At 66.2% G+C, this 57,093-nt stretch carries 50 protein-coding genes, 2 tRNA genes and 1 pseudogene (2 of these 53 only partly in view); 20 read left to right on the forward strand and 33 right to left on the reverse strand.

Going from position 1 to position 57,093, the window contains the following annotated elements:
• The 3 genes from LRG07_RS03415 to LRG07_RS03425 all read right to left on the reverse strand — a co-directional run.
• Window positions 1–558, reverse strand: partial view of a cytochrome b/b6 domain-containing protein gene (locus tag LRG07_RS03415; protein ID WP_201167206.1) — the 5' portion only. Its footprint begins 9 nt before the window's first position; only the first 558 of its 567 coding nucleotides appear in the window; the start codon lies at window positions 556–558; its stop codon lies beyond the left edge, outside the window.
• A 299-nt stretch (window positions 559–857) separates the two neighbouring features.
• On the reverse strand, window positions 858–1,631 hold the full coding sequence (locus tag LRG07_RS03420; protein ID WP_238641809.1) for an SDR family oxidoreductase: 774 nt from the start codon (window positions 1,629–1,631) through the stop codon (window positions 858–860).
• Between the two features lie 105 nt (window positions 1,632–1,736).
• Entirely contained in the window at window positions 1,737–2,714 is a 978-nt protein-coding gene (locus LRG07_RS03425; protein WP_201167212.1) for a D-2-hydroxyacid dehydrogenase, read from the reverse strand.
• Between the two features lie 106 nt (window positions 2,715–2,820).
• Between LRG07_RS03425 and mobB the strand changes: the two genes are divergently transcribed.
• Together mobB and LRG07_RS03435 are read left to right on the forward strand one after the other, a co-directional pair.
• Window positions 2,821–3,444 carry a molybdopterin-guanine dinucleotide biosynthesis protein B gene (mobB, locus tag LRG07_RS03430; protein ID WP_201167215.1) on the forward strand — a complete coding sequence of 208 codons (624 nt, stop codon included), beginning with the start codon at window positions 2,821–2,823 and terminating at the stop codon, window positions 3,442–3,444.
• Between the two features lie 149 nt (window positions 3,445–3,593).
• Window positions 3,594–5,495, forward strand: a complete 1,902-nt coding sequence (locus LRG07_RS03435; protein ID WP_201167217.1) for a propionyl-CoA synthetase — start codon at window positions 3,594–3,596, stop codon at window positions 5,493–5,495.
• A gap of 60 nt (window positions 5,496–5,555) precedes the next feature.
• Here the strand turns inward: LRG07_RS03435 and LRG07_RS03440 are convergent, their stop codons facing one another.
• The gene (locus tag LRG07_RS03440) at window positions 5,556–6,308 is read right to left on the reverse strand and encodes a zinc-dependent peptidase (RefSeq protein ID WP_238634810.1); all 753 of its coding nucleotides are present in this window, start codon (window positions 6,306–6,308) and stop codon (window positions 5,556–5,558) included.
• A 72-nt stretch (window positions 6,309–6,380) separates the two neighbouring features.
• Here LRG07_RS03440 and LRG07_RS03445 point away from each other — a divergent pair, with 72 nt between their 5' ends.
• Window positions 6,381–7,580, forward strand: coding sequence for a TraB/GumN family protein (locus tag LRG07_RS03445; RefSeq protein ID WP_201242522.1), 1,200 nt, complete (start codon window positions 6,381–6,383; stop codon window positions 7,578–7,580).
• On the opposite strand, the gene LRG07_RS03450 is transcribed toward LRG07_RS03445, so the two are convergent.
• On the reverse strand, window positions 7,577–9,130 hold the full coding sequence (locus LRG07_RS03450) for a peptide chain release factor 3 (RefSeq protein WP_201167225.1): 1,554 nt from the start codon (window positions 9,128–9,130) through the stop codon (window positions 7,577–7,579). The genes LRG07_RS03445 and LRG07_RS03450 overlap by 4 nt on opposite strands.
• Before the next feature lie 221 nt (window positions 9,131–9,351).
• Here LRG07_RS03450 and LRG07_RS03455 point away from each other — a divergent pair, with 221 nt between their 5' ends.
• The 7 genes from LRG07_RS03455 (at window position 9,352) to LRG07_RS03485 (ending at window position 14,683) form a co-directional block, all read left to right on the forward strand.
• Window positions 9,352–9,825, forward strand: a complete 474-nt coding sequence (locus LRG07_RS03455; RefSeq protein ID WP_238636408.1) for a DUF4168 domain-containing protein — start codon at window positions 9,352–9,354, stop codon at window positions 9,823–9,825.
• Window positions 9,826–10,000: 175 nt separating this feature from the next.
• The gene (gene fabA / locus LRG07_RS03460; RefSeq protein WP_201167229.1) at window positions 10,001–10,525 is read left to right on the forward strand and encodes a bifunctional 3-hydroxydecanoyl-ACP dehydratase/trans-2-decenoyl-ACP isomerase; all 525 of its coding nucleotides are present in this window, start codon (window positions 10,001–10,003) and stop codon (window positions 10,523–10,525) included.
• A 38-nt stretch (window positions 10,526–10,563) separates the two neighbouring features.
• Window positions 10,564–11,781 carry a beta-ketoacyl-ACP synthase I gene (fabB, locus tag LRG07_RS03465; protein WP_201167231.1) on the forward strand — a complete coding sequence of 406 codons (1,218 nt, stop codon included), beginning with the start codon at window positions 10,564–10,566 and terminating at the stop codon, window positions 11,779–11,781.
• 63 nt (window positions 11,782–11,844) lie between these two features.
• Window positions 11,845–13,239 (forward strand): oxygen-independent coproporphyrinogen III oxidase, encoded by a 1,395-nt coding sequence (hemN, locus tag LRG07_RS03470; RefSeq protein ID WP_238641810.1) that lies wholly within the window; start codon window positions 11,845–11,847, stop codon window positions 13,237–13,239.
• Between the two features lie 19 nt (window positions 13,240–13,258).
• Window positions 13,259–14,419: a LytR C-terminal domain-containing protein gene (locus LRG07_RS03475; RefSeq protein WP_238641811.1), complete on the forward strand. Its 1,161-nt coding sequence runs from the start codon at window positions 13,259–13,261 to the stop codon at window positions 14,417–14,419.
• 44 nt (window positions 14,420–14,463) lie between these two features.
• Window positions 14,464–14,537, forward strand: a tRNA-Cys gene (locus LRG07_RS03480).
• A 61-nt stretch (window positions 14,538–14,598) separates the two neighbouring features.
• Window positions 14,599–14,683, forward strand: a tRNA-Leu gene (locus tag LRG07_RS03485).
• Between the two features lie 174 nt (window positions 14,684–14,857).
• Here the strand turns inward: LRG07_RS03485 and pgsA are convergent.
• The 3 genes from pgsA to LRG07_RS03500 all read right to left on the reverse strand — a co-directional run bounded on the left by pgsA (window position 14,858) and on the right by LRG07_RS03500 (window position 18,132).
• Complete coding sequence (gene pgsA / locus LRG07_RS03490) at window positions 14,858–15,409, reverse strand: CDP-diacylglycerol--glycerol-3-phosphate 3-phosphatidyltransferase (RefSeq protein ID WP_201167237.1); 552 nt, start codon at window positions 15,407–15,409, stop codon at window positions 14,858–14,860.
• 9 nt (window positions 15,410–15,418) lie between these two features.
• Entirely contained in the window at window positions 15,419–17,260 is a 1,842-nt protein-coding gene (gene uvrC, locus LRG07_RS03495; RefSeq protein WP_201167239.1) for an excinuclease ABC subunit UvrC, read from the reverse strand.
• 221 nt (window positions 17,261–17,481) lie between these two features.
• The gene (locus tag LRG07_RS03500) at window positions 17,482–18,132 is read right to left on the reverse strand and encodes a response regulator (protein WP_238634806.1); all 651 of its coding nucleotides are present in this window, start codon (window positions 18,130–18,132) and stop codon (window positions 17,482–17,484) included.
• Between the two features lie 131 nt (window positions 18,133–18,263).
• On the opposite strand from LRG07_RS03500, the gene LRG07_RS03505 reads away from it, so the two are divergent.
• Window positions 18,264–19,064 carry a dihydrofolate reductase family protein gene (locus LRG07_RS03505; RefSeq protein WP_238634805.1) on the forward strand — a complete coding sequence of 267 codons (801 nt, stop codon included), beginning with the start codon at window positions 18,264–18,266 and terminating at the stop codon, window positions 19,062–19,064.
• 34 nt (window positions 19,065–19,098) lie between these two features.
• On the opposite strand, the gene LRG07_RS03510 is transcribed toward LRG07_RS03505, so the two are convergent.
• Complete coding sequence (locus LRG07_RS03510; protein ID WP_201167244.1) at window positions 19,099–20,496, reverse strand: aspartate ammonia-lyase; 1,398 nt, start codon at window positions 20,494–20,496, stop codon at window positions 19,099–19,101.
• A gap of 107 nt (window positions 20,497–20,603) precedes the next feature.
• On the opposite strand from LRG07_RS03510, the gene purB reads away from it, so the two are divergent.
• Complete coding sequence (gene purB, locus LRG07_RS03515) at window positions 20,604–21,971, forward strand: adenylosuccinate lyase (protein ID WP_201242528.1); 1,368 nt, start codon at window positions 20,604–20,606, stop codon at window positions 21,969–21,971.
• Window positions 21,972–22,053: 82 nt separating this feature from the next.
• On the opposite strand, the gene LRG07_RS03520 is transcribed toward purB, so the two are convergent.
• The 14 genes from LRG07_RS03520 to rpoE all read right to left on the reverse strand — a co-directional run bounded on the left by LRG07_RS03520 (window position 22,054) and on the right by rpoE (window position 34,748).
• A complete protein-coding gene (locus LRG07_RS03520) occupies window positions 22,054–22,695 on the reverse strand; it encodes an NUDIX domain-containing protein (protein WP_201167246.1) in 642 nt (213 codons plus the stop codon).
• 17 nt (window positions 22,696–22,712) lie between these two features.
• Window positions 22,713–24,017, reverse strand: a complete 1,305-nt coding sequence (gene rlmD / locus LRG07_RS03525; protein ID WP_201167250.1) for a 23S rRNA (uracil(1939)-C(5))-methyltransferase RlmD — start codon at window positions 24,015–24,017, stop codon at window positions 22,713–22,715.
• Between the two features lie 7 nt (window positions 24,018–24,024).
• Window positions 24,025–24,798, reverse strand: a complete 774-nt coding sequence (locus LRG07_RS03530) for a 3'-5' exonuclease (RefSeq protein ID WP_201167252.1) — start codon at window positions 24,796–24,798, stop codon at window positions 24,025–24,027.
• A gap of 18 nt (window positions 24,799–24,816) precedes the next feature.
• On the reverse strand, window positions 24,817–25,197 hold the full coding sequence (gene acpS, locus LRG07_RS03535; protein WP_201167254.1) for a holo-ACP synthase: 381 nt from the start codon (window positions 25,195–25,197) through the stop codon (window positions 24,817–24,819).
• Window positions 25,194–25,931: a pyridoxine 5'-phosphate synthase gene (pdxJ, locus tag LRG07_RS03540; RefSeq protein ID WP_201167256.1), complete on the reverse strand. Its 738-nt coding sequence runs from the start codon at window positions 25,929–25,931 to the stop codon at window positions 25,194–25,196. Before pdxJ ends, acpS begins: the two co-directional genes overlap by 4 nt.
• Window positions 25,932–25,954: 23 nt before the next feature.
• A complete protein-coding gene (gene recO, locus LRG07_RS03545) occupies window positions 25,955–26,659 on the reverse strand; it encodes a DNA repair protein RecO (protein WP_201167258.1) in 705 nt (234 codons plus the stop codon).
• Window positions 26,660–27,577: a GTPase Era gene (era, locus tag LRG07_RS03550; RefSeq protein WP_201167260.1), complete on the reverse strand. Its 918-nt coding sequence runs from the start codon at window positions 27,575–27,577 to the stop codon at window positions 26,660–26,662.
• On the reverse strand, window positions 27,570–28,274 hold the full coding sequence (rnc, locus tag LRG07_RS03555) for a ribonuclease III (protein ID WP_201167262.1): 705 nt from the start codon (window positions 28,272–28,274) through the stop codon (window positions 27,570–27,572). The genes era and rnc overlap by 8 nt, the downstream gene beginning before the upstream one ends.
• A gap of 3 nt (window positions 28,275–28,277) precedes the next feature.
• Window positions 28,278–29,039 (reverse strand): signal peptidase I, encoded by a 762-nt coding sequence (gene lepB / locus LRG07_RS03560; RefSeq protein ID WP_201167263.1) that lies wholly within the window; start codon window positions 29,037–29,039, stop codon window positions 28,278–28,280.
• Between the two features lie 9 nt (window positions 29,040–29,048).
• Window positions 29,049–30,848, reverse strand: coding sequence for a translation elongation factor 4 (lepA, locus tag LRG07_RS03565; protein WP_201167266.1), 1,800 nt, complete (start codon window positions 30,846–30,848; stop codon window positions 29,049–29,051).
• A 94-nt stretch (window positions 30,849–30,942) separates the two neighbouring features.
• Window positions 30,943–32,418, reverse strand: coding sequence for a DegQ family serine endoprotease (locus LRG07_RS03570; protein WP_238636413.1), 1,476 nt, complete (start codon window positions 32,416–32,418; stop codon window positions 30,943–30,945).
• Window positions 32,419–32,481: 63 nt separating this feature from the next.
• Window positions 32,482–33,471 carry a MucB/RseB C-terminal domain-containing protein gene (locus LRG07_RS03575; protein WP_201167271.1) on the reverse strand — a complete coding sequence of 330 codons (990 nt, stop codon included), beginning with the start codon at window positions 33,469–33,471 and terminating at the stop codon, window positions 32,482–32,484.
• On the reverse strand, window positions 33,458–34,135 hold the full coding sequence (locus tag LRG07_RS03580; protein ID WP_201167274.1) for a sigma-E factor negative regulatory protein: 678 nt from the start codon (window positions 34,133–34,135) through the stop codon (window positions 33,458–33,460). The genes LRG07_RS03575 and LRG07_RS03580 overlap by 14 nt, the downstream gene beginning before the upstream one ends.
• A 28-nt stretch (window positions 34,136–34,163) precedes the next feature.
• The gene (gene rpoE, locus LRG07_RS03585; protein WP_201167424.1) at window positions 34,164–34,748 is read right to left on the reverse strand and encodes an RNA polymerase sigma factor RpoE; all 585 of its coding nucleotides are present in this window, start codon (window positions 34,746–34,748) and stop codon (window positions 34,164–34,166) included.
• Between the two features lie 178 nt (window positions 34,749–34,926).
• Here rpoE and nadB point away from each other — a divergent pair, with 178 nt between their 5' ends.
• Window positions 34,927–36,570 (forward strand): L-aspartate oxidase, encoded by a 1,644-nt coding sequence (gene nadB / locus LRG07_RS03590; protein WP_238641812.1) that lies wholly within the window; start codon window positions 34,927–34,929, stop codon window positions 36,568–36,570.
• A gap of 82 nt (window positions 36,571–36,652) precedes the next feature.
• Here the strand turns inward: nadB and LRG07_RS14020 are convergent.
• From LRG07_RS14020 to sdhC, 6 genes and pseudogenes are all read right to left on the reverse strand, one after another.
• Window positions 36,653–36,913: pseudogene (locus LRG07_RS14020) on the reverse strand (hypothetical protein); the annotation flags it as partial.
• 49 nt (window positions 36,914–36,962) lie between these two features.
• The gene (locus LRG07_RS03595; RefSeq protein WP_238641813.1) at window positions 36,963–37,244 is read right to left on the reverse strand and encodes a succinate dehydrogenase assembly factor 2; all 282 of its coding nucleotides are present in this window, start codon (window positions 37,242–37,244) and stop codon (window positions 36,963–36,965) included.
• Window positions 37,241–38,029, reverse strand: coding sequence for a succinate dehydrogenase iron-sulfur subunit (locus LRG07_RS03600; protein WP_201167280.1), 789 nt, complete (start codon window positions 38,027–38,029; stop codon window positions 37,241–37,243). Before LRG07_RS03600 ends, LRG07_RS03595 begins: the two co-directional genes overlap by 4 nt.
• Window positions 38,030–38,048: 19 nt before the next feature.
• Window positions 38,049–39,839: a succinate dehydrogenase flavoprotein subunit gene (sdhA, locus tag LRG07_RS03605; RefSeq protein WP_201167283.1), complete on the reverse strand. Its 1,791-nt coding sequence runs from the start codon at window positions 39,837–39,839 to the stop codon at window positions 38,049–38,051.
• A gap of 7 nt (window positions 39,840–39,846) precedes the next feature.
• Window positions 39,847–40,230 (reverse strand): succinate dehydrogenase, hydrophobic membrane anchor protein, encoded by a 384-nt coding sequence (sdhD, locus tag LRG07_RS03610; RefSeq protein ID WP_201167285.1) that lies wholly within the window; start codon window positions 40,228–40,230, stop codon window positions 39,847–39,849.
• Between the two features lie 2 nt (window positions 40,231–40,232).
• Window positions 40,233–40,622, reverse strand: coding sequence for a succinate dehydrogenase, cytochrome b556 subunit (sdhC, locus tag LRG07_RS03615; protein ID WP_201167287.1), 390 nt, complete (start codon window positions 40,620–40,622; stop codon window positions 40,233–40,235).
• 257 nt (window positions 40,623–40,879) lie between these two features.
• Here sdhC and LRG07_RS03620 point away from each other — a divergent pair, with 257 nt between their 5' ends.
• Window positions 40,880–41,848 carry a folate-binding protein YgfZ gene (locus LRG07_RS03620; RefSeq protein WP_238641814.1) on the forward strand — a complete coding sequence of 323 codons (969 nt, stop codon included), beginning with the start codon at window positions 40,880–40,882 and terminating at the stop codon, window positions 41,846–41,848.
• A gap of 9 nt (window positions 41,849–41,857) precedes the next feature.
• Here the strand turns inward: LRG07_RS03620 and lysS are convergent, their stop codons facing one another.
• Both lysS and prfB read right to left on the reverse strand, forming a co-directional pair.
• Window positions 41,858–43,345, reverse strand: coding sequence for a lysine--tRNA ligase (gene lysS, locus LRG07_RS03625; protein WP_238636415.1), 1,488 nt, complete (start codon window positions 43,343–43,345; stop codon window positions 41,858–41,860).
• A 32-nt stretch (window positions 43,346–43,377) separates the two neighbouring features.
• A protein-coding gene (gene prfB / locus LRG07_RS03630) for a peptide chain release factor 2 (protein ID WP_201242539.1) occupies window positions 43,378–44,476 on the reverse strand; the annotation gives its coding sequence in 2 pieces (ribosomal slippage) (window positions 43,378–44,403 and window positions 44,405–44,476; 1,098 coding nt in all).
• A gap of 157 nt (window positions 44,477–44,633) precedes the next feature.
• Here prfB and LRG07_RS03635 point away from each other — a divergent pair.
• Both LRG07_RS03635 and LRG07_RS03640 read left to right on the forward strand, forming a co-directional pair.
• The gene (locus tag LRG07_RS03635; RefSeq protein ID WP_201167299.1) at window positions 44,634–45,899 is read left to right on the forward strand and encodes an adenosylhomocysteinase; all 1,266 of its coding nucleotides are present in this window, start codon (window positions 44,634–44,636) and stop codon (window positions 45,897–45,899) included.
• Between the two features lie 102 nt (window positions 45,900–46,001).
• Window positions 46,002–46,502, forward strand: a complete 501-nt coding sequence (locus tag LRG07_RS03640; protein ID WP_201167302.1) for a DUF2452 domain-containing protein — start codon at window positions 46,002–46,004, stop codon at window positions 46,500–46,502.
• A gap of 33 nt (window positions 46,503–46,535) precedes the next feature.
• Here the strand turns inward: LRG07_RS03640 and LRG07_RS03645 are convergent, their stop codons facing one another.
• Window positions 46,536–49,211, reverse strand: a complete 2,676-nt coding sequence (locus LRG07_RS03645) for an AMP-binding protein (protein WP_255773117.1) — start codon at window positions 49,209–49,211, stop codon at window positions 46,536–46,538.
• A 123-nt stretch (window positions 49,212–49,334) separates the two neighbouring features.
• Between LRG07_RS03645 and LRG07_RS03650 the strand changes: the two genes are divergently transcribed.
• The 3 genes from LRG07_RS03650 to LRG07_RS03660 are packed head-to-tail and all read left to right on the forward strand — an operon-like array spanning window position 49,335 to window position 54,166.
• Window positions 49,335–53,195: a DUF3683 domain-containing protein gene (locus LRG07_RS03650; RefSeq protein WP_238641816.1), complete on the forward strand. Its 3,861-nt coding sequence runs from the start codon at window positions 49,335–49,337 to the stop codon at window positions 53,193–53,195.
• A 20-nt stretch (window positions 53,196–53,215) separates the two neighbouring features.
• Window positions 53,216–53,551, forward strand: coding sequence for a DUF3392 domain-containing protein (locus LRG07_RS03655; RefSeq protein ID WP_238641817.1), 336 nt, complete (start codon window positions 53,216–53,218; stop codon window positions 53,549–53,551).
• Between the two features lie 36 nt (window positions 53,552–53,587).
• Complete coding sequence (locus LRG07_RS03660) at window positions 53,588–54,166, forward strand: NnrU family protein (protein WP_201167324.1); 579 nt, start codon at window positions 53,588–53,590, stop codon at window positions 54,164–54,166.
• Window positions 54,167–54,210: 44 nt separating this feature from the next.
• On the opposite strand, the gene LRG07_RS03665 is transcribed toward LRG07_RS03660, so the two are convergent.
• Complete coding sequence (locus tag LRG07_RS03665) at window positions 54,211–55,674, reverse strand: RsmB/NOP family class I SAM-dependent RNA methyltransferase (protein ID WP_201167327.1); 1,464 nt, start codon at window positions 55,672–55,674, stop codon at window positions 54,211–54,213.
• Between the two features lie 180 nt (window positions 55,675–55,854).
• On the opposite strand from LRG07_RS03665, the gene LRG07_RS03670 reads away from it, so the two are divergent.
• Window positions 55,855–57,093, forward strand: the 5' portion of a protein-coding gene (locus tag LRG07_RS03670; RefSeq protein WP_201167330.1) for an EAL domain-containing protein. The gene runs 1,230 nt beyond the window's last position; the window shows 1,239 of its 2,469 coding nt (coding positions 1–1,239); it begins with the start codon at window positions 55,855–55,857; its stop codon lies beyond the right edge, outside the window.

Consider the following 57,093-nt stretch of genomic DNA (forward strand, 5'->3'; position numbering starts at 1 on the left):
CGGGCGCTTGTAACCATCGACCATACCAGCGGTCAGGTTCTGCTTCTCACGCCGACCGGAGAGCGTTACGCCGAGGATGTGCATGCCGACCAGGGCCAGCAGTGTATAAGAACTCACGATGTGCACATCCGAGATCAACTCCCCAGGCAGTTGCGCCCCGTACAGGAACCCAAGCGGACCCGCGCCGCGATCCAGCGCTGGCAGCATCATGCCTGATACGGACGCGATCACCAGTCCCAAGAGCAGGATCACTGCCATCACACCGCCCTGCGGCGGATGGCCCAAATAGCGACGGTCCTCTCCGGTGCTCATCGCACGCAGATGCGCCATCAACGCACGCGGCCCCGGCACGAAGTGCGAGAAACGCGCCTGTGGCGGCCCGACGAATCCCCAGACGATCCGCGCCAGCACGACCACGGTCAGCAAGTAACTGACCCACAGGTGGGCGGGCATCTCGCCGATCACAGCGGTAAAGAACGAGGCCGCAAACAGGAGCGTGATCAGCCAGTGACTGCCACGTACCACCGGGTCCCAGACATAGATGGTGCGCTGCTCCATGAGTCCTCCCATCGCTCGGATGCGCCGGCCTGCGGGCCTTTAGCCCTGGCCGGCCATTCACAGAGGTCTCCCGACCCAAACGCCGCAGCCGGGAGGCAGGGTGTGGCGAATTGTTTCAGCCACTGCGCCCAAGCATAAAAGTACAACTTGTGTACAACAATGTCCCCGTAGACGGTTTCCCGCGGGGTCAACAAGCTAGGTGCGCACCAGGTGGGACAACGATAGCCTATGCTGTGATCCCTGACTCAGCCCTCATTAATGGAAAAAATATTCCATTGCCCTACAGGGTGTCGCTGTGCTCAGACCTGCCGGGTCTCACGCCAGCGCTGGGCGTGGTCCTCGTCGCTGATGTTCCATTCCTGCTCGATGAACTGCTTGTCGCCTGTCTCCAGCAGCGTCCACTGGACGAAGTCGGCGGCGTCCTCCGGAGTATGGAGCTGGCCGTTCTGCTTGAGCTTGATGAATCGGTCTACGGCCGGGAAGCGCTCCGGCGTCTGGGTCCGGATGTGATCCTGCATCGGGGTATCCACGACACCCGGGCGAACGGACCCCACCAGGATACCGTCCCGCCACAATTCGTCCCGGTAGACCTGATAGATCATGAACAGCGCGGCCTTGCTGGTGCAGTAGGCCCCCCACCCCATCGATGGCTTGTGTGCCGCTCCCGAGGAGATATGCAGGATACGGCTGCCCCGCTCCATGCGCGGCAACAGCCCCTGGGTGAGAAAGACCGGAGCCTCGACGTTAACGGCCATGGCCTGTCGCCAGGCCTCGAGGTCTACCTCTCTGAGCGGTCCCACCGGGTCTAGCAGACCGGCGTTGTGGACCACGGCGCGGACTCGCCACCCCTGAGCAGCATCAACAATGCGGGCGCGATCCTCCGGGTTGGCAATATCTGCACTCAACGTGCGGATGCGCTCAGGAGCGACACTGGCGGTCTCGCCCAACGGCTCGGCACGCCGCCCTACCGTGAGCACTTGTGCCCCGTCCCGGGCGAGTCCGCGCACCAGGGCCCTGCCTAGGCCACTACCGCCACCGGTTACCAAGACCAGATCGTTGTCCTGCCACTTCATCCTGCACTCCTTCACTCGATCCCAGCGACCCGTCCCCACCCGGGCGGGTGTGGACCGGGCCCCGCTCCGATTCAAGGAAAAAACCCAGTGTAACCAGTCAGCGCCTTACGGGTCGTTGTCCGGGCCGACGACCTGGTTCGGTGGCACTTCTCCGGCTGCAAAGGCCGCCAGGATGTCACGTAGTTGCCCCACAATGCGCTGTCGTGCCTCCAGCGCAGACCATGCGCTATGCGGAGTGACAGCCAGATTCGGTAGATCCGCAGCCAGTAGCGGATGCTCCGGTGGCGGTGGTTCCTTGGTCAAAACATCCAGTGCCGCTGCACCGATCTCCCCGTTACGCAGCGCCGCTGCCAGCGCCGGCTCATCGATCAGGCCCCCACGAGCGGTATTGACCAGTAAAGCATCGCGGCGCATCAGCCGCAGGGCCTGCGCGTCGATGACTCCGGCCGTCGTTTCCGTCAACGGGCAATGTAGACTCAGGACATCCACCTCGGGTAACAGGTCGTAGAACGGCACACGGCCACTGCGACAGGTCGCGGCTGCGGGCCGTTCCGCTACGCGGACCTTCATGCCCAGGGCCTCGGCATAAGCCGCCACCCGCTGACCCAGGGTGCCGTAGCCGAGAATGCCCAGGCACCGGCCGGATATTTCGCGCTGACCGGAGTCGATGAGGCTGAAATGGGCGCTGCTGCACCACTCCCCCGCCCGGACCCGCGCCGTGGCCGCGGGGATCCGCGTGAAGTGGTTGAGGATCATGGCCAGCGTGTGCTGCGCCACCGCAGTGGTCCCGTAGCCCCGGCAGTTCGCGACGGTGACCCCCCGTTCGCGGGCCGCGTCCAGGTCTACATTGTTGGTGCCCGTGGCCGCCACCGCGATCAGTCTCAGGTTAGGAAGACGGGCCAGGGCCTCAGCGTCGATGACGACCTTGTTGACGATCGCCGCCTCGGCGGGTTCGAGCCGGGGGAGCAGCGCCTCGGGACGGGTCCGGGGGTAGCACTCGAGTGGATCAGCCACCCGTTGCAGCGGGCCGAGATCGAGATCTCCAAGATCGAGGGATCCTGCATCGAGGAAGGCGGTGTGCATAGCGTGGCCCTGGGTGTCAGTTAATAGACCACCTGGCGCGCGGTTGCGCGACAGCCTGTTCGTTATTCTATGATCTTTCAGCTCTTGAGACAGGAGGCGACAAAATATGCCGCCAGGCTGTGGACACTGCCCGCCCCCTCCGGAAGACGCCCTGCAGCAAGCGGCACGCTTGCCGGCCCTCCGGCCGGTTATCGCCGTCACCGGGTACTCGGGGGCGGGCAAGACGACCCTGCTCACCGGGCTCGTGGCGCGGATGCGTCGCGGTGGCTGGTCCCCGGCCGTGGTCAAGCATGCCCACCACGGCTTTGACATGGATCGTCCGGGCAAGGACAGCTATCGGGCTCGGGAGGCCGGCGCCGAGCAGGTTCTGGTGGTCTCCGCTCGGCGCTGGGCGCTGTTGACCGAAACCCCGACTGCCGAGCGGGATGAGGATCTGCTCGTCAGGCGGCTTCAGGCCATCGACCCTGAACGGGCTGACGTCATCATCGCCGAGGGATTCCGCCACAGCGGTGCCGGGCAACTGCTGGTCCACAGCCAGCGCACCGGGACCGATCGCCCCGATTTCCGGGCACCCGGGATACTCGGTGTCGCCACCGATGAGCCACAGGCTGTGCCTTCGGGGCTGCCCTGCCTGGATCTCGATGACCAGGCCGCTATCGCAGCATTCGTCGAGCAATGCATCCACGGCATTATTGCGCGTACTGACGGCAATCCGGCACCTCACTATTAACAAGTCGAATCAATAAGTTAAAAGCGTACTTGCCCTTCCCTGCAGCCTGGACCGGGGTTACATTGAGCGGACCGGCGCGGGCGTACGCGCGGGTCGATAACAAGCATAAGCCCGGGGACGGCGACACCCCCAACGGAGGGAGGGGAGCCATGAGCTATCAGGAGACTTATCAGGAGTCGATCAACGATCCGGAGGGGTTCTGGTTACGCGAGGCGCGGCGCCTGGCGTGGATGACCGAGCCCCAAGCAGCCCTCGCGGAGGATGAACAGGGACGACAACGCTGGTTTCGCGGAGGACGCCTGAACGTCGCCCAGCTGGCGCTCGACGTGCATGTCGATGCCGGCCGGGGCGATCAGCCCGCCCTCCTCTACGACTCACCGGTTAGCGGCGGTAAAGAACAGTACACCTACCGACAGCTTCGCGACGAGGTGGCGCGCGCCGCCGGGATGCTGAGCGATCTGGGGGTCGGCCGCGGTGATCGGGTGGTCATCTACATGCCGATGATCCCGGAGGCGGTCATCAGCATGCTCGCTTGTGCACGGCTCGGTGCCATCCACTCGGTGGTGTTCGGTGGGTTCGCCGCCAACGAGCTCGCCGTGCGGATCGACGATGCCAGCCCACGGGTGGTGCTCACCGCGAGCTGCGGAATCGAGGTCGACCGGGTTATCCCGTACCAGCCACTGGTCAACGAGGCCCTGCGCCGTGCGGAGCACAAGCCGGAGCGGGTGATCTACGTCAGTCGCCCGCAGGCCGGGGTGGAATGGGACGAGGAACGGGATCTGGACTGGCACACCGGCTTAGCGGGTGCCGCTCCGGCCGATCCGGTGCCTGTCGATGCCACCGATCCGCTCTACATCCTCTACACCTCGGGTACCACCGGGAAACCCAAGGGCGTCGTCCGGGACAGTGGCGGATACGCCGTGGCGCTGAACTGGAGTCTTGGAGCTGTTTACGACCTGCACCCGGGGGACGTCTTCTGGACTGCCTCCGACGTCGGCTGGGTCGTCGGCCACTCTTACATCGTCTACGGCCCCTTGATTCGGGGCTGCACCACAGTGGTCTATGAGGGCAAGCCGGTGCGCACCCCCGACGCCGGTGCCTTCTGGCGGGTGATCTCGGAGTACCGCGCCAAGGCTTTCTTCACCGCTCCTACCGCCTTCCGCGCCATCAAGAAGGAGGATCCCGAGGCGCGCCATCTGCAGCGCTACGACATCTCCTGCCTGGAGAACGTCTTTGTTGCTGGTGAGCGACTCGACCCCCCTACCTACGAGTGGCTCTCACAGACCCTGCAACGGCCGGTGATCGATCACTGGTGGCAGACAGAGACGGGCTGGCCCATCGTCGCCAACCCAATGGGTATTCAGCCCATGCCCGTCAAGAGCGGTTCCGCCACCGTACCCATGGCCGGTTACGATATCCGCGTACTGGACGACTCCGGCCGCGAATTACCGGCAGGTGAACAGGGCAACCTGGCCATCCGGCTCCCGCTCCCACCGGGCTGCCTGCCGACCCTCTGGAACGACGAGGCCCGCTTTCAGAAGTCGTATCTGGAGCGCTTTCCGGGGTTCTATGACACCTCGGATGGCGGGTTCATCGACGAGGACGGCTACGTCTACGTCATGGGCCGGGTGGATGATGTGATCAACGTAGCCGGCCACCGCCTCTCCACCGGCGAGATGGAAGAGGTCATCGGCGATCACCCGGCAGTGGCCGAGTGCGCTGTGGTTGGTATCCACGACGACACCAAGGGCGAGCTGCCGGTGGCCTTCGTGGTGCTCAAGGATGGCAGTGACATCGACCAAGAGCGCATCGAGTCGGATCTGACCGGCATGATCCGCAACGAGATTGGCGCCATTGCTTCCCTGCGCCGGGTCGCCGTAGTCCAGAAACTGCCCAAGACCCGTTCCGGGAAGATCCTGCGCAAGAGTATCCGGACGCTCGCGAAGGAGGCGCGCGAGCAGGTTCCCACTCCTTCGACCATCGACGACGTCTCGAGCCTGGACGAGATCGCGGACGCGATTCAGGCCTACAATTTGGGACGTCACACCTGACGTCGCCGTGTCGGGCGCGGCCAAAGCGCCGCGCCCCACGGGGCCCCCGCGCCGGGGCGCCTAGCCCAGTGACCAGCCATAGAACCGCTCAAGCTGCTCGTAAACCGCCGGGAAGGATCGGCGCAGCCGCCGCGGGTCGGCGAAGAAGGTCTCCGTGGCTACCGCGAAGAATTCACCGGGATCCTGCCCGGCGTAGGGGTCGAGTGGGGCCGCGTCGCTCCCCTCTTCCGCCGCGTAAGTCTCCATCGTGCTGAACGCCGGCAGGAAGGCCGCCGACCAGTCCTCGACGGCCATCCCGCTCGGCAGCGGCGGCAGCCCGTTGACCGCGCCCTGACCCATATCCAGCTTGTGCGCGCACTCGTGGATGACCACGCTGCTACCCGGCTCCGGTTCCAGGGCGTCCTCAAGGGAGAGGACCAGCGGGCCCCCTTCCCACGCCTCGCCGATTAACGGTCCCTCCTCGATGTGCACGATGCCGTCTTCATCCTCGTACTCATGGGTGGCGATGAAGCCGGCTGGATACAGAAGGACGGTCGCCCAAGGCGCATACCAGTCCAGTCCCAGCTCCAAGACGGGCACAGCAGCTTGCAGTGCCACTGTGTCGATGGCTTGCGCATCGACTGTAACGCCGGCCAGGCCTTCGAAGCGCTTCTCGTGAACCAGCGCAGCCGCAACGGCTGCCAGGCGTTGCCGCTTGGCAGCATCCAGCCGGCGCAGCCCGGGCAGCGCTGCCTCGGCGCGGCTCCAGGCGCCGGGCGAGAGCCTGTAAGCGCGGGCAACACGGCGGCGGCGCCAATTACGCAGCCATCCCACGTCCACGCCTCCCTTGGGATCTTGGGCTCGCCTGGGTCATAATCCACCACCGTTGCCACTGGAAAGCCGATCATGCCAGAAACCACCCCCTGCGGTCCGCGCAAGCACATCAACGTTAACGGCACCGAGTTCGTACTCCTGGGCACGGCGCACATCTCCCGGGCCAGTACCGAAGAGGTCGAGCGTGAAGTGGCCGGCGGCGCCTACGACGCGGTGGCCATCGAGCTCTGCGAGAGCCGCCTGCGCGCCTTCCGCGAGCCCGACCACCTGGAGCGGATGGATCTTTTCCAGACACTCCGTGAGGGGCGTGGTGGGCTGGTCATGGCCAGTCTGGCCCTGGGGGCGTATCAACAGCGCCTGGCCGAGCAGCTCGGCGTGGACCCCGGGGCAGAGATGAAGGCAGCCGCCGCTGGGGCCGAACGCCAGGGCGCCGATCTGGTGCTGGTGGACCGGGAGGTCGGCGTTACCATGCGGCGGCTCTATCGCAACGTGCCCTGGTGGCAACGCTTTGGCCTGATCGGCGGCCTGATCGGCAGCCTCGCCTCCTCCCAGCGAATCAGTAGCGAGGAAGTGGAGCGGCTCAAGCAGGGGGACCTGCTGGAGTCGACATTCCGCGAGTTGGCCCAGAGCAGCCGGGCCCTGTACCAGCCACTGATCGATGAGCGGGATCGCTATATGGCCGCGCGGTTGCTGGAGTCCGCGGCTGGGCGCTACAAGCGTGTCCTCGTCGTGCTCGGCGCCGGACACCTCGAGGGGGTGGCGCGGTACCTGGGGCAGGCCTGGGAGGATCCGGGGGTCGAGCGCGAGGCGCTGGATCGGATGCCGCCGCCGGCACGCTGGCCACGCTACTTGGCCTACTTGGTGGCCATCGTGATCATCTCCGGCTTCGTCATCGGATTTAGCCGCAGCCCGGAGCTGGGCTGGACTCTGGTTGCGACCTGGGTGCTGATCAATGGCGGCTTCTCGGCACTGGGAGCAGCCCTCGCCTACGGCCACCCGGTGACCGTGGCTGGCGCCTTCCTGGCCGCCCCCCTGACCTCGCTCAATCCGACCATCGGCGCCGGCTTCGTGGCTGCCGCCATCGAGCTGACCGTGCGGCGGCCTCGGGTCGGCGATTTCCGCGCCTTGCGTCAACATGTGGCCCACTGGCGCGGGTGGTGGACCAACCGGGTGGCCCGCACCCTGCTTGTATTCTTCTTTGCCTCACTGGGCTCGGCCATCGGCACCTATCTGGCCGGTGCACGCATCATCGAGCGGCTGATCGCCGCCTAGCGGTCCCGCGTTGCGTGGAAGCCCAGGTCCGGCCAGCGCTCCTGGGTCAGCTCGAGGTTGGCCCGGGTCGGGGCGAGATACGCCAGCGCCCCGGTGCCGTCCCAGGCCAGCGCGGACTCGTTGCGCTCCCGGAAGCGTTCGAGCATCTTGGGATCGTCGCCGGTCACCCAGCGTGCGGTGTAGACCTGGACGCCCTCGAAGGTGCACTCGACGCCATACTCCTTGCGCAGGCGGTACGCAGCCACGTCGAACTGCAGGGTGCCGACAGCACCGACGATCCAGTCACTGCCGAGTAGCGGGCGGAATAGCTGGGTTGCCCCCTCTTCACACAGTTGTTCAAGTCCTTTTTGTAAGGCCTTCATTCGCATCGGATCCCGAAGAACGACGCGACGGAAGAGCTCCGGTGCAAAGTCGGGGATCCCCGTAAAATGCAGCGGCTCGCCCTCGGTGAAGGCATCGCCGATGATGATGGTGCCGTGGTTGTGGATACCGATGATATCCCCGGGAGCCGCCGTCTCGGCATGGGAGCGGTCACTGGCCATGAAGGTGGTGGCGCGGGGGATCTTCATGCTCTTGCCGGTGCGTACCTGGTAGAGCTTCATGCCGGGCTCGAAACGACCTGAACAGACGCGCAGGAATGCAATGCGATCACGGTGCTGCGGGTCCATATTCGCCTGGATCTTGAAGACGAATCCGGTGAAACGCCCCTCGTCGGCGTGGACCTCGCGGCCGGCATCGCGGCTGCGCGGCGCCGGGGCATGCTCAACAAAGTCGTCCAGCAGCTCGCGGATGCCGAAGTCGTTAACCGCCGAACCGAAATAGACCGGCGTCAGGCGCCCGGCGAGGTAAGCCTCAGGATCGAAGGAATCGCTGGCCTCGCGGACCAGCTCGATCTGCTCGCGCCACTCGTCCACCTCTCCCGGGAAGAGCTCGTCAAGGCGCGGGTTGTCCAGCCCCTGGATGACCTCGCCATCGGCGAACAGTCGCACCTGGTCCAGGTTGAGGTGGTAGACACCGCGAAAGCCCCGGCCCATCCCCAGCGGCCAGGTCACCGGCGCGCAGCGGATGCGCAGGACCGACTCCACCTCGTCGAGAACCTCGACCGGGTCACGGCCTTCGCGGTCGAGCTTGTTGATGAACGTCGTAATGGGCGTATCCCGCATCCGGCAGACGTCCATCAGCTGCACGGTGCGCTCCTCGACGCCCTTGGCGATATCGATGACCATCAGGGCCGAGTCGACCGCGGTCAGGGTGCGATAGGTGTCTTCGGAGAAGTCTCCGTGCCCCGGTGTGTCGAGCAGGTTCAGAATGCGCTCGCGATAGGGGAACTGCATGACCGAGGAGGTTACGGATATCCCCCGCTCCTGCTCCATCGCCATCCAGTCGGAGGTCGCGTGAAGCTTGGATTTGCGGCCCTTCACGGAGCCCGCCATCTGGATGGCGCCCCCGTAATAGAGCAATTTCTCGGTCAGTGTGGTCTTGCCGGCGTCGGGGTGCGAGATGATGGCGAAGGTGCGTCGCTTCGCTGCCTCGGTGGCCACGTCTTGCATCGGGTCTCCTGAACGGGGGTGAATCCGCGCATCATGAAACCGTACGATTCTACCCGAAGCCCGGCCGTTGCGTCGTCTCCTGAGGCTGGCACCGATGGCCCGGGCGGGAACCTGAGCGGGCCTGGTGATGTCGCATCAGGCAGCGCGCCGGGACCGGACGGCAGACCGGCTGTGTCGCGGCGGCATGTACATTCGGTAATGGTGCAAGAGGAGTCCTCAGCATGAAGAACCAACAGTGGATCAAGCTCCCTGCCACGGCAGCTGCCCTGGCGCTGGTGTTCAGCGTGAGCGCCCAGGCCCAGCAGGATCCGGGCATGGGGCAGCAGGATCCCGGTATGCAGCAGCAGGATCCGGGGATGGGGCAACAGGACCCCGGCATGCAGCAGCAGGACCCGGGCATGGCCCAGCCGGAGCCTGACCAGGCCACCTTCAGCAGCGACCAGATCGAGCGCTTTGTTGACGCTTATCTGGACATCATCGACATCCAAGAGCAGTACACCTCCGAGATCGAAGGTACCGATGGCGCCGAGGACGCTCGTGAGCTGCAGGAGCAGGCCAACGATGAGATGGTGGCGGCGATCGAGGACAACGGCCTGAGCGTTCCCGAGTACTCTGAGATCGCCAATGCCATGGACATGGATCCGGAACTGCGCGACGAGGTCTCGTCCAAGATCCATGAGCGCGAAGGCGGCTGAACGCTCGGCCCCTAGCCGCGCGCCGAACCACCCCGGCCCCCACGCAGGGCCGGGTTTTTTTTGCCCGAGTGCGGCAGCGGGTGCGTGGCTAGTTCAGACGGGAGTGTGTACGATAGCGGCCGCACCGGCGCAAAACCGCCCTCTCTTTCGACGCTGAACTCTCCAAGAAGGTCGCATGGTCAAGCAACACAGCTACAACCGAGACGAACTCCTGCTCAGCGGTCATGGCCGGCTCTTCGGCCCGGGGAACCCCCAGCTCCCGAGCCCGAACATGCTCATGTTCGACCGCATCACCCGGATCAATGATGACGGCGGGACGTACGGCAAGGGTGAGGTGGTCGCTGAGCTGGACATCCATCCGGAACTCTGGTTTTTCCGCTGCCACTTCCCGGGCGATCCGGTGATGCCCGGCTGTCTGGGTCTCGATGCACTCTGGCAGATGGTCGGCTTCTACCTCGGCTGGATCGGAGGCAACGGGGCCGGTCGCGCGCTGGGTTGCGGCGAGGTGAAATTTACCGGACAGATACTCCCGGACAATCGGCTGGTTACGTACAATGTGGCGCTGAAGCGCGTGATCAACCGCCGGCTGGTCATGGGGATCGCCGATGGCAGCGTGTCTGTCGACGGCGAGACGATCTACGAAGCTACTGATCTGAAAGTCGGGCTCTTCCAGAACACCGGCGAGCTGAACGGGGCATAGGATCAGGCGCGGACGCCAGGAGTGACAGGAGGAATATCGTGCGTCGAGTGGTAATTACCGGTCTGGGCATCGTGTCGTGCATCGGCAACAGCCGCGATGAAGTCACGGCGTCTTTGCGGGCCGGCAGGTCCGGGATTCGTTACCAGCCCGAATACGAGGAGGTCGGCCTGCGCAGCCTCGTCGCCGGCAGCTGCGACATCGATCTCCAAGATCACATCCCCCGCAAATCCCTGCGTTTCATGGGCGATGCCGCCGCCTACAGCTACATCGCCATGGACCAGGCGATCGCCGATGCGGCCCTGGACTACGATTCCATCTCGAGCCCGCGTGTTGGCCTGATCGCCGGTTCAGGCGGCGCGTCGACAGCGAATATCGTCAGCGCCACCGAGACCTTGCGCAGCCGTGGGGTCCGGAAGATCGGCCCTTACGGCGTCACGCGCACCATGGGGAGCACCGTCTCGGCCTGCCTGGCGACACCGTTCCGGATCAAGGGCCTCAATTACTCCATCACTTCTGCCTGTGCGACCAGTGCTCACTGCATCGGGGCGGCCATGGAGCAGATTCAGTTGGGCAAACAGGACCTGATCTTCGCCGGGGGCGGTGAAGAGGAGCACTGGTCGCTGACCCAGTTATTCGACGGCATGGGCGCGTTGTCGACCAAGTACAACGACACCCCCGAGCAGGCATCCCGCCCTTACGATGCCAGCCGCGACGGCTTCGTGATTGCCGGCGGGGGCGGTATGGTCGTGGTCGAGTCGCTTGAGCATGCCCAGGCGCGTGGCGCTCCGATCCTCGCCGAGTTGGTTGGCTTCGGAGCGACCTCCGATGGTTACGACATGGTCGCCCCGTCCGGAGAGGGGGCGGCGCGCTGCATGCGCCAGGCCCTCGAAGACGTCGAAGGGCCGGTCGACTACATCAATACCCACGGCACCAGCACCCCGGCCGGCGATATCACCGAGCTCGAGGCCACGCGGGAGGTCTTCGGGGACAGCATGCCGCCGATGTCGTCGACTAAGTCGCTGACCGGCCACTCCTTGGGCGCCACCGGGGTCCAGGAAGTCATCTACTCGCTCCTGATGATGGAGCAAGGGTTTATCTCGCCCTCGATCAACATCGAGCAGCTCGACCCCGAGGCAGGTGACGTGCCCATCGTCACCGAGACGCGCGAGGGGGTTAAGCTGACTACCGTGCTCACCAACAGCTTTGGCTTCGGTGGTACGAACGCAACGCTGGCACTACGCCGTTTCGACGGCTGAACGGGGCGGTGCCGGCACCCCGGCGCCGCTGGCCTCCAAGCGATTAGGGCGTAAAGGTCTCTTATGGAACAACGGCTTGACTTCGATCGCGATTTGCTGCGCCGCTACGATGTAAGCGGACCGCGCTATACGTCGTACCCGACGGCGCCCCAATTCCATGAAGGGTTTGACGCCCAGGCTTACGCCGCGGCAGCCCGGGCCACCAACGAGGCGGATCACCCCAACCCCCTGTCGGTCTATGTGCACGTGCCGTTCTGCCGCAATGTTTGCTTCTATTGCGCGTGCAACAAGATCGTGACGGCGAATTACGGCCGTGCCCAGGAGTACCTGGAGCACGTGTTCAGGGAGATCGAGCTCCAGGCACAACTTTTCGGAGACCACCGACGCGTTGAGCAACTGCACCTGGGAGGCGGCACCCCCAACTACCTCTCGGTCGACGATCTGGGCCGCCTGGTCGAGAAGCTGCGCGAGCAGTTCACCCTCGACGACACCGATCACCGGGAGTTCTCCATCGAGATCGACCCGCGCGACGTGCAGCTCGAGGATATCGGTCGCCTCGCCGAGCTCGGTTTCAACCGCATGAGCGTAGGCGTACAGGACTTCAACGAGGACGTGCAGGCAGCGGTCAACCGCGTACAGAGTGCCGAACTCTGCCGTTCGATCATCGAGGAAGGCCGGCGACACGGGTTCCGCTCGACCAACGTCGATCTCATCTACGGCCTCCCCAAGCAAACGGTGGAATCCTTCGAGGAGACCCTGGACGAGGTCATTGAACTGCGCCCTGAGCGCTTGGCGATCTACAACTACGCCCACCTGCCGCACCTGTTCAAGATCCAGCGGCAGATCAACGAGGACGAGCTGCCCGGTCCCGAGGACAAGCTGACCATCTTTGGGCGCACCATCGAGAAACTCACCGAGGCCGGTTACGTCTTTATCGGCATGGATCACTTCGCCCTACCCGATGACGAACTGGCCGTGGCGCAGAAGAAAGGCACCCTGCACCGTAACTTCCAGGGGTACTCCACACGTGCCGAGTGCGACCTGATCGCCCTGGGGTCCACTTCCATCGGCAAGATCGGCAACACCTACAGCCAGAACCTGCGGGATCCCGAGGAGTACCAGCAGCGCATCGCCAACGGCGACCTGGCGGTCTTCCGCGGCTACGAGCTGAACGAGGATGATCTGCTACGCCGGGAGGTGATCATCGAGGTCATGTGCCACTCCCGTCTCGATTACGCGGACATTGAGGCGCGGCACGGCATCAACTTCAACGAGTACTTCGCCGATGCCCTGGAACGGCTGCAGCCGCTGGTTGAAGACGGGCTGATGGAGATGGACGACCGCCACCTTCAGGTACTTCCGAGAGGGCGGTTAATGCTCCGCCACGTCGCCATGGCCTTCGATGCCTACCTGGAGCGCGAAGCCAATGAGGGCAAGCGCTATAGCCGCGTGCTGTAGGAGGCTCTGGCGAGGGGGCGTGGCCGCATCGGCCCTGGCCACGGCGGCAAGCGCCGTGGCCGGGCCGACGCTCCCCGATACGCAAGTTCTGGACCCCGGGCAAGTCGATGCACGCGGGACCCTGGGATTCAGCTATTTCGGCGCGGGCCAGGGCACGACCATGGATATCCTGCCCACGCTGCGCGCCGGTCTTCCGGGGCCTTTCGACGTCGCGATCACGGTTCCCTACCGGCACGACCTTGAAGAGGACGAGTACGCTCTGCGCAGCTCGTTCCGTACCGACTTCTCCTTCCGGATCCACGACGACGGGCGTCGCCGGGCGGTGCTGCGGGGCTACACCACCTTCGACCCGGCAGACTCCGGGGAGCGAGTTGGGAGCGGATCGCACAACTACGGGGTCAGTGCCGATTTCCGGGGCGAGGACTGGCTGGTCCCCGGAGCCTTCTACCTCCGCGGCGCTCTCGCGCGCCACGACCACCGCCAAGATCCCGGCAGCGGCGACCTCGACTATCGGCTGGCGAATCGGCTAACCGCCGAGGCCGGTGTGGGTCTGGATACCGACATCGATGCCGAGCCCTATCTCGGGATCCGCGGCACCCAGGGGCTGGGATCGACGACTCGGGATCAGCAGAGCCTGTCCTTCCGTCCGGGCATTCGGTTTCGCATCACGGGCAACTCCGAGCTCCAGTTCCTGGCTCAGTTCGATACCGTGCAGCGCAACGCTGAGCCCGAGCGGGCGATCTTCGCTACGTGGACGTACCGGCATCGCCCGCCGGATCGCGATCTGGATAGCCTCCGCGAGCGTATTGCCGCCAACGAGACAGCGATCGAGCGCCTGGATCGGCGGGTGGGGGATATTGAGCGCCGGCTGCTGACGCGTCCCGAGGTTCCCGAACCCGAGGCGACCGGAGGCGTTGTCGTGCTGAACCACTCCGGTATACCGGAACTGACAGCCCTGGTCGTCGATACCCTGGAGACCCTTGAGCTATCGGTTGCGGAAGCCCGTGAGGAGGAGGACGTGGCCCGCCGGGACCGCACAAAGATCCTCTATCGGCCGGGGCATGCCGAACGGGCGCGGGAGATCGCCCGCGCCCTCCCGGGCAATCAGCTGATCGAGCAGCGGGAAGATCTGCCTGATCAGGCGGAAATCGCCGTGCTCGTCGGCTTCGACCTGGAGTAGCCCCCTTGCCCTCGGAGCACTGTATCGCTATCATGCGACGCGCTGGCTAGGTGGCAGAGTGGTGATGCAGCGGCCTGCAAAGCCGTGTACGTGGGTTCGATTCCCGCCCTAGCCTCCACCACCTTTCCCCATCGGCTATCGTCCCCTCCAAATGTCATGGCGAAGTCGATCCCCCGCCTGCCCAGGTGGCGGAACTGGTAGACGCAGGCGACTTAAAATCGCCAGGCTTATGCCGTGCCGGTTCGAGTCCGGCCCTGGGCACCATGCCGGGCGCCTTGCCGCGCCTACGCGGCCTACGCGGCCTCTACCCCGATCCCGCAACTCGATGGCTGTCGGCACCAAACGATGCCCCCTCGAAGGGCCGGCTCAAACCGGCGGCGGGGTGCCGGCGGCCGAAGGCGGCCTAGTCGCCCGCGCCCTGCCCGTCCCATCCACGTGTCAGTCTAGGACCTCCATCGCCGCTCGCATGTAGACGTAGGCGGAGTAGAGGGTCAGAAGTGCCGCCATCCAGACCAGAATGAATCCGATCTCGGGAATCGGTATCCCAAGGATGGGTTCGCGATAGAGCAGCATGAGGATGGCCGCCATCTGCGCGGCCGTCTTCAGCTTGCCCATCTGGTTCACCGCTACACTAGCCCGCTTGCCGATCTCCGCCATCCACTCGCGCAATGCCGAGACCGCGATTTCGCGACCAATGATCACCGCCGCCGGGATCGCCATCCAGAGTCCGGGGTAGACCGCCACGAGGGCAACCAGCGCTACGGCCACCATAAGCTTGTCCGCCACCGGGTCCAGGAACGCGCCAAAATCCGACGACTGGTTGAGTCGGCGGGCCAGGTACCCATCAAGCCAGTCGGTGATCGCCGCTAAGGCGAACACGGCCACGGTGAGCAGGTTGGTCCACGGCGGAGGCAGGAGGAAGCAGAGCCCGAAGACCGGGATCAGCACGATGCGGAACAGTGTGAGCGCGGTGGGCAGAGTCAGCGTCATGATGGTGTCCTAGCCGTGGAACGTGTCGTAGATCCGTTGAGCGAGCGAGCGGTTGATGCCGGGCACGCAGGCCAGGTCCTCGACGCCCGCCTGACGGATTCCCTGCATCCCCCCGAAGTGTTTCAGCAGGCTCTGGCGGCGTTTCGGCCCCAGTCCTGGGATCTCTTCCAGGATCGACTCCCGTCGTGCCTTGCCGCGGCGCTGGCGATGACCACTGACCGCAAAGCGGTGGGCTTCGTCACGCACTTGCTGCAACAGGTGAAGCGCCGGCGAATCCGCCGGCAACTCGAGTTCCCGCTCCCCGTCATCGAGCAGCAGGGTCTCCTCACCGGGGCGACGCTCCGGCCCCTTGGCGATCCCCATCAGGGCGACGCCGTCGATACCCAGTTGGTCGAGGACTTCCCGTGCCTGTGCAACTTGCCCCTTTCCTCCATCGATTAGCAAGAGGTCGGGCAGCGGTGCCTCGCCGCTCTGCACGCGCCGGTAGCGCCGCGTCAGCGCCTGGTGCATGGCCGCATAGTCGTCGCCGGCCGTTACATCGCGGATGTTGAAGCGACGATAGTCGCTCTTGACCGGCCCCTCCTGATTGAAGACCACGCAGGAGGCCACGGTTGCCTCGCCGCCGGTGTGGGAGATGTCGAAGCACTCGATCCGCTCCGGCGGCATGTCGCTGTCGATGATCTCGGCAAGCGCGCTGTAGCGCTTGCGTTGGCTGGACGTGGAGGCACTGCGTGCCGACAGGGCGTAGCGGGCATTCTCCTCGGCCATCTCGACCCAGCGGCGACGGTCGCCGCGCACACGATGGCGGATCGCCACCGCGCCGCCAGAGGGGGTGCGCAGGGTCTCTTCGAGCAGGCGTTGCTCGCGGACCGGGCGATTGATCACGACCTCTGGGGGGGCGGCACGGCCGATGTAGTGCTGAGCCAGAAAGCTTGCCAGGATATCGGTCTCGCGACTGCCTCCCGGCACGTTGGGGAAGTACGACTGGTTGCCCAGGCTGTTGCCGCCGCGAATGAAAAAAACCTGAACGCAGGCCGTATCCCCCTCTGCCACGCAGGCAACCACATCCATGTCGTCGTCCCGGTCCTGCGCGACGTACTGCCGCTGCTGGATGTGCCGGAGATTGGCAATGCGGTCACGCAGGCGCGCCGCCTGCTCGAACGCCAGGTTCTCCGCGGCCTCCTCCATGCGCTCGACCAGCTCGGCAATGACCTCGCCGGAGCGCCCTTCCAGGAAGAGCTCCACGTCCCGCACCTCGCGGCGATAGTCTTCCTCGCTGATGTACCCGACACAGGGCGCCGTGCAGCGTCGGATCTGGTATTGCAGGCAGGGGCGCGAGCGGTTCCGGAAGAACGTGTCCCGGCACTGCCGTATGGGGAAGACCTTCTGCAGATGACCGAGCGTCTCGCGCACGGCCGTGGAGTTCGGGTAAGGCCCGAAGAATCGGCCCGCCCCCTTCCGGCCGCCCCGGTGGTAGCCTAGCCGCGGAAACTGTTGATGACTGGAGAGGTAGATATACGGGTACGACTTGTCGTCCCGCAGCAGGACGTTATAGCGCGGCCGGTGCTCTTTGATCAGGTTGTTCTCCAGGATCAGCGCCTCGGCCTCGGTGTGCGTCACCGTGATCTGGATATCGGCAATGAGCTGGACGAGCCGCTCCGTCTTGGGCGTCTTGCGGGACGGCGTAAAGTAGCTGGAGACGCGCCGACGCAGATTGCGGGCCTTACCGACGTAAATGATGGTGCCTTCGGCGCTGAGCATGCGGTAAACGCCCGGCCGCTCCGGCAGGCTGCGGACCCGCTCGCGCAACGCCTCACGCCCGGAGATCTGCTCTGCCGAACCCTTGCTCATCCCGTTCCATGCCCTGCCCTGCTGTTGAGCCGGTCTGACCGCCTGCCGTCGCCCCCCGGAAACCCGGTTCTGGAGAGTCCGGGTGTTGTACCCGCTCCTTCAGCCACTGTCCACCGGAGCGGAACACAGTCGGAGTCATGGCGGCCGCGCCGGCACCAGGCGCGCGGGCAACAGCCGCGGCCCGTGACACCCCCGACCGCCACCCGCAGGCGAGGAAACGCTCAGGACTCGGGGGGCTTGGATTCAAGCAGACCGTAGTCGAGGGCAACCCGCGTCAACTGGGCATCGTTACGCACGCCCAGCCGTTCGTAGAGACGACCGCGGTAGGTGCTCACGGTCTTGGGGCTCAGGCACAGCTCCTTGGCGATGCTGGTCCCCCGCTGTCCGTTGAGGATGCGCATCAGCACCTCGAACTCGCGGGAAGTCAGACCATCGAACGGGCTCTCGCCGGTGCCGTCCAGGCTGACCAGGGCCACGTGCCGGGCGACCTCCGAACAGATATAACGGCGTCCGAGGTAGACCGAGCGGATAGCCTCGATCAACTCTTCCCGGTCCGCCCCCTTGTGCACATATCCCCTGGCGCCCGCCCGCAGCGCGTGGGCCGGATAGGGCCCCGAGTCATAAATGGTGACCGCGATCACGCCGACCTTCGGGTGGCTACGGGACAAGCGCCGTGTGGCCTCGATCCCCCCCATGCCTGGCATCTGAAGATCCATGAGAACCACATCGGGCTCATGCTCGCGCACTGCAGACAGGGCCTGCTCGCCGTTCTGTACCTGCTCAACGATCTGGAGGTCCGGGATATCCCGGAGCATTCCCTCGATGGCCTGCCGGACCAGGCGGTGATCGTCTGCCAGAACAATGCGAATCATCCACCCACCTCGAAACCGCTCGGGATACTCGGCTATTCTGTAGAGCGTGTTACATTCGGGCAACCCAAACTGATCAGGCCGTCACCTGCATGGACCCTACCCTACATCCCCGGCTTCAGCGATTGTATCCTTTGGAATCAACAGGTTCCGTCGACCTCGAAGGCCTCTACCTCGACACCCCTCTCCCGGAGGGGAGCGGCAATACGCCATGGGTCTACGCCAACTTTGTCACCAGCCTGGACGGGCGCATCAGCCTTGATGTCGGCCCCGGTTGCCGCGTGCCAGATACGGTGGCTAATGCCCGTGACTGGCGACTCTTCCAGGAGCTCGCCGCGCGAGCGGACTGCCTGATCACCAGCGGGCGTTACCTGCGGGAACTCGAGGGGGGCTTTGCCCAGGATATCCTTCCGGTGGGCCCGGCATTCAACGACCTGCAGCAGTGGCGGCGGGATCACGGGATGCAGCTGCAACCGGATGTGGCGGTTGTTTCCGGTTCAGCGGATTTTCGGATCCCGTCCCTGCTGCGCGAGCAGGGGCGACGGATCTGGCTGTTCGTCCCGGAAGATACAGCAGCGGAACGGCTGCAGTGTCATCGTGAGGTGGGAGCCGAGGTGGCGGCCCGGTTCCCCGGCGGGCGAGTGACGGGTCAGCAGGTGCGCGAGACGCTCGGCGCACTTGGGTATGCCCGGGTGTATTCGGTCGCCGGTCCTCAAGTAGCACATACTCTGGTCTCGGACGGGAGCCTCGATACACTCTTCAAAACCGTCCGCCACCGGATCATCGGCGGCAAGCCAGGTGCGTTCGAGACCATCATCGAAGGTGCAGGCCTTGAGCGCCCGGCCGACTTCCTGTTGCGCTGGATCTACCTCGACCCCGGTACCGCCCCGGGCGAGGAACAGCAACTGATGCGCCTGGACCGGGTCCGGGGGTAGACCGATCCAGGCGCCGGGCATCCCGGCCGGGCGGTTACTGTCCCTGGCCCGGGATGCCGCCGCGTGCCAGCTCCCGAGGGTCCAGCAGGCGCTGCAACTCTGCCTCCGAGAGGTCGGTCATCTCGCGGGCCACCTCGATCACCGGCCGCCCCTCCCGATACGCCTGCTTGGCGATCTCGGCGCCCTTCTCGTAACCGATCACGGCGTTCAGGGCCGTCACAAGAATCGGGTTGCGGTCCAGAGCGGCGCGCAGGTTGTCCTCGTTAACGGTAAACCCGGCAATGGCGTCCTGCCCGAGGACCGTCGACGCGTTGGCGAGAAGATCGATGCTCTGCAGCACGTTGTAGCCGATCACGGGCAGCATGACATTAAGCTGGAAGTTCCCGGACTGGCCCGCCACCGAGACGGTGGTGTCGTTACCCATGACCTGTGCCGCGACCATAGCCACCGACTCCGGGATGACCGGATTGACCTTGCCGGGCATGATGCTCGATCCGGGCTGCAGGGCCGGGAGGCTGATTTCGCCCAGCCCCGCCAACGGGCCGCTGTTCATCCAGCGCAGGTCATTGGCGATCTTCATCAAAGAGACCGCCACGGTGCGCAATTGTCCGGATAGCTCCACCGCGGCATCCTGGCTCGACAGGGCCTCGAAGCGGTTCGGCGCCGGGGCGAAGGGTACGCCGCTGGCTTCGGCAAGCCGCCGACAGACCTGCTCACCCAGCTCTGCCGGGGCGTTGATGCCGGTGCCCACGGCGGTGCCCCCCTGGGCCAGGGCGTGCAGCCTCGGCAGGCCAGCCTCGATGCGGCTGACCCCGTTGCGGATCTGCGCGGCCCAGCCCGAGAGCTCCTGCCCCAGGGTCACCGGCATGGCATCCATCAGGTGAGTCCGACCGGTGGTGGTGACATCCTCAAACTCGGTGGCGCGCTGCTCGATGGTGTCCGCCAGTCGGCGCAGTGCCGGCAGCAGCCGATCGTGAACCTCGAGGGCGGCGCTGACGTGGATTGCCGTCGGGATGACGTCGTTGGAACTCTGCCCCATGTTGACGTGATCGTTGGGGTGGACGGGGCAGCCCGCCCGGTCACTGGCCAGCCGGGCGATGACCTCGTTGGCGTTCATGTTGCTCGAGGTGCCCGAGCCGGTCTGGAAGACGTCGATGGGGAAATGGTCGTCGTACTCGCCCCTTGCGACGGCCTCGGCCGCCTCCGCAATGGCTTCGGCGACGGTCGGATCGAGGCCGGAGAGGTCGCGGTTGGCTCGCGCGCAGGCCGCCTTGATCAGCCCCAGCGCCTGGATGAAGGGCCGCGGCATGGGCTGCCCGCTGATCGGGAAGTTCTGCACCGCACGCTGCGTCTGCGCGCCGTACAGGGCGTCCGACGGGACCTGGAGTTCACCCATGCTGTCGCGTTCGATCCGGTAACCGTCTTGAGTCATAGATTGGCTCTCTCTCCTGCTCAATAGCGAGGGGCGATCAGGCCCACAAAAAGGCGAACAGGCATTGTAGAATACGCGGCCGGAATTGGCAGCGGAGACCCTTACCCGTGGAGCTGGATACCCTGACCGCACTCGCGCCGATCGATGGGCGCTACGCCGACAAGACCGACAGCCTGCGGCCGTTGCTCAGCGAGTACGGCTTGATTCGTCACCGAGTGGTGGTCGAGGTCCGCTGGCTGCAGGCCCTGGCTAACGAGCCGGGAATCGCCGAAGTCCCGCCGCTGTCGGCCGATGCCACCACCTTCCTGGAGGAGCTGCTGGCCGGTTTCGACACCGAGCAGGCGCGGCGAATCAAGGCGATCGAGGCGACCACCAACCACGACGTCAAGGCCGTCGAGTACTATCTCAAGGAGCGGCTCACCGCGCACGAAGAGCTCGCGCAGCGCGCCGAGTTTGTGCACTTCGCCTGCACCTCCGAGGACATCAACAACTTGGCCTGGGCGTGCATGCTCCGTGGTGCCCGCGACGAGGTCCTGCTGCCGGCGCTGGACGCCACCATCGAGCAGCTGCGCGAGCTCGCCCATGCCCAGGCTGAGCAGCCCATGCTCTCGCGCACGCACGGTCAGACGGCCTCGCCCACAACGCTGGGCAAGGAGATCGCCAACGTGGTGCATCGGCTGCGCGAGCAGCGGCAGCGCTTGGCGGATGTCCAGCCGCTGGGCAAGATCAACGGCGCCGTGGGCAACTTCAACGCCCACCTGATCGCGTACCCGGAGGTGGACTGGCCTGCCCTGGGGCAGCGCTACGTCGAGGGTCTGGGGCTGGGGTGGAACCCTTATACCACGCAGATCGAGCCCCACGACTGGATCGCCGAGTTGTTCGATGCCATCAGCCGGGTCAATACCGTATTGCTGGATCTCAGCCGCGACGTGTGGGGGTATATCTCGCTCGGCTACTTCGGACAGCGGGTCGTTGCCGGCGAGGTCGGCTCCTCGACCATGCCCCACAAGGTCAATCCGATCGATTTCGAGAATGCCGAAGGGAACCTGGGGGTCTCGTCAGCGCTGCTTGAGCACCTGGCTCGCAAACTGCCCGTATCCCGTTGGCAGCGGGATCTGAGTGACTCCACGGCCCTGCGCACGGTGAGCCTGGGCATCGCCCACACACTCATTGCCCTGAAGTCCCTTGAGAAAGGTATCGGCAAGCTGGAGGCCAACCCCCACCGCCTCGACGACGACCTAGAGGCTGCCTGGGAGGTATTGGCCGAGGCGATCCAGACGGTGATGCGCCGCTACGGGGCCGAGGAACCGTATGAGCAGCTCAAGAAACTCACGCGTGGTCGCCGGATCGATGAGCACGCGGTCCGCACATTCATCGAGGGGCTCGACCTACCGGAGGAAGCCAAGGATCAGCTGCGCGGGCTAACCCCGCGAACCTACCTGGGCAATGCCGCGGCCCAGGCCCGCGCAGTGTAGCCGCTCGCCGCCTCTGCGCCGGGTGCGCCGGGCCCTTGCGGCCCGGCCCCGGGTGGGCCCGGTGACGTTGCTGCTCCGGGCGCTAGTCGGGATCCTCAGCGGACCAGAGATGGTCCGACCAGGCCCCCTCGGTCCACTCCTCGCGCAGACGACGGCGGTTGAGAGCCAGCCACTGTAGCGCAATCACCGGCATGGCGGCCCGATAATGGCCCTCTGCCACCTGTCCGATGGCCTCGTCGGCCGGGAGCACATGGGTCCAGATATCCTCGTGCTCCTCGTCGAGCCCGTGGACACCGCCGGCTTCACTGGTATCGCAGCGGGCACAGTAAAGCACGACCCGCTCCGTGCTGCCGCCGGGGCTGGGCAGGTAGTCCGCAATCGGGCGCAGGTCCTCAATGACCACGTTGGCCTCTTCCCGCGCCTCGCGGATGGCCACTGTGCGCGGATCCTCCCCAGGTTCCGCGATGCCGGCGATGGTCTCGGTGATCCAGGCGCCGCGATTGTCGTCGATGGCCCCGACCCGGAACTGCTCGACCAGGATGACCTCGTCGCGCTCGGGATCATAAGGCAGGACGCCAACGGCCAAGCCGCGGACCAGACACTCCCGCGTCAACTCGGGCGTCATGCCGCCCTCAAACCTGGCGTGACGCAGACGGATCCGGTCCAAACGGAGGAACCCCTCATGGCAGGGGTCACGACCGAGGATCTCGAAACGGTGGGCCATTCCTTTACTCCCTCGATTCAGTCACGGTCGAAAACCGCGAAGCTCTCGACATGGGCGGTGTGCGGGAACATGTCCATAATACCCGCCGCCTTCAGCCGGAAGCCGTGCTCGGCGACAAGGATCCCGGCATCGCGGGCCAACGTTGCGGGGCCACAGGAGCAATAGACCACCCGGCTAGCGCCTGTGCCGGCCACCGCGGGAAGAACCTCCTGGGCACCAGAGCGTGGCGGGTCCAGCAGGACGGCGTCATAGTGTCCCGCCGCCTGTCGGGTGCCCTCCTCGCTGGCGAGATCGGCCACGGCGAAGGAGGCGTCCAGGCCGTTGGTGGCCGCATTCTCCTCGGCGCGGCGGACCAGTCCCGCCTCGCCCTCGATGCCGGTCACCGCGGCCCCTTCTCGCGCCAACGGCAGCGTGAAGTTGCCCACCCCGCAGAACAGGTCGAGGATGCGTCTGCCCGGCCGCGGCTGCAGCCATTCCAGAGCCTGCTCGACCATGGCCACGTTGATGGGGGCATTGACCTGCGTGAAGTCCGTGGGTAAGAACGCCACTTCGACATCGTAGGGCGGCAGGGCGTAGCTTAGGTCCAGCGCCGACTGCGGCGCCACCGGCGTCACCGTGGATTCGTCCCCCGGCTGACGGAGGATGGCCAAGCCGGTGGCTGCGGCAAACTCACTCAGCCGATCCAGATCGCTGTCTGTGAGCGGCGCCAGGTGGCGCAGCACCAGCGCCGCGCGCGCGTCCCCGCAGGCTACCTCGATCTGGGGAATGCGGTCCGGGATCGACAGGGAGCCGACCAGACTGGCCAGGTCCTGCATGCGCTCACCCACCCGCGGGTCGAGCACCGGACAACTGTCCACCGGCGCCACGAGCGGGCTGTGCTTCTCGCGGAAGCCGACTAGCACCCCACCCTTCTTAGGCACGTGCTTGACGGCTAGCCTCGCCTTGCGCCGGTACCCCCAGACCGGCCCGGTCAGCGGTGCCAGACGCTGCTCCGGTTCGACACCACCGATGCGCTGTAGCTGCTCGAGCAGGACCCGTTCCTTGTGGGCGATCTGCGCCTCCGGGGGAAGATGCTGCAGCGCGCACCCGCCGCAGGTGCCGAAATGGTCACAATGCGGTGCGATCCGCTCGGCCGCCGGCTCGAGAATCTCGATCGCCGTCGCCTCGGCCCGTTGACGGCGCAGCTTGGTATACCGGTAGCGAACCCGCTCGCCCGGCAGGGCGAAATCGACGAAAACCGGCCGCCCCTGGGCATCGTGGGTGATCCCGCGCCCCTCGTGGGCCATGCCCTCGATACGGGCCTCCACCGGCTCGCGGGACATACGCCGTTTACGCCCCACGCCAGGCCTCCAGGAAGCTGCTCAGGTGGGGACGATCGGTGGCTTCCAACGCCGCAGCCACCCGGTCGGTCTCGCGCTGGTAGTCTTCGCGGTCCAGGGCGCCGCGGAAGTACTGGAAGCGCAGGTATAGCAAATAGGTATTGAGCACGTCGGTCTCGCAGTAGTTGCGCACCGCCTCGATCTCGCCCCGGGCGACGGCATCGGCTACCGCGCCGCCGGTCATGCCCATCTTGCCGGGCAGACCGCAGAGCGTGGCCACCTCGTCCAGCGGTGCGGCACCCCGCATCTGGAACGAGGAGAGGACGTCCATCAGATCGAGGTGGCGATCATGATAGCGGTTGAGGTAGTTGTTGAAACGGAAGGCTCGATCGTTGTCGCCCGTCTCCCAGTAACGCGGCGCACTGACCCCATTGATCAGAGCGCGATGGTGCAGCACGGGGATATCGAAGCCATTGCCGTTCCAGGAGACCAGATTGGGCACATAGCGATCGAGTCCCTCGAAGAAGCGTTCGAGGAGTATCTGCTCGCCATCCTCCGGGGTGCCCAGCGACCAGACGCGAAAACGGCCCTCGACCAGACCGGCCAGCGAAATGGCCACCACCCGGTGCAGGTGCAGTCGCGGGAACTCGTTTCCAGTCTCCTGGCGGCGTCGCGCCGCCATGGCCCGGGAGACATCCGTGTCCTCGAGGCCGTCCAGACCGTAGACGACCCGGCCGCCGGCCAGGTCGGGAACGGTCTCGATATCAAAGGCGAGCACGTTCATCGTTTCTCTCCCTGTCGATCAGCCGGTTACGAGGACCACGAAGGCAACGGCGTACTCCCGCTCGTCGCTGAGGCTCAGGGCTGCCTCATTCACCCGCAGGGCTGCGGCCCGCTCGGCGGCGGCGCCGTGGAAGCGCAGCGAGGGCTTGCCCCGGGCATCGTGGACCACCTCAAGATCGCGCAGCGTCACCCCATCGCTCAGCCCGGTGCCCAGGGCCTTGGAGGCAGCCTCCTTGGCAGCGAATCGGCGCGCCAGGAACGCCGCGGTACCGCCGGACTCTTGGAAGCCTTGCAGTTCGCCCGGCGCCAGAACACGCCGGGCGAGTCGCTCACCGTGGCGCTCCAGTGCACGCTCCAGTCGCACCACGGCCACAATGTCCGTACCAATGCCGGCAATCATGCCGCCGCCGACCGCATGAGCCGCTTCATCTCCGCCACGGCCGGCGCCAGCCCCTCGAAGACCGCGCGGGCGACAATGGCATGGCCGATGTTCAGTTCGGCCATGGCCGGGAGTGCCGCTACCGGCTCCACGTTATGGTAGTGCAGACCATGCCCGGCATTGACCTGCAGTCCGGCATCACGGGCCCGTAACGCCGCCGTCCGCAGGCGCTCGAGTTCGCGGCCCTGCGTAGCGGCATCCGGGGCATCGGCGTAAGCACCGGTGTGGAGTTCGATCACCGGGGCCCCGGCGGTCGCCGCGGCATCGATCTGGGCCGGATCGGGGTCGATGAACAGCGACACCCGGATGCCGGCCTCGCCCAGGCTGCGGCAAGCCTGCTCCAGGCGCTGCACATCCCCGGCAACGTCGAGGCCACCCTCGGTGGTCAACTCGGCGCGCCGTTCCGGCACCAGGCAGCAATCCGCCGGACCCAGCCGCGAGGCGATCCCGATCATCTCGTCGGTAACCGCCATTTCCAGGTTGACCCGGGTCTGCGTATGCCGCTGCAGCTCCTCCACGTCACGGTCCTGAATGTGCCGGCGATCCTCGCGCAGGTGGACCGTAATCGCATCCGCCCCTCCGCGCTCGGCCTCCGCCGCGGCGTGAAGGATGTCAGGGTAGCGTGTGCCGCGCGCCTGACGCAGCGTAGCCACATGATCGATATTGACACCGAGTTGAATTTGCCCCGTGGACATAGGTCTCCCAGAAAGCCGTCCCATCAACCGCGCAGCGATCGGAACATCTCGCGACTGCGCAACCGGCGCCCACCCAGATGTCGATGGAGCACCGCCCGCATCAGCCGCCGCGCCTCGCTGCGCACCGGTTCTTGCGACAAACCCTGCCCCTCCGTGGCTGCCAGTGCCAGCAGTGTAGCCCCCCGGACCTCCACGCCGCCCTCGCCCGTGCCCGCAGGCTCAGCGCCCCGCTCCGGGGTGTAGCGGTAGGCGGACTGCGGCACAACCGGCCGGCCGAGGACGTCCGTTTCCAGCTCCATGCCGTAGCCGCTCTCCTCCAGGAGCGCGAGCTCGAAGCGCCGCAGTGCGGGCTCCGCATCATCCCCAGCCAGACAATCGACGGCGATAGCGTAACGCTCCCAGGTCAGCGGGTGCGGGTCCTCCCGCCGGGTCAACGCCAGCAGGAGCTCAGCCATGTAAAACCCACACGCCAGCGCCCCACCACGCAACGCATAGCCGCGTCCGGCTTGCTCGACTTCGGTCAGGGTCTTGAGGTCGCCGCGGCCTTTCCAGACGACCTGAAGCGGGATAAAAGGCTCAAGCTGCCCGCTCCACCCCCGTCGCCGCACCCCGTTGGCAACTGCACCGATACGCCCGTGCTCGCGGCTGAACAGTTCGACCAGGGTGCTGCTCTCGCGGAAGGCTCGCCGATGAAGCACCCAGGCCGGCTGCCCCTGCGCGGTATCCATTCAATCCGTGTAACCGAGCTCGTCGAGCGCCCGCCGATCGTTCGTCCACTGCTCCTTGACCTTGGTCCAGAGCTCCAGGTGGACCCGTTCGCCGAGCATATTCTCCATCTGCAACCGGGCGCTGCGACCGATTTTCTTGAGTCGTTCGCCCCCGCGTCCGATCACGATGGGTTTCTGCCCCTCGGTCTCGACCCAGATGACCGCCGATAGCCGGGTCATACCCTCCTCGCGATGGAGCTGCTCGATCTGCACCGTGGTGGTGTAGGGAAGTTCGTCGCCGAGATTGAGCATGAGCTGTTCGCGGACTAACTCACCGAGGCGAAAGCCGAGGTCCCGGTCGGTGATCTGGTCGGCCGGGAACAGGGGTGGCCCCGCCGGAAGCTGCTGGATGATCTCCTGCTCGAGGGCATCGAGATTCTCTTTCCGGGTAGCCGATACCGGCACCAGCGCCGCGAATTCCCGTTGCGCGGCCAACCACTCCAGATGTGGTAAAAGCAGCCGTTTGTCCTGGACCCGGTCAACCTGATTCACCGCCGCAATGACAGGGGCGTCGACCTCGGTGAGGCGTTCCAGGACCCTCTGGTCGTCATCCTTCCACTCTGTTCCGCGGACGACGAAGACGACCACATCGATATCTTCCAGCGCGCTGTGGGCGGCCCGGTTGAGCTGGCGATTCAGGGCACGCTTGGCGGATTGGTGCATGCCCGGCGTATCGACCAGCACCGTCTGGGATCCGGGGCGATTGAGAACGCCCAGGATACGGTGCCGAGTGGTCTGTGGCTTGCGCGTGACGATGCTCACCTTCTCGCCGAGCAAGGCGTTGAGCAGCGTCGATTTACCGACATTGGGCCGACCGACCAGTGCGCACAGCCCGCTGTGCTCGAGCGTCGCAATCGCCTCGGTTGATCCATTACTCATGGCCGGAGCCTCCTCCTTCCGCCGACTCGGCGCCGATCTCGACGAGCATCGCCTCGGCGGCGCGCTGCTCGGCCTGCCTGCGGCTGCCGGCCTCACCGACCGTTTTCTGCTCGCTGTCGCTGAGTCGGCACTCGACCTGAAAGCGCTGATGGTGGGCTCGTCCGCGGACATCCAGCACCTGGTAGCCGGGCAGGGGACGGCGCGTCGACTGCAGAACCTCCTGCAGGCGAGTCTTGGGGTCCTTGAGCACCGCCTGCTCCGGCAAGCTCTCCAGTCGCGGACGATACAAGCCGATGATGACTTGCGACGCGGTCTCGAAGCCCGCGTCCAGGTAGACCGCGCCGAACACCGCCTCCAGGGCATCGGCCAGGATGGAGTCACGCCGGTGGCCGCCGCTCTTGAGTTCGCCGCCGCCCAGGCGAAGATGGTCACCCAGTTCTATGTCCCGCGCGATGGCCGCTAGGCTGGAGCGATTGACCAGGCTCGCGCGCAACCGCGACAGCGTACCCTCGCTATCGCCCGGGCGCCGGTGGAATACCTCGTGGGCGATGACGAAGTTCAGCACCGAGTCGCCCAGGAATTCCAGGCGTTCATTGTGGCGGCCGCCGGCACTGCGGTGCGTGACCGCCTCCTGGAGGCGGTCAAGTTCCCGGAACCGGTGATCGAGCCGCTGTTGCAGGCGTTCGAGATCGGACATGGGTTATTCGATCCGCTGGCCAATGCGATCCCAGGCGATCCCGCCCTCCTCGCTGTCCCAACTCATCCAGATCAGGAACGCGCGCCCGGCCAGGTAGTCGTCCGACACCGGGCCCCACATCCGGCTGTCGGCACTGCGATCCCGGTTATCCCCGACAGTGAAGTACTTACCCTCGGGGACCGTGTACGTGAAATCCGCCGACTGGGAAGCCGGATGGTGGAGGATGGTGTATTCGCGACCGGAGACCCGCTCCGTGCGCAGGACCGAGGGTTGGTCCGGGTCAGCGCCTGGGCCGGCGTAGCGCTCCTGCCCTTCCTGCTCCAGGCGCTCACCGTTAACGTAGAACGTCCGATCCTGATACCGAATCTCGTCCCCAGGCAGGCCGATGACTCGCTTGATGTAGTCCTGGCCCGGGTCAACGGGATAGCGGAACACGGCCACCTCGCCCCGCTCCGGCTCGCCATCCCCGAACAGGCGGCTGCGCAGGACGGGCAGACGGATGCCGTAGGAGGCCTTATTGACCAGGATGAAATCGCCGGCCTGCAGCGTGGGGAGCATCGAACCGGAGGGGATGCGGAACGGCTCGGCCACGAACGAGCGAACCAGCAACACGATCAGGATGATCGGAAAAAGCGAGCGCGGCAGATCGATATACCACGGGTCGCGGTCACGATCGATATTCTCGCGGTGACGCAGCCACCGATCCCAGCCCCACACCAGGCCGGTGAGCAGGGTCAGCACAACAAGGAGGATTTCAAAGTTCATGGGCGCCCACTAATCCTTTGAGTCATCGACCCGCAGCACGGCAAGGAAGGCATCCTGCGGGATCTCCACCTTGCCGACCTGCTTCATGCGCTTCTTGCCCTCCTTCTGTTTCTCGAGGAGCTTGCGCTTGCGGCTCGCATCCCCGCCGTAGCACTTGGCGGTGACGTTCTTGCGCATCGCCTTGACGGTGCTGCGTGCAATGATCTGCCCGCCAATGGCCGCCTGTATGGCCACCTCGAACATCTGCCTCGGGATGATCTCCTTGAGCCGCTCCACCAGGGCCCGGCCGCGGTGGTAGGAGTGATCCCGGTGGACGATATTCGACAGCGCATCCACGCGGTCGCCGTTGATCAGGACATCGAGCTTGACCAGATCGTCGGCCTGAAAACGCTTGAGTTCGTAATCGAAGGAAGCGAAACCACGCGTCGCCGACTTGAGGCGGTCGAAGAAATCGAGGACCACCTCGCTGAGCGGCATCTCGTAGACTAGCGAGATCTGCTGGCCAACGTACTGCATCTCTTTCTGGACGCCCCGCTTCTCCTCGCAGAGGGCGAGGACGTTGCCGACGTACTCCTGGGGCACCAGGATGCTTGCCTCGATGATCGGCTCCTGGATCTCCTCGATCTCCGCGTTCGGCGGCAGATTCGCCGGGTTGTCGATCTCCAGCTCCTGCCCGTCGCGGGTGATCACGTGGTGGACCACGGTCGGTGCGGTCGTGACCAGGTCCAGATCGTACTCCCGCTCGAGCCTCTCCTGGATGATCTCCATGTGGAGCATGCCAAGGAACCCCACGCGGAAACCGAAGCCCAGTGCCTGGGAGTTTTCGGGCTCGTAGTTCAATGCGGCGTCGTTGAGCCGTAGCTTGCCAAGGGCGGTGCGCAGCGCCTCGAAGTCGTCGGAGCTGGTGGGGAAGAGACCGGCGAATACACGCGGCTGGACCTGCTTGAAACCGGGCACCGGCGTTGCGGCTGGCTCCTGAGCGCGCGTGAGGGTGGCACCAACCGGCGCACCGTCGATGTCCTTGATGCCTGCGACCACATAGCCGACCTGCCCGGTACCGAGCCGGTCCTGCGGGGTGCGTTTAGGGGTGAAGATGCCCAGATCATCCACCTGAAATTCGCGGTCCGTGGCCATCACGCGGATCCGGTCCCCCTTGCGCAGTTCGCCGTCGAAGATCCGGGCCAGGCACACCACGCCGAGGTAGTTATCGAACCAGGAGTCCATGATTAAGGCCTTGAGCGGCGCGTCGGCCTGCCCCTTCGGCGGCGGCACCCGTTGGACCAGGGCCTCGAGCAGATCCTCGACCCCCTCACCGGTCTTGGCGCTGACCATCAGCGCCTCGGCCCCGTCCAGCCCAATGATTTCCTCGATCTGCTCGAGCACCTCCTCAGGCTCCGCCGACGGCAGGTCGATCTTGTTGAGCACCGGGATGATCTCCAGGTCCTGCTCGAGGGCCGTATAGCAGTTGGCGACGCTCTGGGCCTCGACCCCCTGGGAGGCATCGACCACCAGCAGTGCTCCCTCGCACGCGGCCAGCGAACGAGATACCTCGTAGGAGAAGTCCACGTGGCCCGGGGTATCGATGAAGTTCAGCTCGTAGACCTGCCCGTCCCGCGCGTGGTACTTCAGCGACACGCTCTGCGCCTTGATAGTGATGCCTCGTTCGCGCTCAAGGTCCATGGAATCCAGGACCTGGTCGCGGCTCTCGCGCTCGCTCAGCGTCCCGGCGACCTGAATGAATCGATCCGAGAGCGTGCTCTTGCCGTGATCGATGTGGGCGATGATCGAGAAGTTGCGGATATTCTCCATGCGTTGCTCGGTCCTGCCTTGTCGCCGGTTCCAACCAAAAAGAAAAGCGCCACCCGCGTGCGGGCGGCGCCCACATTCTACTCGTTTCGAGGCCTCAGGGCATTTGTAATGCCAGAAAACTCGGGTGTCCGTCACGGATCACCAGCACCGGCACGGTACTGCCGGGCTCCACGGCAGCCACGCCGTCGCTGAGGTCCTCCGCCGTGTGCACAGGCTCCCGATCGAAACTGACCAGCACGTCGCCCACCCGCAGCCCGGCCTCGGCGGCCGGCCCCTCTTCGACGCCGGTGATGAGCACTCCGCCCTCATCCTCCAGTTCCAACTCCTGCCGGGTGGCATCGTCCACGGGCTCCACCCGCAGCCCCAGGTCGGCACCGCCCTTGCGGTCCGCAGGGTCCTGCTTCCCGGGCGAGGCGGCGAGTTCGTCCTCGCCCGGCAGGGCAGCCACTTCGACCTCCACGGTCTTGGTCTCGCCATCACGAAGGATCAGCAGTTCGACCCTGCGCCCGATACTGGTCCGCCCGACCATGGGCGGCAAGGCGGCGGAATTCTCCACCACCTCGCCGTCGAACTCCAGAATGACATCTCCGCTCTGAAGGCCGGCCTCAGCGGCGGGGCTGTCATCGAGCAGCTCCGAGACCAGGGCCCCACGGGGGCGCTCAAGGCCGAACCCCTCGGCCAGATCACGCGTCAGGTCCTGGATCAGGACCCCGAGCCACCCGCGCTGCACCTCCCCGGTCTCACGGAGCTGATCGGCGACGTCCATCGCCAGCTCGATGGGGATCGCGAATGACAGCCCCATGAAGCCGCCGGTACGGCTATAGATCTGCGAATTGATCCCGACAACCTCACCGTCGAGGTTGAACAGCGGCCCCCCGGAGTTCCCGGGGTTGATAGCCACATCAGTCTGGATGTAAGGCACATAGTTCCCGTGCGGCAGCGAACGGCCCTTGGCCGAGACGATCCCGGCGGTTACGGAGTGCTCGAATCCGAACGGCGAGCCGATGGCCAGGACCCACTCCCCGACCTCAAGTGCATCGGCGCTGCCCACCGAGACGGTGGGCAGCTCATCGTCGGTCTCAATCTCGACGACGGCCAAATCGGTGCGCTCGTCGGAGCCGATCACCTCCGCGTCGTGCTCGCGACCATCGGCGAGTCGGACGATGACCTCCTCCGCCCGGGCGACGACGTGGTGATTGGTCAGGATGACTCCGTCCTCGCTGATCAAAAACCCCGAACCGAGTGATTGCCCATCCTCGCCGAAGGGACCCGGGCCAGGCTGCTCACCGGGATCGGGGAGATGCAGCTCGTCACCATGGGGCGTCGAGACCTGGCGCGCCCCGGTGGCCGGCGGCGCCGGACCCTGCTGGGGCTCAATGCCTTCGGGCGGCATTCCCTCCGGGGTCGGCTGTGCTGGCGCCTCCTGCCGGGTACTGATGTTCACCACCGCCGCACTGTTATCGCGGACGAGCTCGGTGAAATCCGGCAGCTCGAGGGCAGCCGCCGGGACACTGATACCCAGCCCCAAACCGACAGCCAGTGCGATCCGCACTGACTTACGTTTCGCCATACCCATCGATCCTCACCCTGTTGCCCGGGGGCGCCTGGCCCGGTCCACTGTTCCCGAGATGTCTTAGCGTCGCTGCGTCCGAGTCGCGAAACGCTCGACGGTCTTGGCTGGTACGTCGCCGATCGCCGTGACTTGATAGCCATCGACGGGGCGTTCGTGGGCATGCAGCGCCCCGGCCCGCGCCCGCCCCTCATCACCTTCCGGCTCCGGGGCGATATAGACGGACACAGTGGCCAGGCCGTCGCTGAACAGCAAGTGCTCGATGGGATCCTGCCCTTGCTCCTCCGACGGTATCCGGCCGTGGGCAATCCGGGAGAACCCCGCGGGCACGTCGATCACTTCCCAATCCGGTTCGGGGCCGTCTGCGGTCTTTGTAGCCGGGCGGCGCTCAACCCGCTGCTGCGCCTCGCCGCTGGGGGCCAACTCCTCGGTGCCGATGTCCTCGCGGAGGCGGAAGCTGGTAAACAGCAGGCGCTCGATGACCCGGCGCCCGTCCAGCAGTTGGGCCTGGAGCGGCAGCCCGCTCTCTTCATCGACCCAGAGACGATGACCGTAGCGCAGCTGATCCAACGGCTCGATGGAGATCACCTGGACCGGGCGTCCGGCGACCCGCCCTTCGCCACCGATGCGGATACGATAGAGTTCATCGGAGATGCTGTCAGCCCTGGGCCACCCTTCGCCCAAGGCGGTCGCCACGCCACTGCCGCGCAGTCGATCCCCCTCGGGGACAGGTCCAGCCAGCAGGGCACCCTCGGGCGTACGCACCAGCTCCCGGTGGGCTCCGGTGAGCATCTCCAGACGCTGGTGGCGACCAGCCTCGTCGGCGCGGTGCACGATGCGCACGGTCTCCACGACGCCGGCCCGGGCGTAGACGAAGATCCCTTCGTAGGAGCGCTGATCGAGGGCCTCGACCATGCGGTTGAGCGCTTCGCGGCCATCATCGGCCGCGCGCTGGCCGCTGTCATCGGCCAGCGCGACCTGGCCGTGCGCGGCCCAGAGCAAACCGGCGCAGAGGAGCGCGCCGCGGAACCAGCCCCGATCAGGGATCCCCATGCTGCGGAACCCGTACCTGATGAAGCATGCTGCCGGGGTAGTCGGACTCGGCCTGCTCGGCGTGATCGATCATGAAGCGATGCAAACGGGACGGCATGGCGTCTGGCACCGGATCAAAGGACTGTTCGCGGGTGGTTCCCGCTGTGCCCCGGTCGCTGTCCGGCCAGGGCAGTCCGCCACTGTCGCCCAGGGTGACGGGACGAACCGTGGTGCCGCCTATGGATCGCTCACCGCCTGCCGGCGAGGCCACCTCGGTCGCCGGTTCGCCGCTGCCGGCCGTCGGCCCGGTGCCAGCATCGGGTGGCGCCCCACCCTGCCACCAGAGCACGGTCACCGCCGCCACACTAGCGGCGATCAGACCGCCGAACGCCGGACGGCGCCAATCCCGCGCTGCGGGCTGCCGAGCCGCGCCGCGCTGAACATGGTGGACTGGCTCATCGGCCAGCCCCGCGCGCACCCGCTCGACCAGATCGGTACTGGGCTGCGGCGGCAGGTTGCGCTGCAGCGCATCACGCATCAGATAGTAGCGCGCCACCTGCAGGCGGGCATCGGCGTCATGGTCCAGACGCCGCATCAGGAACGCCCGTTGCTCGCGTGGCAACTCGTCATCCACCAGCGCGGAGAGTTGCTCTGCGAGTCGGTCCCGATGTTCTTCTTCCGACATACCCTTATCCCCCGAAAGCCACCATGCCCTATGTCTCTTCGCCGGTCAGCGGCCGCAGTCGCTTGTCGATCGCCTCTCGGGCCCGGAAGATGCGCGAGCGTACCGTCCCCACCGGGCACTCCATGACCTGAGCGATCTCCTGATAGCTCAGACCCTCGAGTTCCCGCAGCGTGACCGCGGTACGCAACTCCTCCGGCAGCTCGGCGATGGCCTCGACCACCGTGCGCTCGACTTCGTCCCGATAGGCTTCGGCCTCCGGCGTATCCTGCTCGCGGAGCATGGTGTCGATGTCAAAACGCTCCGCGTCCTGCGCATCGACATCGGAGTCCGGTGGCCGGCGCCCCTGCGCAACCAGGTGGTTCTTGGCCGTGTTGACCCCGATCCGGTAGAGCCAGGTATAGAAGCTGCTCTCCCCCCGGAATCCGGGTATCGCCCGGTAGGCCTTGATAAAGGCCTCCTGAGCCACGTCCATCGCCTCCTGCGGATCGCGCACGTAACGCGAGATGAGCTTGACCAGCTTCTGCTGATAGCGCAGCACGAGGAGGTCAAAGGCCTGCTTATCACCGGCCTGGACACGCTCCACGAGCTCACGGTCCGACTCCTCGGAGCTCATCGCCACCGGCGCCCTCCTGTGTCGGTGCGCCGGTACTTGCTGCTGTAGACACTCCGCTGGGGCGTGAGTTCGCGCACGGCTCCGGGAATCTGACAATCGTGGGTGGGTGATTTGCCGCGGGTGGCGCGGCGTGCGAAGCTTTGCAGCCTATCCGATAGGCTGGCAAAAGCGCAACCAAATGGCGGAACCAAGAACGGCTTACGATGTCCTGGTGATCGGTAGCGGACTGGCCGGGCTGACCGTGGCCCTGCAGCTCCCCCGCGAGCTTCGCGTGGCGGTCCTCTCCAAGGGAACCCTGACCGAGGGAGCCACCCCCTACGCGCAGGGCGGAGTCTCGGCAGCGCTGGATGCGGCCGACTCAGTGGATGCCCATGTTGCCGACACCCTGGAAGCCGGAGCGGCCCTCAACGATTCGGATATTACGCGATTCGTGGCCGAGCGCGCACGCACGGCGATTGAATGGCTCGTCGACCAGGAAGTGCCCTTCTCGCGCATCACACCCGGGGCCGGCACCGACGGGTTGCATCTCCACCAGGAGGGCGGGCACAGCCACCGCCGTGTCGTACATGCCGAGGATGCCACCGGGGCGGCGATCTCAAGGAGCCTATCCGGGCTCGTAATCGAGCGGGACAATATCGATCTGCTCGAGGGCCGCTACGCGGTGGACCTGATCACCGGGGCGCGGCTCGGCGAGCCAGAGGACCGCTGCTATGGGGCCTACGTCTTCGACCGGGCCAGCGGTCGCGTAGAGTTGCTCAACGCACCCTATGTGGTGCTCGCCTGCGGCGGGGCCAGCAAGGTCTACCTCTACTCGACCAGCCCCTACGCCGCCACCGGTGACGGGATCGCCATGGCTTGGCGGGCCGGATGCCGGGTGGGTAACCTGGAGTTCAACCAGTTCCACCCGACCTGCCTGTACCACCCGCAGGAGCGCTCCTTCCTGATCAGTGAGGCGGTACGCGGCGAGGGTGGGCACCTGCTCCTACCCAGTGGCGAACGCTTCATGCAACGCTTCGACCCCCGCGGCGAACTCGCCCCCCGGGACGTAGTGGCAAGGGCGATCGACTACGAGATGAAACGTCTCGGCGCAGACTGCCTCTATCTGGACATCAGCCACCAGCCGGACTCGCTCATCGAGGAGCACTTCCCGACCATCCTGAGGCGCTGCCAGGAGCTGGGTATCGACATGCGCCGCGAGCCACTGCCCGTGGTGCCCGCCGCCCACTACACCTGTGGCGGGGTGATCGCCGACAGACGCGGGCAGACCGACGTCCCGGGGCTCTACGCCGTCGGCGAGACAGCCTGCAGCGGGCTGCACGGAGCCAACCGCCTCGCGAGCAACTCGCTGCTTGAGTGCCTAGTCTTCGGCGCGGAGGCCGCCCGCGACATTGCGGCCAAGGCGCAGCAGCCGATCCCGGCACCCGAACTCCCGCCCTGGGACGAGAGCCGGGTTACCGACTCCGACGAACAGGTCGTGGTCAGCCACAACTGGGCCGAGCTACGCCGAGCGATGTGGAACTATGTGGGGATCGTCCGCAGCGACCGCCGGCTCGAACGCGCGGCAAGGCGCATCGACCTGCTCTCCCGCGAGGTCCACGAGTACTACAGCAACTTCCGCATCAGCGGTGATCTGATCGAGCTGCGCAACCTCATCGAGGTAGCCAATCTCACGGTGCGCTGCGCCGGCCGGCGCCGGGAGAGCCGCGGTCTACACTACACCCTGGACTTTCCGGAGCGCGACGATGAACAGAGCTCCACCACCGTCCTGCGCCCACCAAAACCCCGGCCTTTCGGCCACTTGCGCTCTTTCCGCGAGCGATGACGCCCGCCGGCGGATCAATGGGCCGCGAGCGGGCCCAGACCCGCAGCCGCCGGTGGTGCTCAGTACCGAGCCGACCGCGCGGAATGAACAGATCGTAGCGCCGCCCGTCCACGGTCCGGACGGTGAGCGCGACCAACCATGGGTGGGCGAAACGGCTGACCACCCGGGCGCCGCACCGGCGCCCGTCCCGCGACTGTAGGAAGATCCGCCCGTCGGGATGAAGATGACAGCGGCGCAGCCAGTGGAGACGGCGCTGGCTGCGCCAGGCGGCGATCAGCGCCGCGACCAGTCCGCCGCCCCAGAGCAAGAACAGCGCCACTGGCGGTGACCGCTCGGCAAGCACGAGCAGCCCCCCAACGGCCGCCGCCGCTAGGACAAGCAACCACGCGCTGCTAACGCGCGGGCGGAAACTCAGTGGTTCGGATAAGTTCGACAACCCGGTGCAGCTCCCCGTCCGTGGGTGATTGCCCGGCGATCAGCCAGTCCTGCAGGAAGTGGTCCTCAAGCCCGAGCAGCCGCTCGAAAGCCGCCTGGTCCTGCGCATCGAGATGCAGGAATTGATCGTCCAAGAAGCGCTCCAGGAGCAGGTCCAGCTCCTTGGTGCCGCGACGGCAGCGCCAGCGCAACCGCTTACTCACCGCCACGGCCTCTGCATGGTGCTCGACCGGCGTCACGTCTCACGCTCGGCGATGAGCCGCTTGATGGCACCGATCGCCTTGCCCGGATTCAGCCCCTTCGGGCAGGTCGCCGTGCAGTTCATGATGGTGTGGCACCGGTACAGCTTGAAGGAATCGTCGAGGTCGTCGAGGCGTTCCCCGGTGCCCTCATCACGGCTGTCGGCAATCCAACGATAAGCCTGAAGCAGCGCTGCCGGGCCCAGGTAGCGATCGCCGTTCCACCAGTAGCTCGGGCAGGAGGTCGAGCAGCAGGCGCATAGGATGCACTCGTAGAGCCCATCGAGCGCCTCGCGCTCCTCCTTCGACTGCAGGCGCTCCTTGTCCGGCGGTGTCGGGGTTTCGGTCTTGATCCACGGCTCCAGCGAGGCGTACTGGGCGTAGAAGTGATTCAGGTCGGGGACCAGGTCCTTGATCACGTCCGTGTGTGGCAGGGGGTAGACCTTCACGTCGCCCTTGATCTCATCCATGCCCTTGGTACACGCGAGCGTGTTGGTCCCGTCGATGTTCATCGCACAGGAGCCGCAGATCCCCTCCCGGCAGGAACGCCGGAAGGTGAGTGTCGGATCGACCTCGTCCTTGATCTTGATCAGCGCATCGAGAACCATCGGTCCGGCACTGTCGGCGTCGATCTCGTAGGTATCCATGCGCGGGGTGGCGCCGCCCTCCGGGTCGTAACGATAGACCCGGATGCGCCGGATGTTCTCGCTCTTTTCCGCGTCGGGGGCACGGTAGGTGTAGCCCTTCCGGATGCGGGAGTTGGCGGGAAGCCTGAACTCTGCCATGTCTGTCTCCCTGGAGTCTTTAGTACACCCGGGCCTTGGGAGGGATCGCCTCCACGTCGTCGCTCAGGGTATGGAGATGGACGGGGCGGTAGTCGATGTCCACCGTACCGTCACTGCGCAGCGTCGCCAGCGTGTGCTTGAGCCAGTTCTCGTCATCACGCTCCGAGTAGTCCTCCCGGGCGTGGGCACCGCGGCTCTCCAAGCGGTTGCGCGCCGAATGGATGGTGGTCACCGCGCTGCCAAGGAGGTTCTCCAGCTCCAGCGTCTCGATCAGATCCGAGTTCCAGATCAGCGAACGGTCGGTTACCCCGACGTCGGCGAAGCCCCGGAAGACATCGTCCATCCGGTTGCAGCCCTGCTCCAACACATCACCCGTGCGGAAGACCGCGGCGTAGTTCTGCATGGTGTTCTGCATCTCGGCCCGCAGTTGCGCCGTCGGCTTGCTGCCATTGGCCCGACGCAGCCGATCCAGCCTTTGCAGCGCCAGATCCGGCGCCCCCTCTGGCAGGGGTGCATGGGGTTTGCCGCGGCCGCCGATGACTTCGGCGGCACGGTGGGCGGCGGCTCGGCCGAAGACCACCAGATCAAGCAGCGAGTTCGACCCGAGCCGGTTGGCGCCGTGCACCGAGACGCAGGCAGCTTCGCCGATGGCCATAAGCCCCGGAACCACCGCATCGGGGTCACCACCCTTGAGATGAACCACCTCACCCATGTGGTTGGTCGGGATCCCGCCCATGTTGTAGTGGACCGTGGGCAGGACCGGGATCGGCTCCTTGGTCACATCGACACCGGCAAAGATCTGGGCCGACTCGGCAATACCTGGCAGCCGTTCATGGATCACCTCCGGCCCGAGATGCTCCAGATGCAGGTGGATATGGTCGCCGTGCTCGCCGACCCCCCGCCCCTCGCGGATCTCGATGGTCATCGAGCGGGAGACCACGTCGCGCGAGGCCAGATCCTTGGCGTTCGGGGCGTAACGTTCCATGAACCGCTCGCCCTGGGCGTTGGTCAAGTAACCGCCCTCGCCCCGGACCCCCTCGGTGATCAGGCAGCCCGCGCCATAGATCCCGGTCGGGTGGAACTGCACGAACTCCATGTCCTGGAGCGGCAGACCGGCACGCAGGACCATGCCGTTGCCATCCCCGGTGCAGGTGTGGGCCGAGGTGCAGGAGAAGTAGCTCCGCCCGTAGCCGCCAGTGGCCAGCACCACCTGATGGGCCCGGAAGATATGCACCGTGCCGGTCTCCATGTCGAGCGTGACCACGCCCCGGCAAACCCCGTTGTCCATCATCAGGTCGATGGCGAAGTGTTCGATGTAGAACTCCGCCTTGTGCTTGAGCGCCTGCTGGTAGAGCGTGTGCAGGATGGCATGCCCGGTTCGGTCCGCGGCCGCGCAGGTCCGCTGGGCCGTTCCCTCACCGAAGTGGGTGGTCATACCGCCGAACGGGCGCTGATAGATCTTGCCGTCCTCGGTGCGCGAGAAGGGCACGCCGTAGTGCTCCAGCTCCACGATGGCCGGCACCGCCTCGCGGCACATGTATTCGATGGCGTCCTGGTCGCCCAGCCAGTCCGACCCCTTGATGGTGTCGTACATATGCCAGCGCCAGTCGTCCTCGCCCATGTTGCCGAGCGCCGCCGAGACGCCGCCCTGGGCCGCCACGGTGTGGCTGCGCGTGGGGAACACCTTGGTGACACAGGCGGTGTTCAGCCCCTGTTCGGCCATGCCGAAGGTTGCCCGGAGCCCGGCCCCACCGGCACCGACAACGACGACATCGTACTGGTGTTCGACCGTCTTGATCGGTTCTGTCATCTGCGCCTCAGCCCCCCAGAACGATTTGGATGACCGCCAGGATCCCGGCGACGGCCACCAGGAAACATGCGAAGTAGACGGCGAGGTTGCCGAACCACTTCAGCCCCTCGAGGTGGACGTAGTCCTCGATGACCACCTGAACGCCGAGCGCCCCGTGATAGAACAACATGATGATCGCGGCGATCAGCAGCGTCGCGTTGAACGGGTTCGCCACCCACGCCCGGGCCGCCTCGAAATCGGCGCCGGCCTGCAGGGCCAGGCCGATCCCCAGCCACATCATCAGCGGAACCAGCACCACCGCGGTCAGGCGCTGATGCCACCAGTGGTGGAAGCCGTTCTTGGCCGAGCCGAGGCCGCGGGCCCGGGAGACGGCGGTCTCGTACTTACGCATGATCAAAACTCCCCTGCGTAGGCGATCACCCAGACCAGGGCGGTCAACAGGACGCTCGCGGCGAGCACCATGTAACCGCCGCGATAGACCGCCTTGAGCTCGAAGGCGCGCACGGTGTCCCAAACCAGGTGCCGAACGCCATTGCAAAGGTGGTAGGCCAGGCTGAACGTGATACCCAGCAGCACCAGCTGCCCGAACCAGTGGCCGAGCACCCGCGTCAGCAGTTCGTAGTATTCGGGTCCGGCGGCCAAGGCCATCACCCAGGCGACCAGCAGGACCGCAGCCATGGTGACGAACACCCCGGTGCCGCGGTGGAGCACCGAGAGCAGCGAGGTCAACTGCGGCCGGTAGATGGTCAGGTGCGGAGAGAGCGGACGATTCGGATTTCTCATGGATTTTTGCTCCGCTGAGCCGAGTCAGAACCTGCGGCGCACGATAAGAGTGAGGAAACGGGACGATAAGCTATATTGCGGACAATAGTAATGCAAGCATTAACAAATGGGAATACTGATGCTGACGGAAGATTAACATTCTGCCCCGGTCTAAGGCTGGCTGCCCCGGCGATGATCACCCACAATGAATACGATGTCAGTATACGGATCCCGCCCCTAGAGTGGCACTAGATGCAGCAAGCCACCGAGGAGAGGTTATGCGAGAAGAGTTCCCGACCGTACCGGTAGATGCGCCCGAAGACGGCGCCGGAGCCTCTCAGCCGGAGTGCCTCGAGACCGGCACCGGCTACAGCGTGGTGGCGGTTACCGGCGAGGAAGCCGGGGATTTCTTGCAACGCATCCTGACCGCGGACATCCCGGCTGCAGACGACGCACGCAGCGTGCTGGCCGGGTTGTGCACGCCCAAGGGGCGGCTGCTTGCCCTGGCGCGAGTCATCCCCTGGGACGACGGCTACCGGCTCGTCCTCCCGGAGGACACCGCGGCCGAGACCGTCGCCCGGCTGCAGATGTATGTACTGCGCTCGAGGGTGACGGTGCACGCCCCCGACATGCAGTGGCGCCTGCTCCGGGCGGCCGGCCCGACCGCCCGGAGCCTGCTGGCCCGATGGAGTGAGCGCCCTATGCCAGAGGCCGAAGGCGTTGTGCGCAGCGGCGAGGTGGCGATCATCCAGCTACCCGGTGCGCCGGAGCGCTACTGGGTGGTCGGACCGGCGGCCCCGGTGGCCGCGGTAGAGGGCGTGCTTGCCGAACACCTGCCGCCGACCGACGAAGAGACCTGGCGGGCGTTGGAAATCCTTGCCGGACAGCCCGAGATCCGCGCCCCGGGCCGGGAACTGTTCATCCCGCAGATGGTGAATCTCGATCGCCTTGGTGGCGTGAGCTTCAGCAAGGGATGCTTCCCGGGGCAGGAGGTGGTGGCGCGGGCGCACTACCGCGGCAAGGTCAAGCAGCGCATGTTCCGCGCCCGGGGCACCGGAGATGCGCCGGCGGACGGCAGCGAGGTCCGTGATGCCGACAACCAGCTGGCCGGCCACGTCGTCTGCGCAGCGGGTGCGCCGCAGGGGTTCACGGCCCTCGTTTCGCTGCGCGAGGCACAGCTGTCCGGCCCCGCATCGCTGAGCGTGAACGGACAGCCGTTGCACCTCCTCCGCGAGGCCGGCACCTGAACCGCCGCCCTACGACTCCGGGCGCATGGCGGGGAATAGCAGGACGTCGCGGATCGAATCGCAGTCAGCGAGCAGCATGACCAGGCGGTCGATCCCGATGCCCTCCCCGGCAGTCGGCGGCAGCCCGTACTCCAGGGCACGGATATAGTCGCCGTCGTAGTGCATCGCCTCCTGATCCCCGGCATCCCGCTCCGCCGCCTGGGCACGGAAGCGATCCGCTTGGTCCTCGGCGTCGTTAAGCTCAGAGAAACCGTTGGCGATCTCGCGACCACCGACGATCAACTCAAAACGCTCAGTGTAGAAGGGTTCGTCGTCCCGCGGGCGAGCCAAGGGGGATACCTCCTTGGGGTAATCGGTTACAAAGACCGGGCCGTGGAGCCGAGGCTCAGCCGTCTCCTCGAACAGGGCCGCCTGGATCCTGCCCAGCCCGTCGCCGGAGCTCACCTCGATCCCGCGCGCCTCGGCCGCCCGGGCCGCCTGCTCGCGATCCGCGAGTTCCTCGGCCGTGAGGTCAGGATTGCACCGAAGGACCGCTTCAATCAGAGAGATACGCTCGAATGTTGAAGTGAAATCATAAGTCTCGCCCTGCCAGGTTACCTGTCCGCTTCCGAGCGCCTGTTCAGCCAGATGCCGGAGCATTTCCTCGGTAAGGTCCATCAGGTCGTGGTAGTCGGCAAAGGCCTGATAGAACTCCAGCATGGTAAATTCCGGGTTGTGGCGGGTCGAAACCCCCTCGTTCCGGAAGTTTCGGTTGACTTCGTAGACACGCTCGAAGCCCCCCACGACGAGCCGCTTGAGGTAGAGCTCCGGCGCGATGCGCAGATAGAGATCCCGGCCGAGGGCGTTGTGGTGGGTCACGAAAGGTCGCGCCGCGGCTCCGCCGGGGATCGGCTGCATCATCGGTGTCTCCACCTCCATGAAACCGCGGCCATCCAGGAAACGGCGCAGGGCAGCGAGTACGCGGGTGCGCAGGGCAAAGACGCGCCGACTCTCCTGGTTGACGATTAGATCCAGGTAGCGCTGGCGATAGCGGATCTCGTGATCGGTCAGCCCGTGCCACTTCTCCGGCAGCGGCCGCAGCGATTTCGTTAGGAGCCGGACCTGATCGCAATGGATGGAAAGCTCCCCCTTGTTCGTCCGGAACACCGTCCCGGTCGCGCCGACGATATCGCCCACGTCCCAGCTCTTGAACGCGGCGTAGACCCCCTCGGGCAGGTCATCCCGGCGCAGATAGAGCTGGATCCGCCCCGAGCTGTCCTGGAGCTGCGCGAAGCTCGCCTTGCCCATGACCCGTTTGGCCATCATGCGCCCGCCGACCGTGACTCGAGCGCCCTCCTGCTCCAGGGCCTCCTCGTCCAGCGGGCCGTAGCGCTCGTGAAGGTCGGCGGCCAGCGCGTCACGGCGGAAATCGTTGGGGAAGGCTTGGCCCGCATCGCGCAGACCCTGCAGCTTCTCGCGGCGCTGGGCGATGAGCTTGTTCTCGTCGCTTTCGGACATCCGTTGACTCCGGGCAGTGTCAGGGGCGAGCGTCAGAGGCCGGCCTTGAGGCTCGCCTGTATGAACGGGTCGAGGTGGCCGTCGAGCACGGCCTGCGTGTTGCCGATCTCGATTCCCGTCCGCAGATCCTTGATCCGGGACTGATCGAGGACGTAGGAGCGGATCTGGTTCCCCCACCCGATATCGGACTTGGTCTCTTCCTGGGCTTCGGCCTCGGCACGGCGGCGCTGCATCTCCAGCTCGTAGAGTTTGGCGCGCAGCTGACTCATCGCCGTGGCACGGTTCTTGTGCTGCGATCGATCGTTCTGCGACTGCACCACGACGCCGGTGGGTTCGTGGGTGATGCGGACCGCCGACTCGGTGGTATTGACGTGCTGGCCACCTGCGCCGGAAGCGCGGAAGACGTCCACGCGCAGATCCGACGGGTCGATCTCGATATCGACATTCTCGTCGTCGATCTCCGGCGACACGAACACCGAGGAGAACGAGGTGTGGCGGCGACCGCCGGAGTCAAAGGGCGACTTGCGCACCAGACGGTGAACCCCGGTCTCCGTGCGCAGCCAGCCGAAGGCGTACTCGCCGGTAACCTTGATCGTGGCGCTCTTGACCCCCGCCTCCTGGCCGGCCGTCACCTCGATGACCTCGGTGTCGAAGCCGCGGGCCTCGGCCCAGCGCAGATACATCCGCAGCAGCATCTCGGCCCAGTCCTGGGCCTCCGTTCCGCCTGACCCCGCCTGGATATCGAGGAACGCATTGGACGCGTCCATCTCTCCGGAGAACATGCGTCGGAACTCCAGGGTCTCGATGTGCGTGGCGACGCGCTGGACATCCGCCTGGACCGCCTCAAGAGTTTCCTCGTCGCCCTCCTCCCGGGCCATGGCGACCATCTCGCCGGCGTCATCGAGCACCCCGCCGATCTCCTCGAGGGTGCTCAGGACGGACTGCAGCTGAGAGCGCTCGCGGCTCAGCCCCTGGGCCCGCTCCGGGTCGCTCCAGACGTCGGGGTTCTCCAGCTCACGCAGGACTTCCTCAAGCCGTTCGCGTTTGCCGGCTTCGTCAAAGATACCCCCTCAGGGCCTCGAAACGCCCTTGCAGGTCTTCGATTTGTTCAAGCAGCGGGTTGATCTCCATGAGCACCTCCGGATACTAAGGGCGCGAATCGTACTATATTCACCCGTCGTTCAGCAGCCTCGAACTTCAGCGCCGGCATCCAAGCCGTGCGCATCGACGGGTGTCTGCGCCGCCGCCGCGGCGCGCCATCCACCCGCTGATCAGGATTGAGGTTCCCATGACCACGACGACCAGTGCCGAGCCTGGCCATCAGAAGCTTGCCTGGGCCCGCGCCCATATGCCGGTCCACAAAGCCCTGCGCGAGCGCTACCGCGAGACGCGCCCCTTCGAAGGCCTATGCATCGCGGTCTGTTCCCACATCGAGGCGAAAACCGGCGTCTTTCTGGAGACACTCGCCGCAGCCGGCGCCGAAGTCGTATTCACCGGCAGTGAACCCGGTTCCAGCCAGGACGATGTGGTCGCGGCACTCAATGAGCAACCCGGGATCAGCGGCTACGCCCGGCGCGGTGTCAGCGAGGCGGAGCTGGCCCGGCTCCACGGCCGCGCCCTGGATCACCAGCCCAACCTGATCCTGGATGACGCCGCCGAACTCACCGCACGACTCGTTCACCAGCGCCCCGAGCTGCTGGACGGGCTGCGTGGGGTCTGCGAGCAGACCACCACCGGTGTGCAGCGGATCCAGGCCATGACGGCCGAGGGCGCTCTGCATTTCCCGGCTTACGCCGTCAACCACACACCGATGAAGCACGAGTTTGACAATATCCACGGCACCGGCGAGTCGGCACTAACCAACCTGATGCTGACAACCAACCTGCTGCTCGCCGGAAAGCAGGTCGTGATCTGCGGCTACGGTGACTGCGGCGTGGGGATCGCCCACAAGGCCCGCGCCTGGGGGGCGCAGGTGACGATCACGGAGGTCGAACCACGCCGGGCGCTACGTGCCCACATGAACGGTTTCGCCGTGCGCCCCATGGAGGAGGCCGCCGGCGTCGGTGATTTCTTCATCACCGCCACGGGCAACCGGGATGTCATCCGCGCCGAGCACGTTGCGCGCATGCGCGACGGCGCGATCCTGGCCAACGCCGGGCACTTCAACGTGGAAATCGACGCCGCGGGCTTGGCCCAGCAGGCCGAATCCCGCTATCCGGCGCGACCGGGTATCGAGGCCTTCCGCATGAGCGACGGCCGCGAGATCCACTTGGTCTGCGAAGGTCGCCTGGTGAACCTGGCCGCCCCGACGGCCATGGGTCACCCGGCCGAGGTCATGGACCAGACCTTCGCGATGCAATTCATGGCCGCGGACGACCTGTTGCGCCACCGCGACCAGCTCCGCGCCGGCGTGCATCCGGTTCCCGACGAGGTCGACGCCGAGGTGGCCCGCCTCAAGCTGGAAACGCTGGGGGTCGGCATCGACGCCCTGACCGACAGCCAGCGCCGGTTTCTCGAGGCTTGGCGGGCCGATGACATCCTTGAAGCGCCCTGAGCGCCACCCCATGCACCGGGCGGGCGGCGAAGCCTCGGCGGAGCGCCGCCCACCCCCCGGCTACTTGCCTGAGGCGAAAACGCGCACTAGGGTATACACGCTATGGCAGATTACAAACGCGACGACAATCCGGACCGTCACGAAGGGCACAGCCGGACTTCCCCCTATCCGGTCAGCCGGCTATCCGCGCCCATCGACCTTGTCGACACCGCCCGCGAGATCCAGGAGGCGGATCAGGCGATCAACAACCGCACCAGCTCAAAGCTGACGGTGATCGCGGATCAGATTCGCGCCCTCCAGGAGCAGGCACGGGAGGTGCTCGAGGAAAGTCAGCGTGACATGGACCTGCACCGGGCCAAGTGCAACTTCACCCGGCGCCCGGGCAGCATCTACCACCTCTACGAGCGCGAGGACGGCGAACTCTACTTCTCCATGCTCGCTCCCGAGGATTGGCGCAACGGCCCGCCCCATACCTACAAGGGGTCCTACCGCCTGGAAGCCGACCTCTCCTGGACACCATTCGACGAGATGGATCAGCCCGATGCCACCCGGGACATGGTGCAGCGCCTGATTGCCGATCACCGCAGCGGCGGCGCCGGCTGAACCAGCCGGCGCCCACCCTGTCTCCTCCGGGCGCTACTCCGCCTGCCCGGGCTCGGCCTGGCCGAGCCGGCGCACCCGCTGCTCGAGTGCCGCGGCGATGCGCAGCTCCGGCGTCTCTCCCTCGCCTTCGGCATCCAGCGTCTCCGCTGATACGGGCTCTCCGAGGCGGATCGTGATCCGCCCGGGCCTGAGCAGCCGGGTGCCGATGGGCATGACCCGATCGGTTCCCTCGATCCAGACCGGGATGGCCGGTACCGACTGCGCCTGGAGCAGAAGACCCACGCCCGGCTGAAACGCCTGCAGGCTGCCATCGGCCGAGCGCCGCCCCTCCGGGAACCAGACCAGCCCGTAGCCATCCCGTAGGGCTTTCGCACCGAGCGCCAGGCTGCCGCGTGGGCCGGTGTGCGGATCGATGGGCAGCACCAGGCAGGCCCGGCTGACCAGCCGCACCAGACGGTTGGAGAACAGCAGCCCGGTCCAACCACCCCAGCGCATGCGCACGATCCGGGCGTAGCGCATGATCGACCCCAGCGCCGGTGGATCCACGGCGCTCAGATGGTTGGGGACGAGCAAGACCGGGTCGCGCTCCGGCAGGTTCTCCAGGCCTTCCACGCGCACCGGCGCATAGGCCCGGAACAGAACCTGGTCGATGCCGTAGAAGATCGCCCCGAGCAGGCGCTCGAACCGCGTACGCGGCAGCATCCAGCGTAGTTGCTGGTCGCTGAGCATGGCCTCCGGGTCGCGCAGCTGTTCCACCAGGCCCGGCCCGCGGCTCTCATCGGGAGAGATCTCCGCGGCTTCGGCCGCCTCGCGCAGCAGGTCGCGGACGGTCTCGATCCGCCCCAAGGCCTCCTCCTCCAAGGCCACGCCGACGCTACCGCGTAGCTCCAGGGTCAGATCCACCCACCCCAGCGAGTCGAGCCCGAGGTCGAGACGCAGATTGCTGTCCGGGGTCAAGCGCACCCGCGGATAGCGGCGGACGAGCCCCTCCCAGACCCGGCGGGCAGTGGGGATCTGCAGCAGCTGCTGATCCTCCACCGCCATCCGCTCCTCGGGCATGGGACCGGTCTCGGCCGCCTTGGCGCCCTCGCCGAGCATTTCGAACAGCTCTCGCAGCTTGTGGCGGCGCAGCTTGCCCAGGCGCGTCCTGGGCAGCGGATCGGAGCTGACCCGATAGGTGCTGATCTGATGATGGCTCGGCAGGACCCCAGCCGCTTCGTGCAGGGCCTGGTTCAGCCGCTGGCGTACCTGCTCGTCGTCGAGATCCCGGACGGCCTGCGGGTCAGGGAACAGCACCGCCGCCAGGCGCCCCTCATGCTCGAGCACTCCGGCGTCGCGGACGGCCTCGGCAGCGGAGAGCGCGCCCTCGACCCGCTCTGGGTCGACATTCTCGCCGCCGGCGAGGACGATCATCTCGGAGGCTCGGCCCTCCAGGTGCAGGTACCCCTCCTCGTCGAACCAGCCCAGATCCCCGGTGCGGTAAAAGCCGTCCGGGGTGAACACCTCGGCACTCTTTTCAGGTAGGTGCCAGTACCCCTGGAAGACATTCTGGCCGCGAGCGAGCACCTCGCCGGTGCGCGCCCCCTCCTCGACAGGATCGATGCGCAGCTCCACACCCGGTAGCGGCAGGCCGGCCGCCTTCAGGCGCAGCCGATCCGGCGGGTTATAGGTCAGGATCGGCGAGGTCTCCGTGAGGCCGTAACCGGTCGCCACCTCCCAGCCCAGATCCCGCAGTCGCTCGCCGATCTCTGGATTCAGCGGGGCACCTCCGGCGACAACCATGCGCACCGAAGGGGCCATGCGCTGATGCAGGCTACGGAACAGGCGCCGACCCAAGGGCCAGCCCAACCGGTGACGTGCCGTCCGGGACAGCCGGAGCATGCCCTCGAACAGGCGCTCGGCGCGCGCCCCCCGCTCGGCGACGCGGCCGCGAATAGCACCATCAAGGGCCTCGTAGAGCCGTGGCACGCCGAGGATGATGGTGGCATCCCCCTCGCGCAGCGCGCGCACGATCTGCGGACCGAGGACTGAGTACGGCAGCACGATGCTCGCACCCAACGCCAGGGGGGTGATCAGCCCGAGCGTAAAGGGGTAGACATGGTGGTACGGAAGCGGGACGAAGATCCGGTCGTCCCTCTGGGCTAGCTCCTGGCCGAGAAGCGCATTGAGGTTGGCGGTGATGTTGCCGTGGGTCAGCGGCACCCCCTTGGGCATCCCGGTGGTCCCCGAGGTGTAGAACAGCGTGGCCGGATCCGCCGGGGTGATTTCCGGCGCCGCCGGGCCGTCTTCGCGCAACCAGTCCCGCCAGCTTCGTCCGCTCCCCGCCGGTTCGTCGAGACGGATCATCTCCAGCGACTGCTCGAGTTCCAACCCCTCAAGCCGGCGCGCCGCTTCGCCGCCGGTAAAGATCCGCCGCGCACCGCTGTCAGCGAGGGCGTGGGTGAGCTCCGCACGCGGCATCTGGGTATCCAGCGGCGTGACTACCGCGCCGGCATCGAGGATCGCCAGACAGGCAACCACCCATTCGGCGCTGTTCGGCGCGAACAGCGCCACCCGTTCGCCGCGGTCCACACCGGCCTCCACCAGCCCGGCGCTCAGCTGCTGAGCGAGCTCGGCCACGGCCTGGTAATCCCAGCGGTGAAGATCATCCCGATCCAGCGCCCGGACGGCATCACGCTGCCCGCCCTCCTTAAGCCGGCGCACCAGCATCTGAACGGTCTGCAGTTCTTCGCTCACGTTCCCTCCTGTCTTGCGTCGGCAAGGCGTTCGGTCGAGTCGCGGCCCCGAGCCTGATACCATGTTCAGCTTCGATGGCAACCCTGACCGTTGAGAATGGCCGCAAATACGCAGGAACCGACCCGTATCCGAGAGATTCCCTATAACTATACGTCCTTCTCCGACCGAGAGATCGTGGTCCGTTTCCTCGGCGAGCAGACCTGGGACCTGCTCAACGAACTCCGGGGCGAGCGGCGCACTGGGATCTCAGCCCGCATGCTCTTCGAGGTCCTCGGCGATCTCTGGGTTGTCTCCCGTAATCCTTACATCCAGGACGACCTGATCAATACCCCAAGGCGGCTGCGCGCGCTGGTCAGCTCCATGCACCACCGCGTCGACCAGATCTTCGCGCGCGCCGATGGCAACCAGAAAGGCATCGACCTGGGCGAACGGGCTCGCCGCGCGGTCCGCGATTTCGAGCAGCACTATCGCCGTCAACGTCAACGCCGACAGCGCATCAAGCGGCGGCTCGCGCGCCACACGCGCAGCGACAACATCTGCTTCGACGGCCTCTCGCGGGTTTCCCACGCCACCGACGCCACGGACTGGCGCGTCGAGATCCCGTTCCTCGTCCTCACCCCGGATACCGAGGCGGAGATCGCCCCGCTGGTGGCGACCTGCATCGAGGAGGGGCTGACCATCATCCCCCGTGGTGGCGGCACCGGCTACACCGGCGGTGCCGTGCCGCTGGACGGCGACTCGGCGGTCATCAACACCGAGAAGCTTGATGCGATCGCTCCCGTCGAGGAAGTCGACCTCCCCGGGGTCGACGGACCGGTGAGCACCATCCATGTCGGTGCCGGCGCCGTCACCCGCCGGGTCAGTGAGCGCGCCGAGGCCCACGGTCGCGTCTTTGCCGTCGACCCCACCTCCCAGGACGCCTCGACCATCGGCGGCAACATCTCCATGAACGCCGGTGGCAAAAAGGCCGTCCTCTGGGGAACGACACTCGATAACATCGTCTCGTTCCGCATGATCACCTCCGAGGCCAAGTGGATCGAGGTCGAGCGCCTGGACCACAACCTCGGCAAGCTTGACGAGCTCGACACGGTGCGCTTTCGGGTCACGCACTACGCCCGGGACGGACGCACCCAGGAGGGCGAGCCGCAGATCCTCAGTTTCTCGGGCACCTCGTTCCGCAAGCCGGGTCTCGGCAAGGACGTCACCGACAAGTTCCTCGGCGGCCTCCCCGGCGTCCAGAAGGAGGGCTGCGACGGACTGATCACCTCTGCGCGCATGCTCGTCCACCGCATGCCTGAGCACGAGCGCACCGTCTGCCTCGAGTTCTACGGCCACGACCTCCACGAGGCCGTGCCGGCGATCACGGAGATCCGTGACGACCTGCTCGCTGACGAGAAGGTGGCGCTGGCCGGTCTGGAGCACCTGGACGAGCGTTACATCCAGGCGGTGGATTACTCGCCCAAGGCCAACCGCAGCGAGATCCCCAAGATGATCCTTCTCGCCGATCTGGCCAGCGACGACCCCGACGCCGTCGCCGAAGCGTCATCGCGCATCGTGCGGCTGGCCAATGCGCGCAACGGCGAAGGCTTCATCGCGGTCTCGGCGGAGGCGCGGCGGCGCTTCTGGGCGGAGCGTTCCCGGACAGCCGCCATTGCCTCGCACACCAACGCGTTCAAGATCAATGAGGATGTCGTCATCCCGCTGGAGCGCCTGGCCGAGTACACCGAGGGCGTCGAGCGGATCAACGTCGAGCAGTCCATGCGCAACAAGCTCGCTATGCTCGACGAGCTGCTCGACTACCTGAACGGCGACATGCCCGAGGTCCGTCAGGTCAAGGACTTCGAGGACAGCGAGGAAGGCGACCGGATCCTCGCCGACAAGAAGGCAACCGCCCGTGAGCACCTGAGCCGCGTCCGCGAGCGTTGGCAGCGGATCCTGGAGGCCTTCGACGACCGCGCCGCCGAGCGTGATGACCTCCTCGATGAGACGGCCCGCGCCGACTGCCGCCCGGAGGACCGGATCATCGATCTGCTCCTGCGGCGCAGCCTGCGCATCTCTTACCGCCGGGAGGTCGAGCGACCGCTGGAGGAGTTCTTCAAAGGCCGCGACTTGCAGCCGGTGCGTGCCCGCTTCACCGAGATCCACGACCGGGTTCTGCGCAGCCGCCTGTTCGTCGCCCTGCACATGCACGCCGGTGACGGCAACGTGCACACCAACATCCCGGTGAACTCCGGCGACTACGGCATGATGCGCGAGGCCGAGCGGATTGTGGACCGCATCATGGAGCTTGCGCAGTCCCTGGGCGGCGTGATCACCGGCGAGCACGGCGTCGGCCTGACCAAGATGCAGTACCTGGATCCGGAGCAGGTGCAGCGCTTCGCCGAGTTCATCGACCGCGTCGACCCGGAGGGCCGTTTCAACCGGGGTAAGCTCATGCCCGGTTCCGGTCTCGAGAATGCCTACACGCCCTCGCTCTTCCTCGTCGAGGAAGAGGCGCTGATCCTCGAGGAGAGCGAGCTCGGCGAGCTTAACCGCGATATCAAGGACTGCCTGCGCTGCGGCAAGTGCAAACCGGTGTGCAGCACCCACGTACCGCGGGCCAACCTGCTCTACTCACCGCGCAACAAGATCCTGGCCGCGGGGCTGATCATCGAGGCCTTCCTCTACGAGGAGCAGACCCGGCGCGGGCTGTCGCTGCGCCACTTCGACGTCATGAACGACGTGGCGGATCACTGCACCATCTGCCACAAGTGCCTCAAGCCCTGCCCGGTGAATATCGACTTCGGTGACGTCACCATCCGGCTGCGGGATATCCTGCAGCGGCGCAAGCAGCGGCGTACGCGCCTGCAGACCCGGGTGGCCATGGGCTTTCTGAACCTCACCGACCCGCGCCTGATCAAGGCCCTGCGCCTGGGCATGGCGCGCTTCGGTTTCGCGGCACAGCGCCAAGTATCGCAGACCCTGCGGCGACTCGGCGTCTTCCCGCTCAAGCGCCGCCCCGGCAGCACGACCGAGCGTTCCAGCATCCCCGCCCAGGCGGTGCACTTCCTCGAGAAGCCGATGCCGTCCAACGTGCCGCCTCAGGGCATGCGTCAGATCCTCGGTGCCGAGGAGTCGGACCATATCCCGATCATCCGCGACCCGCAGAAGACCGACGAGAACAGCGAGGCGGTCTTCTACTTTCCCGGGTGCGGCCCGGAGCGACTGTTCAGCCAGGTGGGCATGGCCACCCTGGCCATGCTCCATGACGCCGGGGTGAAGACCGTTCTCCCTCCGGGGTACCTCTGCTGTGGCTACCCGCAACACGCCGGCGGCTACATCGATCGTGCCAAGCAGATCACTACCGCCAACCGGGTGCTCCTCCACCGAGTGGCCAACACCCTGAACTACATGGACATCCAGACGGTGGTCGTCTCCTGCGGCACCTGCATCAGCCAACTGGAACTCTACGAGTTCAACCGGATCTTCCCGGGGTGCCGCCTGATCGACATCCACGAGTTCCTGCTCGAGAAGGGCTATCGGCTGGAGGGCAGCGAGGCCACGCAGTACCTCTACCACGACCCCTGCCACCCGTCGATCAAGACGCAGAACCCGACGAGCGTGGCCACGGAGCTCATGGGCCAGCCCGTGCAGCTCTCCGATCGCTGCTGTGGTGAGTCGGGGGTCTTTGCCGTCTCCCGTCCGGATATCTCCAGTCAGGTGCGTCATCGCAAGCAGGAGGAGATCCGCCAAGGTGTCGAGTCGCTGACCGGGGCCGAGCGCGCCGAAGACGGCAACGTGCGGATGCTGACCACCTGCCCATCGTGCCTGCAGGGGCTGTCGCGCTATCGCGAGGACACGGGCGTCGAAACCGACTACATCGTCACCGAGATGGCCCGCGAACTCCTCGGCCAGGACTGGCAGGAGCGCTTCACGGAGCAGGCCCGGAAAGGCAGCCTGGAGAAGGTCCTGCTGTGACAACCGTAGGGTAGGCGACGGTGAGCGAGTTGATCGACGAGTTGCTGTGGCGATCCGGCACCTGGGTCCATGGGCATGTCCACGACATCGCCCTGGCCCTGGTGGCCACGCTGCTGGTGGTCTACGGGGGCAGCATCAACCGCTTCGTCGCCCGCCCCCTGCAGCCCTATCCGTGGCTGATGCGCGTGGGTGCCTTTGTCCTGATGTGCGCCTTCGGCTACGGTCTGGTCACGGTCTGGATCACGCCCCTGCTTGCCGAGGCCCTGCTGTATATCGAAACGCGCTACCTGGGCGTCGCGGTCATCGGCGCCTTCCTGGTCATCGGCTGGCTCGCCGAGCGCCGCAACCAGATCTGACGGCACCGTAGCGACCTCACCACAAGGAGTTCCACCATGCTGATCCTGCTGCTGGGCCTGATCCTGTTCCTCGGCACCCACTCGATCCGGGTTGTCGCCGACGATTGGCGGGCCAACCAGATCGCCGCCTACGGCGAGATTCCTTGGAAGGCCGCCTACTCGGTGCTCTCGCTACTGGGGCTGGTTATCGCCATTTACGGCTACGGGCTGACCCGGGTCGATGCCATCTGGGTGTGGACGCCCCCCACCTGGACCGCGCACCTGATGGCGCTAGTGATGATTCCGGCCTTCATCCTGCTCTTCGCCGCCTACGGGCCAGCCAACCGCATTCGCAACGCCATCGGCCACCCGATGTTGCTGGCGGTAGCACTGTGGGCCCTGGCCCACCTGATGGCCAACGGGCGCCTCGGTGACCTGGTCTTCTTCGGCGCCTTCCTGGCCTGGGCCGGCGTGACCTTCGTCTCGGCGCGGGAACGGGATCGCCGTCAGGCCACGACCCCGGCCGAACCGAAACGATTGGGGGATGCTTGGGCCATCGTCGGTGGGCTGATCGGCTACATCGTCTTCGCCCTGTTTCTGCACGTACCGATCACCGGCGTCCCGGCCCACTTGTAGGGACCCGGCACCCGATGGCGGGTCCCGCCAACGGGACCCGCCGGCTATCCTCCCGACCCGCCGGCTGCACGCGACCAGGCCTTGGGGAATAGGCTGACCACGGCACCGCCGCGGTACATGCCGATACCGACGGTATGGCCGTGATGGCGCAATACGCTGTGTCCTCCCTCGGCCAGGCCGACGCAACGCTCCGGCCCGGGGAACAGCGGCTCGCGGCGGAAAAAGGCGTGGACCTCGTCCCGGTCCAGCTCCAGCACGGGCCCCCGGGCACAATGGCCCAGGGCCATGACCCCGGCCGTGGAGGGCTTGGGCGGCCGGGTCTGCGCCCGCACTGCCGGAATCCCGCTGCGCACGACCGGCACCCCTCCCGCCGCGACATGGCCGGAGGCGACCACCTTGGCGTACTTGCTGCCCTCGAAGAAGGCCGTCAGCCCATCCAGAACATCCTCCGGCACTCCGAGTTCGTCCTTGAAGGTCTGCAGCAGAACCCGGGCGCGTGGCTCCTCCTGCACGGCAGGCAGGTCATCCGCTGGGTTCTCGCGCTCACCGCTGCCCACACGACGCAACACCGCCACGAAAAAGCCCCCGGTGTCGTTGTGGTGGGGCCACAGGCGTCCGCAGGACTCCATCTCGGCGCCGTAATGGGCCCCGTCCCATGCCTCCAGGCCTGGGCTCAAGTGCAGCCCCGACACCCTTGCAGGTACCAACTCGAACGCGCCCGGGGCTCGCTCGAGCGCGGCAGCGACCACCGCCTCGTTCTCTTCCGGGGCAAACGTGCAGGTCGAATAGACCACCGTCCCCCCGGGCCGCGTCAGCGCCATCCCGCGCAGCAGCAACCGCTTCTGCCGCTGAACGAGCCGCTCGCGGAACGTCGGTGATGTCGGCTCGGCGGCCGTCGCGGTCTTGCGAAAGGTGCCCTCGCAGCTGCACGGGGCATCGACAACGACCTTGTCGAAACGACCCGCAGCCCAGGGCATGCCCTGCCCGTCGCGAACGGTCTGGGAGACATTGAACAGCCCGTGCCGTTTGACCGCCTGACCGAGAGCTCCCAGGCGGCCGGCACTGGCGTCGTTCGCGACCACGGTGCCCCGATTGGCCAGGGCATCTGCAATCTGGACCGTTTTGTTCCCCGGGGCGGCACAGAGATCGAGGACCCGTTCGCCGGGTCGCGGATCGAGCAGTTGCACGGGCAACAGCGAGGCAGCTTCCTGGATCTGGTAGAGACCGGCGATGGCGCCCCAGTGGTGGCCAGGCCGGAATCCGCCTTCAACCAGTAGAGCATCCCCCTGCCAGCCCAGCGGCTGCGGATCCCACCCCTCGTCCCGCAAAAGGCTGGCCAGCTCATCTCTGGAAAGCCGCGTCGTATTGGCGCGCAGACACGGGGTTAGTGGCCGCTGAAGGGTGCCGCAGAAAGCCTCCCAGTCGTCAATCAGGGGTCGGTAGCGGGTATAGGCGCTCTCACCCCGGGCCAGATCCTCGGGCGGCTGGTATCGCTCTCTTCGGGCCACGCTCCCTCCGGGTCAAAACCGTTTATTGTAACCGGCCGCGAATCCTTCGGGCACGATGGAAGCTGCACAGCGCCCGCGTCCTTCCCAATAACCCTGCAGTCTGTGCGAAACTGCCCCGAAGAAAACCGCCCTTGTGCGGGCCCGGTCCGGGGGTGTGCCGGACGATCCGGGAGGAGACCGATGCAGCAAAGGGGCGATGCCGGCAAACGCTCCGGGGCTTTCACCACCGCCGGTCCGGGCAACGCCCCCGTGGGGGTTCAGACCTGGCTGGCAGCGCTGGATGCCATCGAGGTTCCAATCTTTATCCACGATGCCGAGCACCGGATCGTCGAGGCTAACCGGGCCTACTACGAGCAGGTCGGCCTACACCCTGAAGACGTGCTTGGGCGCCCCTACTACGAGATCTTCCCCCGACGCGACGGCCCCCTGCCCGGCTGCCGCCACGGACTCCAAGCAGCACAATCCGGGCACGGCAAGAACGATCCGACCGGGGACGCGGCGCTGGAAGAACGCTTCACCGTGGATACCGGCGAAACCTTCCTGTCGCGCTCCTTCGCCGTACACGACGAGGAGGGCACCTACCGGCACTCGGTGCACATCCTGGAGGACATCACCGAGCGCAGCCGTGCGGAACGGGAACAGACCCGGATCCACCAGGCCTTGCGCGAGCGCGAGGAGCAACTCCACCGACTGTTCGAGAACATGACCGAGGGCGTGCTGGTGGTCACCCCGGACGGTACCGTGCGTTACGCCAACCCGAGTGCGGCACGGCTCTTCGCGCGCGACAGCGCAACCCTGATCGGGGCCGTGATCGGCCTGCCCATCGGCGGACCCGATGCCCAGGAAATCGAGCTGCGCAGTCCCGGCGGGGAGTTGCGGACGGTCGAGATGCGCGTGCGCGAGATCCACTGGCAGGACCAGCCAGCCCACCTGCTCAACCTGCGCGACGTGACCGAGCGCAAGCGCATCGAGACCGAACTGCGCCAGGCCGCTATCGTCTTCGAAGAGGCCCGGGAAGCCATCCTGGTCACCGATGCCGAACAGCGCGTGGTCGCGGTCAATCCGGCTTTCACCGAGATCACCGGGTATGCCGAGCAGGAAGTCCTCGGCAAGGACCCGGCGCTGCTCTACTCCGGTTTCCACGATGAGGGCTTCTACGAGGCCATCCACCGGGCCCTGGCCGAGCGCGGCTACTGGACCGGGGAGATGTGGAACCGGTGCCGGGATGGCACCACCTTCGCCAGCCTGGTTACGATCCGCGCGGTCTATGACAGTACCGGGCAGCTGACCCATTACATGGCGGTGCTCGCCGATATCTCCCGGCTCAAGGAGTATCAGAGCCAGCTGGAGCGGATCATGCACTCAGATCCGCTCACCGGCCTGCCCAATCGCCTCGTGTTCCAGGATCGCCTCCATCAG

Origin of the sequence: Halorhodospira sp. 9622 (assembly GCF_022228025.1) — a bacterium.
Lineage (GTDB): Bacteria > Pseudomonadota > Gammaproteobacteria > Nitrococcales > Halorhodospiraceae > Halorhodospira > Halorhodospira halophila_A.

Bases quoted from the DNA above. Each gene is read 5' to 3' on its own strand.
- recO (WP_201167258.1), bottom strand. From the start codon at position 26,659: ATGGATACCGCGCAGGGGCAGCCGGCCTGGGTGCTTCATCGGCGAGCC.
- mobB (WP_201167215.1), top strand. From the start codon at position 2,821: ATGCCGCCAGGCTGTGGACACTGCCCGCCCCCTCCGGAAGACGCCCTG.
- sdhA (WP_201167283.1), bottom strand. From the start codon at position 39,839: ATGACAGAACCGATCAAGACGGTCGAACACCAGTACGATGTCGTCGTT.
- LRG07_RS03575 (WP_201167271.1), bottom strand. From the start codon at position 33,471: ATGGGGATCCCTGATCGGGGCTGGTTCCGCGGCGCGCTCCTCTGCGCC.
- LRG07_RS03570 (WP_238636413.1), bottom strand. From the start codon at position 32,418: ATGGCGAAACGTAAGTCAGTGCGGATCGCACTGGCTGTCGGTTTGGGG.
- LRG07_RS03520 (WP_201167246.1), bottom strand. From the start codon at position 22,695: ATGGCCCACCGTTTCGAGATCCTCGGTCGTGACCCCTGCCATGAGGGG.
- LRG07_RS03650 (WP_238641816.1), top strand. From the start codon at position 49,335: ATGGCCGCAAATACGCAGGAACCGACCCGTATCCGAGAGATTCCCTAT.
- pgsA (WP_201167237.1), bottom strand. From the start codon at position 15,409: ATGACGCTGACTCTGCCCACCGCGCTCACACTGTTCCGCATCGTGCTG.
- rpoE (WP_201167424.1), bottom strand. From the start codon at position 34,748: ATGAGCTCCGAGGAGTCGGACCGTGAGCTCGTGGAGCGTGTCCAGGCC.
- LRG07_RS03420 (WP_238641809.1), bottom strand. From the start codon at position 1,631: ATGAAGTGGCAGGACAACGATCTGGTCTTGGTAACCGGTGGCGGTAGT.
- LRG07_RS03435 (WP_201167217.1), top strand. From the start codon at position 3,594: ATGAGCTATCAGGAGACTTATCAGGAGTCGATCAACGATCCGGAGGGG.
- rlmD (WP_201167250.1), bottom strand. From the start codon at position 24,017: ATGTCCCGCGAGCCGGTGGAGGCCCGTATCGAGGGCATGGCCCACGAG.
- lepB (WP_201167263.1), bottom strand. From the start codon at position 29,039: ATGAACTTTGAAATCCTCCTTGTTGTGCTGACCCTGCTCACCGGCCTG.
- LRG07_RS03620 (WP_238641814.1), top strand. From the start codon at position 40,880: ATGCGAGAAGAGTTCCCGACCGTACCGGTAGATGCGCCCGAAGACGGC.
- LRG07_RS03645 (WP_255773117.1), bottom strand. From the start codon at position 49,211: ATGCTGGTGCGCCGGCTTAAGGAGGGCGGGCAGCGTGATGCCGTCCGG.
- nadB (WP_238641812.1), top strand. From the start codon at position 34,927: ATGGCGGAACCAAGAACGGCTTACGATGTCCTGGTGATCGGTAGCGGA.
- LRG07_RS03450 (WP_201167225.1), bottom strand. From the start codon at position 9,130: ATGCAAGACGTGGCCACCGAGGCAGCGAAGCGACGCACCTTCGCCATC.
- lepA (WP_201167266.1), bottom strand. From the start codon at position 30,848: ATGGAGAATATCCGCAACTTCTCGATCATCGCCCACATCGATCACGGC.
- sdhC (WP_201167287.1), bottom strand. From the start codon at position 40,622: ATGAGAAATCCGAATCGTCCGCTCTCTCCGCACCTGACCATCTACCGG.
- sdhD (WP_201167285.1), bottom strand. From the start codon at position 40,230: ATGCGTAAGTACGAGACCGCCGTCTCCCGGGCCCGCGGCCTCGGCTCG.
- LRG07_RS03600 (WP_201167280.1), bottom strand. From the start codon at position 38,029: ATGGCAGAGTTCAGGCTTCCCGCCAACTCCCGCATCCGGAAGGGCTAC.
- LRG07_RS03640 (WP_201167302.1), top strand. From the start codon at position 46,002: ATGGCAGATTACAAACGCGACGACAATCCGGACCGTCACGAAGGGCAC.
- fabA (WP_201167229.1), top strand. From the start codon at position 10,001: ATGGTCAAGCAACACAGCTACAACCGAGACGAACTCCTGCTCAGCGGT.
- pdxJ (WP_201167256.1), bottom strand. From the start codon at position 25,931: ATGTCCACGGGGCAAATTCAACTCGGTGTCAATATCGATCATGTGGCT.
- lysS (WP_238636415.1), bottom strand. From the start codon at position 43,345: ATGTCCGAAAGCGACGAGAACAAGCTCATCGCCCAGCGCCGCGAGAAG.
- hemN (WP_238641810.1), top strand. From the start codon at position 11,845: ATGGAACAACGGCTTGACTTCGATCGCGATTTGCTGCGCCGCTACGAT.
- LRG07_RS03660 (WP_201167324.1), top strand. From the start codon at position 53,588: ATGCTGATCCTGCTGCTGGGCCTGATCCTGTTCCTCGGCACCCACTCG.
- era (WP_201167260.1), bottom strand. From the start codon at position 27,577: ATGAGTAATGGATCAACCGAGGCGATTGCGACGCTCGAGCACAGCGGG.
- LRG07_RS03510 (WP_201167244.1), bottom strand. From the start codon at position 20,496: ATGACTCAAGACGGTTACCGGATCGAACGCGACAGCATGGGTGAACTC.
- LRG07_RS03500 (WP_238634806.1), bottom strand. From the start codon at position 18,132: ATGATTCGCATTGTTCTGGCAGACGATCACCGCCTGGTCCGGCAGGCC.
- LRG07_RS03580 (WP_201167274.1), bottom strand. From the start codon at position 34,135: ATGTCGGAAGAAGAACATCGGGACCGACTCGCAGAGCAACTCTCCGCG.
- rnc (WP_201167262.1), bottom strand. From the start codon at position 28,274: ATGTCCGATCTCGAACGCCTGCAACAGCGGCTCGATCACCGGTTCCGG.
- LRG07_RS03455 (WP_238636408.1), top strand. From the start codon at position 9,352: ATGAAGAACCAACAGTGGATCAAGCTCCCTGCCACGGCAGCTGCCCTG.
- uvrC (WP_201167239.1), bottom strand. From the start codon at position 17,260: ATGAGCAAGGGTTCGGCAGAGCAGATCTCCGGGCGTGAGGCGTTGCGC.
- LRG07_RS03445 (WP_201242522.1), top strand. From the start codon at position 6,381: ATGCCAGAAACCACCCCCTGCGGTCCGCGCAAGCACATCAACGTTAAC.
- acpS (WP_201167254.1), bottom strand. From the start codon at position 25,197: ATGATTGCCGGCATTGGTACGGACATTGTGGCCGTGGTGCGACTGGAG.
- LRG07_RS03635 (WP_201167299.1), top strand. From the start codon at position 44,634: ATGACCACGACGACCAGTGCCGAGCCTGGCCATCAGAAGCTTGCCTGG.
- LRG07_RS03425 (WP_201167212.1), bottom strand. From the start codon at position 2,714: ATGCACACCGCCTTCCTCGATGCAGGATCCCTCGATCTTGGAGATCTC.
- LRG07_RS03530 (WP_201167252.1), bottom strand. From the start codon at position 24,798: ATGAACGTGCTCGCCTTTGATATCGAGACCGTTCCCGACCTGGCCGGC.